Source organism: Psychrobacter sp. CLB018 (assembly GCF_041222815.1).
Taxonomy (GTDB): domain Bacteria; phylum Pseudomonadota; class Gammaproteobacteria; order Pseudomonadales; family Moraxellaceae; genus Psychrobacter; species Psychrobacter faecalis.
In genome coordinates this window covers 1,153,429-1,211,099 of sequence record NZ_CP166085.1, presented here as the reverse complement: position 1 = coordinate 1,211,099, position 57,671 = coordinate 1,153,429, and the positions used below count along the sequence as shown (strand labels likewise).

The following is a 57,671-nucleotide window of genomic DNA, read 5'->3' as shown; positions in this document are numbered from 1 at the left end:
CCATACGGCGTTGGGTATTGCTTTTTACAGTGATCTCTTCAAGAAAAACATCTGTCTTCTCAAGATTATTAAGAAAAACCTGCCTTTCTGAAGTTTCATACATATCCGGCAAACAATGCTCAACAAATAGTCTTAAAAAGGTTTCTTGCTGGGCATGAGTGCCTTTTGGATCAAGCAAAGCCGCTAAGATACTACTAAGTCCTAATTCATCGGTATTGATATAATCAAAAGTATTAAAATCTGGTGAAAGCTGCCGACTGTAGAGTGCTTGCGCAGTCTCTAAAGCATGGATTTTTTGGCTGACTGCATTTATTAAGGTATTGACTTCACTCACAATTATATTTCCTTATAATTTATTAATAGTTGTTGAATACTTGTTATCTTACTAATCCTCATACAGCTCTAACGCACTTTGTAAACGTTCATGAATAACGGCTCTCAATGCTAGCGGTTCTACTACCACGGCCAGCTGCGACATACTTACCAACCAATCTTGCAGACGCTTAGTATTGGCAACAGTAGCGCTGACTCGATTCCAAGTATCATCAATCATAGTAATCTGCTGATCTTGTGATAATGGACGCTCATAAAGATGCTGACAGGCATATTTTTGCACTCTTAAAACTAGTTTTATCTGAACACTATCAGTAGGTTCTAACTTACCTAATTTATTCAAATGCTTTAATGAAAAAGCATTTCTCCCTACCCAGTCAGGTACTTGCTTATCTATGACTACTGCCTCAGTGATACGATTGACTGCAAAGTTGCGATGCGCTTTTAGCAATACGTCATCATCGATATGATCATCAGTAGGATTAAAGCCTGTGAGGTAGATCATATTGTCAATAAAGATAAGTCCTTTGGGATAGATGACTCTCTCAGCGGAACTGCCATGCCATTTATTTTGATAACTTATTTTAAGTTGCAGTCTATTTAGCAGAGCTTGGTGAATACTTTTAATCACATCATCATTAAGTTTCGGTGCTTGAACTATACTCGGTAAGGTAATCAGATAATCTTGCCATTGTCCTAGCTTACTTTGATTGAAACCATCCTTATTGTACCGACCTAATTGGGTGAGCTTATCTGTGATATTTTTCTTAAAAGATACTGGTAAATAGTTTGCAGTATATTTATCAAGCATCTCCCAAAAGAACACTGTTTGCTCATTGATAATATCGATGCTAAAGCTAGGCTCAATATAAAACCGTGCTGTCTGTCCACTAATATTCTGACCCCATGCTGGCACTCGAATTAAAGCGTCACTATAAAAAACATCGTTAAAAATTTGGTTTAAAGCAATCAGATCGTTCTCTAAGTTCTTACGCTCGTTAGCGAGATTATCTGGATTATCACCGTACCCAACCATAAGCTCTGTTAATGACATAGCATTAGCTTCACTCCGAGGCAAACATTGATATAAAGCGAATAGACGTGTCGACTTTGTATAGCTTGCGATTGGGTGCGTGGGCATATAGGTTTCTCAGTTAAATCGTTCAATGTTAAGTTTATAGCTTCATTATTAAAACAATCATTCAATCAAAGCGAAGCAAAATCGCTGTCCCATTATCATAAGCATCGCCCTCTGAATCATAAACTTGGTTTTTAAGAGTGATTAGCCAATGCTGTAAATCTGTCTCCGCACTGACAGTTTGCCACTCATGACTCGGTACTAAGTCATGAATACCATCCGTACAAACCAAGAGACAGTCGCCACTATTAACATCAATCTTTCGAGAGATGCTCTCTGGTGATTCACTGCTTGTATAGCTGTCATCAGTGGTTAAAGCAAAGCATTCAGTAATGCTATATAAACTCCCCGCCATCCCTTCTCGGTTAAAGTCTGCAAAATCTGCTTGGCGACCTTGCTGCTGTGCCTTCTGGTCGATGAGTTCATTTAGCAGATTATGATCTCGAGTCAGGCACTGCCATTGTGCTGCACCTTTAGATAGCCAATAAACACGACTGTCACCCACATGCGTTATCGTTGCCTTTATTATTCCATCACTATTTAACTCTCCCACTACCATAGCAATGGTTGCTGCTGCCCCATGACGTTTGGATGAATGCTTGGTTTGATTAACCAGCTGATGAATAGCATCGGCCGTTGGCTTTGTATCATGACTCCACAACCGGCTAATTGCTTTTACCACCGACTTTGAGCAATGCTGTGAATGATTGGAGCTAGCAACACCGTCAGAGACTGCTAAACAAAAAGGAAGCTCGACTGATGTCACTGCCATAACGCCTAAGTTTTCTTGATACCAATTATCTAAAAAGAAAAAAGCATCTTGTTGCAGGTTATTGCTGGCATTACCTTGGAAGGTGATTGCACAAGCTTGGGCGATAGAGGAAGTATCGTTTAAAGGACAATTATTAAGAGAAGCAGTCATGATGGCAAGTCTATACTTTTATCATAAAAGCTATTATAACGAGCAACCTAGAAGAAAATATTCTAGGTTAGAATATAAAGTCATTTAATTTGAAATGTAAGGTGAGGTAAGAATCAAATAATATTTAAACTTTTTTTAATTAAAAAATGGCTTGATTAAAAGTGACACTCCTATAGAAGAGGTAACTTAATAAATATAGACTAGAGTATGATTAATTTATGAATAATACTTAGTACGAGTAAGTACCAGGAAACCTATAACGGTCTTATAGATATGGAGAAACACCTCTGTTATATTAGATTCATGAGGGTTTTAAATATTCGCTCATCTATACAAGGAAGCATAGAATGACAGGGATTGAGTTTTATACCAATGGTCATATCATCAGTGAAGCTGACAGCATGCGTCAAAAGCTCGGTGCATTAGCTAAGCAGTATCGTGCGACGTCCGCTATTATCGTTACAGATGCTGGAATCACTCAGCTAGGCTATGTCGATATTGCTCAGCAATCATTACAAGAAGCTGGTGTTAATGTTGTTGTATTCGATAGTGTCGTAGCTGATCCACCTGTTGCAATCGTCAATGACGCTATTAAAATTGCCAGAGACAACAGCTGTGACTTGGTCATCGGTTTAGGCGGTGGCAGCTCTATCGATACTGCAAAAATCGTCGCCTTACATCCAAACGAATTTGAATCGGTAAACGATATTTTGGATAAAGATGTTAGTGGCTTTAACAAACTACCTTTGTTTGCGATACCGACCACCGCTGGTACTGGTGCAGAAGCCACCTTTGTCTCAGTCATCACAGCAAAAGATGGTAGCAAAAAAGCCATATACACTCCCAAAATCCTGCCTGATGTCGCCATTCTAGATGCGACACTTACTCTTAAGCTACCTCGACATATCACTGCTGCAACCGCTTTAGATGCCATGGTTCACTGTGTTGAAGCGTACACGAGTCGTACTAAAAAGAATCCTATTTCAGATGCGTTGGCTGTTAAAGGCTTACAGATGCTCTGGAATAACTTTGAGAAAGTATTAAACCAAGGCGACGATATCAACGCTCGCTCTAACATGCTACTAGGCTCAACTTTGGCTGGTATAGCCTTCGTGAATTCTTCGGTAGCTGCAGTACACGGACTTTCCTACCCGCTTAGTATCAACTTTCATATCCCGCATGGACATGCCAATGCGCTTGTTATGTGCGGTGTCTTCACCTTTAACTTATCAGCAGCAGCCCCTCTTTATGCAGAGCTAGCTCATGCTGTTATGCCCTCTCAGACCTTGGGTATGACAGACTTAGAGGCAGCAAGCTTGTTTATCAAACAGTTAAAAATATTTTTAGAGACGAGTGGCCTTAAATATCGCTTAAACGAATTAGATATCACAGACCAAGACATCCCTGCCTTAGCAGACATCGTTATAAATACTTATGCTAGGCTAATCGCGACTAACCCTAAAGATATGACGTTAAATGAGGTAACAGCAATATATGAGGAGATACTCTAAAAAAGAAACTCGCATTATTTAAAACAGTGTTATTTATCAAGGAAGATATCCACTACTGAAGGGAAATAGTTATGTCAGAATACAAATTAGACGTGGTCGTCGATGGCTTTCATTACTTAGAAGGACCTCGCTGGTATAAAGACGCCTTATGGTTTGTCGATTTTTATACCAAAGGCGTTTACCGTGTGAATGATCAAGGCGTCGCAGAAAAAATTGTCCATATTGAACAACAACCCTCTGGTTTGGGCTGGCTACCTGACGGGCGTATGCTAGTGGTTTCAATGAAAGATCGCAAAGTCTTACGCCTAGAAGACGATGGCGAGTTAGTCGTTCATGCTGATATCTGGGAGCACTGTGATGGACATGCTAATGACATGGTCGTTGCACCTAATGGTGATGCTTATGTCGGTAACTTTGGCTTTGATTTGATGGGTGGTGCCGACCATAAACATGCGGCTCTTATATTGGTGAAGCCTGATGGCCACTCACAGATTGTGGCAGAAGGCTTAGCTTTTCCAAACGGTATGGTCGTTTCTGCTGACCAAAAGACGTTAATCGTCAATGAGCTATTTGGTAATAAAATTTCAAAATTCGATATCAAAGAAGATGGGACTTTAGGAGAGAAGCGTGACTTTGCGAACTTCGGAGAACTAGGAGATGAGCCAAATTTAGGGGTGCGCATAGAAAACGCCAGTATCTTACCTGATGGTCTTGCCTTAGATAGCGAGGGCGCTGTTTGGATTGCAGATACTTTGAACCAGCGTGCTGTTCGTATTCAAGAAGGCGGGGAAATTTTAGAAGTCGTTGATACCGCACCTGATGGTATTTTTGCAGTGGCACTTGGCGGACAAGATGGCAAAACCTTGTTCATGTGTGCAGCACCTGATTGGGATGAAGCATCACGTACCGCTGAGACCAGAGGTCGTATGCTATCTACTCAGGTTAAAGTTGGTCATGCTGGTACGCCATAGCTAACTTTTTAGCAGGCAAATAAAGTTAATACGTAAAAGGATTAACCATAGAAAAGTCAGGCATTTAAAATAGCCTGACTTTTCATTAATAGATCATTAGAGTTTGACTGATATAATGTCGCCATTTATAACGAATTCAAAAAAGTAAGGCTAGTTATGACCACATACATACTTGACACTGAAACAACCGGACTCGTTGATCCGCACATGACCGAGGCCGCCTACTCTATTGTTGACATCATTAATGGCAAGGTGACAGTATTACAGGCGCCAAGAGCGAAGCGTTTTAACCCGCTGAAAGAAATTAGCTTAGGCTCTATGGCGATATCACATATCTGTGATGAGGATGTGGCAGATCAGCCACCTCACACGGACTTTAGGCTACCTAGCAGTGTTGAGTACTTGATTGGTCACAATATTGATTTTGATATGGCCGTTCTTAAAAATGCGGGCGTAACTCATACGCCTAAATTAATATGTACCAATGCGATGGCTAACTTCCTGCTTCCTACGCTTGAAAGCCATAAGCTAGTATCCCTCCTCTACCACTTTCACCGTGATATAGCCCGTGCTCAAGCAAGAGATGCTCATGCTGCCATTGCTGATATTTACTTCACTGAGCTGGTGCTTGGTAGTCTGATTGACTTGGCGAATAGCCAAGGCCATGAGATAAGTGATGTGGAGAGCTTATATGAATTTAGCGAAATAGCGCGTGTACCCACGCACTTAAGTTTTGGTAAGCACAAGGGTGAGGCTATTGCAGATTTAGCGACTCACTCGGATGGTGCTGGATATTTGAAGTGGCTATTGAAACAAGATACCGTTGATCCTTATTTGGCCGAGGCTTGTAAGAATGCATTAGAGCAGTCTGCTTAAATACGTGTAGCTTTAAACTAGCGCTTTTATTATTCGCCCATTTCACCAGCTTATAACGTCAGTATAATAAAAGCGCAAACTATAGTATTATTTTACCTGTTTTATCCCTTCGTGCAATTGACGCCGACGCTCTTGTGATGCGTTATAGCGATGAGCTTTCGCCCGCTCAATCTCTTCATGAGTTTGGATTAGTTCAGACGGCATAATAAGTACTTCATCCATATCTATTTTATCGACATGCATAGCATTACCTGTGAGAATTGAACGTAATACTTTATCAGCATCACTCTCCTGAAGACTGTCAATCACAGCAGCGCATCTATCAACGTCTGCTAACTGTAGCTTGATGAACATCTGAGCGTCGTAATAAGACTTAGAATATGCCTTACTGACAGCCAGGCACCATAACGCCACTAATACCTCAGGGCTAGCAACAGGTACATCAACCATACCAAATATCTCTTTAGATATAGGCTGATTCAAGGCGAAACCTTTAGGGGTGCTTTGGAATGAAAGTTCGAGAGGATATTTTTTAGTCTCACCACTATCATCTTTGATAGCAATGATAAATTGTTGGTAGGCATTCCATATAAAATCAATGTTATTTTGTTTTAGTGCGCTTTCAAGTTTACAGTAGTCACTTTCAGAAACCATGAAATTAATATTAGTGGTCGCACGAGAAGGTGCATACTCTGAGTATGCAACCGTGCCTACGATGACATACTCAATGTTTTCTTCTAACAGAACATAGATGAGCTGTTTAAATAAATTTTGGAATTTATTCATTCGGCCATCTGATTCAAACAAACTTAAAAGTTCCATTGACTCACTCATACCTAGCTGCCAAGTTCTATATCAGTTATCGTCAATTTATACTTACCTTTAATCAACCTAGCTTCAAATTTACTTAATCCAACAAGTGGCAACTCAAAATGCTGTAAATTTTCAAGCTATGGCGGGAGCAAAATCTAATTTTGCTAAACACCGATAACTTGCAATAGCTGTTCTCGAATCTCAATCGCAGTCGCTGCTAGATCGACAGTAGCGAACTGAATTTTATGATTTTGTATGACGATATACTCATCAATGTTTTTACCTACGGAAGGATGAAGTAGTAGGCCTGAAGCATTTTCATTGAGTGGGTCCCCACTACCCTCTTGCGATCTTAAGTAGGCGTACATCTGATATAGATAACCACTGCGTAAGGTTTCATCTCTAAACCAACCGTTGATTACGACAGCATTGAACTTAGTATCAATGACTAACCGATGTCCTAATTCCATATCATCTATTAAGATATCTGTTCTCATATTAGGAAGTATGTTATCAATGCCTAAGCTCTTATCCTCTATTTGCCACCTCAGAGTCTTGCCAGCGCTTATTCGATAACTCTGCTTTGGCAAGACCGTGTCATAAAATCCAGCAACCCCTTTTTCAAAAAGCTTACGAAGCCAGGGTAAGTTATCTCTCTCTGGCGAGTTTAATTGCTTTTTACCTTTAAGCTCAGTCGGAAGCGCAAGATTAAAAGCTAGATGAGCTGCTGTAATCATAGGTTTATCTTCAAAGTCATGCCTTCCAAACCGATCTACTGAAACCTCACTCCGACTAGGACGTACCTGACTGACTCCCATGCGCCTTAAGCGCACATCCAATGATCGGCACCTATGAGCTAAATCATTATTTTTTACAATCTTAGAGATACTCTCTAAGGCAGCACGGACATATCTATTACGCGCGGTATCAATAGTTAATTCATCAAAATGACAAGCGACTTTACCACGATCAAGCAATCTATTTCTCTCAGTACTAAGCAGATCTATTCTACCCCGGACACGATTAAGCACAGCATCACGAGACTGATAACTGTAACTTAAGTTTCGCTGAATACGATGCTCAACTCGTCGACACAGTATTTCTGCAATTAAATCTGGAATGTCATCAGGGTTATTTTCAACTGAGATCTTAGCCGCTTCAAACTCTCTATACATATCCGAGGCATAGAGCATAAGCAGCCAAAGATTGCGTACCGGTATTTCACCTACAAACTTGATTTCATCATAAGATTCAGACAGATGATCTACTTCAATAGACATAGACTTACAGACCTTCGATCAGGCGTTTCTGTGCTTTTTGAGATTTCTCAAGATCATCGAACCAGTACTCATCAAGTAAAGGACCGATCTCCGTCTGTACCACCTCACTAAACCATTCTTTAGCATTCGTTATAGTCATCCCAACGGCTGGCGTGACATAGCTATGGCCTACTTGAAACTGAGCACCAAGACTGGTATCTGCAGAAATCTCCTCATTAAGAGCCCTAATACGACTGTCAATTCCAGTTAGAACATTTGAATCGATGCCATTTTTGGATTGAACCCAATCATGCCATGGCTTGCCCAATGTTGGTTCAAGATCAATAAAGGCAAAACGACGACGTAGTGCAAGATCAACCAAGGCCAGCGAGCGGTCAGCAATATTCATTGTACCTATGACATATAAATTACTGGGAATATAAACACGTTCACCATCGAACTTTCTATAAGACAGCTCTAACGCTTCATCTGGCGTTCTTTTATCAGTTTCAAGTAGTGTGAGCATCTCACCGAACACTTGAGCAGGGTTACCTCGGTTAATCTCTTCGATGACAATAACGTACTTTGATTCAGGATCATCAATAGCGGCTTTGATCATTTCCATAAAAGGGCCGTCTACCAATGTCAGCTTGCCCTCACCTGAGGGACGCCAACCTCTAATAAAATCTTCATAAGACAAATTAGGATGAAACTGCACGGCTCGTATTTTACTATCGTCACGCTGACCCATTAAAGCAAAGGCTAATCTTTTGGCCAACCAAGTTTTACCAGTACCGGGAGGCCCTTGTAGTATTAGATTTTTCTTATCCCGAAGACGTTTGAGTATCAACTCAATCTTAGCTTTAGGCAAAAAACACCCATCAGATGTAATATCATCAATAGAATAATTTTTAACCATAGTTTGAGTGTCCGTCTCAAAAGGTAATTGTGTATCAAAATCACTAACTATATCTTCATCTACCCAGCGATAACTACCATTACTTATCAACTCTAACTTTCTATTATTAACCATATTTTTTAATACAGATTTGACACCTCCTACAACATCTTTTCTATCTGGGTATCGTTGTTGAATATCATCAGTAAATCTATCTAGAAACTCTTCTACTGTAAATTCAAAAGAATCTTTCTCAAGACAGAGCTGCTTTACTTGAAATAAAATGATATCTATCCAAGTTCTATTAGACAAATCTTTCAAGTCACTTGGTTTATATTGGTATGCTGCGAGCGAGAGTTCAGGAAAAGAATGTACAGGATAAGTTTCTTCTAAAAATCTGGTTTCAAGACTCTCTAACAACCCTAAATAATCATTAGCATCACAGCGTGCTTTTGGACCGTTTTTATTAATTTCTATATTAAGCTTTTTATTGATGTATTCTTGAGACTGTCCATCAAGGGTCAAGAAGCTCCACGGTCTAATCCAATACAGACCCATAGTCAAATTCCAGCCTATACCGTAACAGTTAGTAGCGCTGTCATAAGAGGAAACGAATTGAGACTTAGCCTCTTCACTCTCACCTTCATCTTCTAAATCGGCAAATGCGATAGCACGGGCAAAGACTTCCCATAAAATATCTATATCATCTGCATGGCGCTTGTAGTGATAACCAAAAAACCAGGTTCTTTGATTGTTAACTATAGGAATGCCATCAAAAGATTCAGGGACAGGCTCTGTTATATCAAGTAGTTCGGCCAATGCTTTAGCGATAATTTTACGATTATCGTCAGTAATTCCACGATTGAAAATAGCCATGACTGTAAATGGACATATATCTTTTAATAATCCTCCTTCGACCCCCTCTTCGTATTGGTCGTTAAGAATAGACATGACATCACTTGTTTCAGATATTTTATGAATACCAGTAACAAGCTCATCTCGACGATATCGAAAAGCAAGAAGCTTAGAGGCCATTTCTTCATAGAAAGTTGTCCACTCAAAAGCGGAATGCTCTGAAGGTGAATCGCCAAATCTTTCAAGCCAATAAGGATTGTTACGGAACATATCTATGTCTTGAGCTTTACCGTCAAATGCAAAATCAATCAAATTAACTCTTAACACAGTTTCAGGAATGACTCTCCAAACTGTATTTCGACTAGTGAAAAAATACCATTCCTTAGGAGTAAAGCTGTTGTCCCAATCTACTTTTAGAGGGTTGCCATCACCTATATTCTCTATAACGGTGCCGATAGCCTTAATTAACATCACAGAAACCGTGTGGCCTCGATTATCAAAGGGTAGTTCGTTTTTTCTAGTGTACGTTGATTTGATAGCAATTCTATCGCCAGCCTTAATAAAATTTACTGAATCAATCTGGTTAGCCTCAGGATTAATCTCCCAAGTACCTGTTTCAACAAATCGAGAGGTTTGGTCTACTCCATCATAGGCAGCACCAACAAACCAATAAGAATTTACATCTATTGCTTCAAAATTTTCAGTCATTGTGAAACCCTGTTAATGTTATATTTTCTGATTATAGTATTTGATAACTACTTAGGCTATAGAGCGTAAAACCTGAATTGATGAGTAATAATTTTTGGCTAATACTTAAAAATAATACTCATCGTTGCTTGATATTTTGAGAACTTAATATGCTAAAAAAAACACTTTATTAGCGAGAAATACTATTTTTTAAAAATCAATGCCATATATAAATGCGCTTAGCAAAATTGAGAACTTCACTAAGCGCACTATAAATATTTCAATCCAACTTCATATTAAAAGATATTACATAGCCTACTATCCAATAACTTCCCAAGAATATTCAGATCCTGAACCAGAAGTACTACTATTGCCGTTTTCAAGCTCAGTATCCTTGTATTCTATTTTCTTGATAATACGTCCGCTTTCATCTTCATGGTAATAAATAGTCAGGTTATTTGGCTCAAAATTCTCAACGTCCTGAAGTTGATTCTCAAAAGTACAACCTTGTTGGAAGATTCTACCAACCATAACAACTGTCTTTAAATCTAAACTATCAAAAATATCTTCTTGACTTGAAACGCAAATCAACTTAATACCTTGCGATTCAAGCGACTCAGTATCACAGTTCGAACTCCAGATTGTATCTTCAGAACCGTTCACCAACTCAATTTGAGTATCTTCTGTTAAATAAGCGCCGTTGACATGCCATAGATTATCGACTTCATATAATCCACCCCCACCAAAGTTATGCTCCTCTGGAACTTGGCAGTTATCATCACCCCACTCAGCATCATTGCTATAGTCTTCAAGATCGATATCATTATCTTCGAAGTATTGATATGTTGCAGCCTCTACAGTACCGGCAAAGGTCTCTACCCCATAGCCATTGACCTGAAGAAATGTTGAAGTATCATTTTCATTAGAGACACTTGAAGTTGAAGAATCGAACTCATCAAGACCATAAACTGGATTATCTAAATTTCGAAGAAAGTCAATGAGAGAGCTAGATATCTCTACTAAAGGATTATCGCTTAAAGAGAAATTTTCTAACATCGTAAGATTACTAATACTTTCAGGTAGATTTTTAATATTGTTTAAACTTAAGTTCAACTCTTTCAAATATTTAAGATCTCCAATACTTTCAGGAATCATATTAATATTATTACATTCAACATTCAAACTTATTAAGTTTGATAATTGACCAATACTATCAGGAAGCTCGCTAAGTTCATTGCTACTAATATGTAAAGTTATCAGATTTGATAGTTTTCCAATACTTTCAGGTAGAATTGATAATTTATTTCCAGATAAATCAAGGTTCTCAATTTTCTTGATTAGTCCAATATTATCAGATATTTCATTTATTTGATTATTAAACATTTTTAGTGATGTTAAGTTCGATAGTTGACTGATACTATCAGGAATACTTACTAGCTTAAAATTACAACAAATATTTAAAGTTATTAAATTTGATAATTGACCTATATCATCAGGAATACATGCCAACTCATCATTACTCCAAATATCTAGTATTGCTAAATTTGATAACTCCCCTAGACCTTTGGGTAGTACCTTAAAACTACAGTCTGTAAAATTAAGACTAATTAAATTCTCAAGCTTTCCTATACCTTCAGGTATATTAACAATATTTTTATTAGATGAGATTTCCAGTGTTTTTAAACTAGATAATCTACTAAAATCTTCAGGTATTTCTTTTAATTTACTGTTACTTATAATGAGAGACTCTAAATTCTTTAGGTCTCCAATACTAGAGGGAAGATCAGTAAGTTTCTTATCATGTGCAATTTCTAAGTTTTTCAATCCATTTAGTTGAGTTATACTTTCAGGTAGTTTATTTAACGCATTGCCTTTTAAGCAAATACTTTGCAACTGCTTAAGATTACCAATACTATCAGGTAATTTACTAAGCTTGCTATTGTGAATAAGATTAAGGCTTTCAAGATTTGATAAATCACCTATTCTATCAGGCATTTTTTTTAGCCCGCTACTACTTAGGTTGAAATTACGTAAACTTTTAAGGCCCCCTATACTTTCATCTAATACTTCAAAACCCGAACCTGTCAAAGTTAAACTTTCAATCTTTGATAGATTTCCTATATTTTTAGGGAGAGAGTATTTTTTTTCTGACTTTATTTCTAAAGTAGTTAAATTTGACAAATTAAAAATAGCATCTAATGACTCACTAGATTGATATAAAGATATATGAAGATTTTTTAATTTAGATAAATTTGTAAAACTACTTGGAATTTCTTTCAGTTCAAAGTTAAGATTAATAACTAGTTCTTCTAAACTCAATAATTCACCAAAATTATCAGGTAGATTAGTTAAATTTTTATTATTATTGATTTGTAAATATTTTAATTTTGAAAGTTGGCAAATGCTATCTGGTAAGTTTTTAACACCAGTAAAACCTAAAATAAAACTCTCTAGATTTTTAAGATTTTTAAGATCTTCAGGAAGGGCTGTTAGTTTATCAGCGCTAAAAATCTTTAGTTTTTTTAAATTTGATATATTAACAATATTATCTAGTAGTTTTTCAAGATTATTACCTCCCATACTTAGATTTTCTAAATTTACAAGATCTCCAATACTTTTAGGATAATCAGTTAATTTAGTATTGCCAGAAATTGTTAAACTTATCAAGTTTGATAACTTACCGATATTATCTGGTATTTTTTTAACCTCACTTCCTTCTAAAACAAAATCCTCTAAGTTTTTAAGATTTATAATACTTTCAGGAAGATCGGTGAGCTTATAATTGTAATCAATGATTAATTTTTTTAGTTTTGATAGCTGACCAATACTTTCTGGTAATTTTATTATATTAGTTCCCTTTAAAGTAAAATCCTCTAAATTCTTAAGGTTTCCAATACTTTCAGGAACCTCCTTCAACTCAGAGTTATCAATAACATGCAAAATTTTCAACTCAATTAATTCTTTTGATTCTCTAGGAATTATACTTTCATCAATCTGGGCTTTATCGGCCCAATCCCAAATTTCTTGCATCCATTCTTTGTTATCGGAGTTAGTTACGTTTTCCATTATAAATCCCTTTATTAAATTAATTTATTTTTAGTTGATCCGGTATGATTGGCTTATAGGAATTTAAGTACTGATTATCCAAAACTTCAAATTTACAAATTCGCTTCTATATTTAATAAACTTATGTTAGTAGTGTAGCCCTACGATTGTATATTTTTAAATCTTGAATGGCTATCTTTATACATCGAACTGGCCGTACATTTTTTCATTGCAGTGATAACATTTAAAAAGTGGTGAATTTAACTAAAAATGCCTATATAAAATACATATAGAACTACAAGTACTACCGTAGCAATCAATAGCCATCTTAAAATTGTGAAAGCAATCTGAACAGCAGAGATGCAAACTGCAAAGGGTAATAATATCAATGTTATTAACTTTCCAAATATACTCTTTTGACTCCATCCCTTCCTGTATACGTAATTCGTTAAACTTTCGATATATCCATCAATAAATCCAAAATCTGATATATTACTATTTCCTCTATTACTATATCTGCTAGATTCCCTATCATTCGTTGCATCAGACTGAATAGTCCCTTGAGAGGCAGTAGAAATTGGAGTGCCTAAGATATTACCCCGATCATCGTAAGTATAAATAAGAGTACCGTTTTGAATGCTTACTGTAGAAGCAGTAAACCCTACTAACCTACCTCCTCTAGTAAAAATTGAGACTGGCAAATCTTGCCCTGTTTCATCATACAGGTAAACACTACTACCTCTTTGAACAGCATTAGCTATCATAAGCATGACTCCTGTATTTTTATCGTAAAATTTAAAATTCAAGTTAATCGTATTTCTTGAATTGCTCGCCATCTTAGCTTATGAATTAGATGATCCTGTCGTTCATGAGGCTCATTGCATTAAATAAACTCACTTTTTTTAACTGCTCAATATTATTGACGGGCATATTACCAAGATTAGAATTTGCCACTACGACAGCCAAGGTTTGTGCTCTAGAGATCGCGACATTAATGCGGTTTTTATCCAGCAAGAAATCAATGCCGCGAGGCGATTCACTAGCATCACTACTGCACATACTTAAAAATATGATAGGCGCTTCTTGACCTTGAAACTTATCCACACTACCAATCTTTGCTTGTTTGCCCAAGGCAATTTTTAGCTTACTAACTTGATGATTATAGGGAGCGACAAACAACATATCGTCCCAAGTTATGATTCGAGTTTCTGGCTCTCCAGTATCTTTAGTCGCACCAGTATGCAATAGACGCCCCAATAGCGATTCAGCTAATTGCTTAATCACTATCACCTCCTCATCAGAAGCCTGAGTATTACCTTCATGCTCTACAGGGATAAAGATGATTCCTGCCTCAGAGTTTAAATGCGCTTCTAGAGTTTGCTGATCAGTATTTTGAGTAGCTGCATCTACTGTTTGAAGAATTCGCTTATCATTGTCAAAGTGTGACTTGAGTTTACCTTCATAAATTAGCTGACTGATAACAGTATTTACTTTGCTATGCATACGATAAGTCGTATCTAAAAACACACCTCTATCTGCAGGTATTGTCGGTGTTTTATGGAGTAGATAATCTAATATAGATAACCCACTTTGAGCAGGATGGGTGCCTTGTGAAGGTTGACCTAACTGCATCTGATCACCCATTAATACTAAATTTTTAGCACTGCGACTCATAGCTACCAAATTTGCCGTTGAAACTTGCCCTGCCTCATCAATGAATAAATAGTCGAGCTGCTCAGTCATATCCTCCCGCGCAAACCCCCACGCAGTCGTCCCAATAACGCAGGATGACTCTATATGACCGATTAACTTACTATTGCTTGAGATAGTCACATCATAATCTGCAAGCTCATCATCAGTATCTTGTGTACAGATAAAAGCTGCTTTTATATTTTGGAGTTTGCAGTATTTAGCGGTACTGAGCAATAGGTTGTTGATCGCTTTATGACTATTACTTGAGATGCCTATTTTTGCGCCTGATTTAAGCAGATGAGCGATGACATGTTTACCAGTGAAAGTTTTGCCAGCGCCTGGAGGCCCTTGTATAGGTAAGTAACTACTATCTAGATCAACAATTGCTGCAATAATTTGCTCTAAGCGTGCATTAGGTTCATCACTACTGACGATATCACCGCCTATATAGTTTGATATTCTCGGCTTTGAACCTGTTAAAAAGTCTATAACGGCAGATTTTTGTTGTTTAAATGACCCTTGCTCATACTCAGTAACCGTTCTAAAAATTGCTTCTGAGATAACATCTGTTCTAATGTAATCGTCTGGAATAAGTGATATTGTGATTGGTGGTTCGTCTTTAGCTTTAACTACGATTATACCCTTATCTAAATCACTCTCTTCAGCAACAAAACTAACCGTAGCATTTTTGCCATCTGATTTTTGAACTCCAAGCAAATAGAAGCTTTTCGCAGCGCCTTTAAATTCTTGCTCGACATCAAACTTATACTCATAACTTAAGTTTCTATCTTTGGGTTGACACTTAAAGGGCGCTCTATCCGTGCGCTCACAAAGAGCAAGACAGTCTAAGTCGCTAAAAAGCTCCATCTCATCTGAACCGAGGCGATCAAAGAGCTTCCAAAACAAGGGTTTAGACTCTCTGCGATGAAATTCTAACATCCAAACTAAATTCTCAGTGAGTTGTGCTTGTTTAGGATTATCTAGTAACTCTGTTTCAGCTTGGTATAATAGACGGTCACGCAATGCGGTAACCATGGTCACTTCCTCGGAGACTGCTGGCTCAATGACTTCAGTTTTACCAAGATACTCAATACGATGTATTGCTTGCTGCTCCCTTAACCATACTGTTAGCTCCTGCGTAGAATCGCAATCATCAATATTATAATCACGAATATCATTTAGAATCTTCGAGGTTTGCCAAGTATCTCCTTCTAGACCTTGCTCAAATAACTGTCGCCAGTGATCATAAACAACGATAGAATCACCGCCATTGCCTACCTCAGTGTTACGCTTGCTTCGATATAGATGCTCTACATTTTTGATAGAATATTTAGGCGCGCCTAATCGTAAACCGCCCTTCACCACTTTATACAAGTCTACAAACACTTCATTTCTTAAAAGTTGATCAACCTCATATTCACAAATGCCATAGCGACCCATAAGCTTTCGGCACGCGGCAATTTCATAATTGGCGTAGTGGTAGATATGCATACTTGGGTCTTGTTGCCATCTATCATATACCCAGTGAATAAACGCCTCAAAACACTGTTTTTCTTGTTCAGGATTGTGAGCCCAGAAATCTTTAAATTGACGATCACCCTGCTCATCAAAATAACTATTACCCCATAAATACTCTAAACCACCCTCATCAAGTGGAAACCCTTCAATATCGAAGAATACATCTAGTGCAGAGTGTGGCGGTAATAGTGCTAGTCCTTTTTTCTCATCCTCTGTGTGAGGTAGTATTTCAAACTCTGGTATAGCGTTACCATTAGGCTCATCTGAATTTTTAGTTTTTAAATGGGTTTTGATTTGTATAGCAGCTTGATCTTTAATTTTAGCGAGAGATGTGGAATGAATACCATGCACTGATAACAAAGGCAGCTCTGCAAGCTGCTGCATAGTGTGAATACCTATTTTATTGAGTTTTTTAATTTGTGCTTTGGTAATGTTCGCCACTTGAAACAGATGATCTTTATCGAGCAAAATTTGTTCGGCATGGTTACTCCAATTACCCCAACTTTTCGAGTCAGCAGGATCTGGTTTTTGATCGGGATGAAAGCGAGAGTGCTCGACCAAAAAAGTATTTTTAAGAGATAGATAATAGTAATAAAAATCATGAGTCTTTAGTATTTGCTTCTCACCATTGCCAAGAGCAACGGTAATATTTTGAGGCAAGCAGCCTTGAATGGCCTCAAGCATTTGAGCGTAGCAACATAATTGGATTATAAATGTTGGCTTGACGTGACTAGCAAGCTTAGTGTCCCACACCTCATAATGCCAATCTCCGAGATTGCTTAAAGGTTGATCTGACTTGTGCTCCACTTTCACCAGAAAATCAGCATAGCCGGCGAACTCACTAAGCTCTAACCTTCCTTGTACAATGACTTCAGCACCTTGCTTCATTGCCGCTAAAGTTTTGGTATATTTATCCTTTTTGGTAATGCCCTCAATTTTGACTAAGCTCTTGCCTTCAGCTATGAACTGCGTCTCTAGCTTATCTTCATGCTCATAACCTTTTTGTTGCAACATCACCATAAGCTCGTCACTAGGATCTGGCTTAGGTGCTAACTCTGGATACTCTTGAGCGAGTCTATCCATCCATGATGCAAAAGGACTTTCCATGTATTTGGTTAGATCTGATGGTGAATAATACATCTGTCCCTTTTTATACATGCAAAATCCTGTTTTTTTGTAGTTTATAGATAACAAGACTTAGTGAATAAAGTCTTTTTGGATGCCTTAAAATCGATACTTATCTAGTTGAAACAATAAGTAGAAGCTACTGTATTTTATTACATCGATTAAATCTACTTATTTTGACTCGTTTACATCTACAGTAGACCTCTTGCAAAAGTCATAAGCCAAGCTCGAAATTAACAATACTGGCGAATAGCTTCATTCTAAGATCGTAGCGCTGACGACGGTTACGATATTTATGAGCCACGATTTTGAACCGTTTGATTAAGCCTATTTTGTGTTCAACCATAATGCGAAACTTAGCGAGATACTGATTGGCTTGTTTGCAGAGCTCTAACAATTGACCCCCACGTGGCTTTTTAAAGGGGGTGAAGCTCTGTTCATGTAACTTTGCAATGCCCTGATAGCCACTATCCCCTAATGGCTTAGTGTCACAAGGAAGCCAGTCGGGACAAGTATCTTTATACAACTTAAAATCGTGAATAGAGCCTTTGGACGTTTGAACATCTAATATTAAGCCTGTTTTCCAGTGGACGATCACTTGCGCTTTTAAGGTGTGTTGTTTCTTATTGCCGCTATAGTAGTCTCTTTGGTTTTTTTGGACGCTCAATAGGGGTTTCGGTTGCATCGACAATGACGATTGACCAATTGATGTCGTCATCGACTCTACTAGGCAGCTTTTTAGGTAATTCAAACTTGCCTGAATTGATAAGAATATATTCTACTTTACGAATAATACGGCTAGCAGCAGACTCATGAATACCAAAGTCCATACTGATATGGTACAGCGTCCGGTATTCACGCCAATAAGTAAGGGCCAGTAATATTTGCGCCTCAAGACTAAGCACGCTTGGTCTACCTGATTTGGTCTTTTGGGTTTCATGCTGCTGCATGGCCTCAAGCATTTCATAAAAGGTCGCTTTATGAATACCTGTATAGCGTTTGAAGCCTGCGTTATTTTGTTCGAGTAGCTTATCTATGTTTGGCATGGTTCTTAGCCAGTTGTGAATGTATTAGTTATTGTAAAATCCTCTGCTACTTTTGCAAGAGGTCTATTTTTTATAACCAAAAAGAAACCACCTTATAGGTGGTTTCTTTTCTACTAAAAACTTTAAAATAAGCTCGGATCTTAAATAACGGTTATTTTAAAGGATTAAATAACAGCAATTTCAGGCTGAATGCCAAGTCTCGAAACAATTAACTTAGCTTGCTCTAATAATAAATGATCATTGTCATTGTAAGAGACTAACTGCACCCCCATCGGTAGGTTCTCCGAGTTATTACCTATTGGAAAGGTAAAGCATGGAGCATTGAGATAGTTAAAAGGTCGTGTATAGTCTCCGACATGAGTAAAACTTGTGTCTTGCGCATCTAATTCAACAGCAAAAATTGGGCTAACTGGAAGCAATAAGAACTGACTGTCAACCAATGAGTTCTTAAATGTCTGTTCGAATAAAGTACGCTGTTCAATTGCGTACTGATAATCTTCTAAGCTAATATTTTTTCCGCGTAAGACTCGTTCTCGTACTACTTTCCACATTTCGTTTTGCATGTTTTCTGCATCTTTGCCGTGATACAAGTAACTTTCATAAGCAATTATTGTGGACGTATAATTAGACAGCGTCTCAAAATTGAATTCGGTAGGCAGATCCCATTTTTTAAGTACAAAGCCATGAGCTGTTAATTCCTTTAACAGCTTATTCCATAACTGTAATATCTCATCATCTAATGGATATGGGAAATCTTCTTCAGATAAATAATACAACTCATTAAGATCATCACGAAGTAGAGGAATCTGCGTATTACTAAGCAATGGATATAGCTCAAAAATATCTTCACTTCTTAAAGAAATCGGTCCTAAAGTATCTAATGTTTTAGATAACGCCACTACACCAGAGGAAACAATCTTATCACTCGATGGTTTAAATCCGAAGATTCCATTTAATGCTGCAGGTGTACGAATGGAACCTCCTGTGTCACCGCCAATGGATAAGGGGCTCAATCCAGCAGCTACAGCAACACAAGAACCAGATGAAGATCCACCAGGCGCTAACTGCTTTTTAGACCAAGGATTGAGTGGTGTACCTTGAATGGGGTTTTGTCCAGAAAGTCCAAAAGCCAATTCCGTCATCTTAACCTTACCTAAGATTACAAAGCCTAAACTTTCAAGCTGTTGAACTAAGGCGCAGCTTTCCTGAGCGATATAGTCTAAATAAACAGTGCCTGCTTGTGTAACATAACCTTTAACATCTAAGTTGTCTTTCAATAGTATCGGCACACCATGAAATTGGCTTAAGCGCTTAGACGTCATATTTAATCTGTCTAACTGCTCAGCCTGTTCTAAGGCATCCGTTTCAAATAACGCTGAAATACAATTTAAATCTTCGTGATTCTTAATACGGTTAATGTAGAATTTAACAACCTCAGTTACAGTCACTTCCTTTCTAGAAATTTTTGCTGCAATCTCAAGTGCAGAAATATTTAATAAATTCATTAGATATCTTCCAGTCTTTTACCAACAGTTTCAGGCATTTTAATAAAGGTTATCAAAGTTAGAATTGCACCAACGATAACCATGAAATAGAAATAATCTTGTTTGCCAATACTTTGCGACCATGTCAAAACATATGGCGTTGTACCGCCTAATATTGCAACCACTAAGTTATAAGGCGCACCAATCCCAACCGCTCTAACTTCTGTTGGAAACTGTTCAGACATAACTGCTGGTCCAATTGATGTGTATAGGGCATAGAGTAATAAACCAAACATTTCAACCAACAGAATTGAACTAAATGAGCTATCCATCCACTTAATCATAGGATAAAAGAATAATAAATACCCTACAGCAAAGAAGATTAATTGTGGCTTACGTCCAATTTTATCGGATAACCAACCGAATAAAGGTTGACTCAACATAAATGCAACTAGTGCAATTGTATTAGCAGCAAAAGCAACTTTCGGTTCCGCGCCTAAAAAATTAATAGCGTAGCTTGGGACATAAATAACAAATATATAAAATGCAAAAGTAGTTAAAATTGAAATTCCAATTATTCTTAAGGTTTCTTTTGGATAGTGTTTAAATAAAACAAGGAGGGGATTTTTAACTTTTTCCTTAGCATGTGTCATTTCGCTGTCAGGCACAGAGCGACGAATCCAAATTCCAACAAGGCCACCCAAAGCACCTATCAGAAAAGGAATGCGCCAGCCATAGGCACCCATTTGCTGATCTGTTAAGATACTGGTTAACAACCAAGCTAAGCTAGATGCTAACAATATGCCAATAGCAGCACTGAAAAACATAAAACTGGAATAGAAACCTCGTTTTTCTTTGGGGGCCATTTCAGATAGATAAGTTGCAGCAGAAGCAAACTCTCCACCCAAAGATAACCCCTGTAACAATCGTGCTAAAACTAGAATGATCGGTGCAAAAACACCAATCGTTGCATAAGTTGGTGACACCGCAATCATTAGGGAGCCACCTGCCATCATTAGAATTGTCGCTGCTAATGCAGCTTTTCTACCGTATCGGTCTGAAAAAATTCCTAATACAACGCCACCAAGAGGTCGCATAAAGAATCCGACAGCGAAAATGGCAAAAGTGGACAATAACGATGCTGTTGGATCATCAGACGGAAAAAACTGCTTGGAAAAGAACACAGCGAAAGTTGCATAAATCGTCCAATCAAACCATTCGACAGCATTTCCTATCGTTCCTGCAAGAATGACTTTCTTTTGTGATACATTCCCGAGTATAGAATTTGAGTTTTTCATATTAGGCTCATCCATAAGTACCTTTATTTAGGTTTTAGACAAAAAATTCCATTTAATATTGTTTTTAGACTTAAAATAAGGTTATATTTAATTTTTAGACAAGTCAACTATTATGAGTGAAATTTTGAGAATAGACGATATAGACAAAGCTTGCATTAATGCTTTATTGGAGAACCCCCGAGGTTCATGGAGAGAATTAAGCTTAGCAAGTGATATTCCTGAGAAAAAGCTATCGAGACGAATTAGTAAGCTTTTTGACGAACAAATTATTCGTACCGTGGTTGAACTCAATCCGTTAGTAGTTAATAAAGGATTTACTGTACATGTATGGCTGAGTATTGAGATAGGTAAAGTAAAAGAAGTTGCACAGTTTTTCTCTGAACGTCCTGAAGTTAGAGTGGTATTCTTAACCACAGGTATGGCAGATATTTTCTTAGAAATTGGTTTGGAGAAGCCTATTGATTTACACCCTTGGATTCATCACTTCGTTACCCAGATAGCAGGTATTAAAACTGTCGAGACACAAGTGGTGTTAAAGCCTTTTTCATGGGCAAGCAAATTGAAAAAGCCTTCTGCCTTTCCCTCTGTAATATCCCAACATTCATTATCTCAAGATGAATTAAGATTCATCCAAGCCTTATCGCAAGATGGACGTATCTCGATAAAAAGCCTTGCCGAAAATATACAGATGAGTGAACACAAAACCCTAAAAATGATGACAGATCTGCTAGAAGAAGAAGTGTTTTCTATACGATTGGACTTTGAGCCCAATCTTATTGGTTATGATACAGAAGCTATTGTGCTCATAAAAGCTAGGCCTGAATCTGTAAGTGAGATTGTGAAAGTGCTTTCTAAAATTGACAATACTAGGTGTTTGTTTGGCATCAGTGGCGAATCACAGTTTTTTTGGCATATATTGTGTAACGATTTATCCGATCTATGGTATTTGACGACTGAGAAGTTGAGCCAACTAGAGGGTATTCAGTCTTGTAATACTAATATGATTACTAACGCTTATAAACGTGCTGGTTATATGCGTAAGGCTGAAACCTTCACTAATTCGTAAGTTAAAAACGGTACAAACTGCGTGCCAGAAAACTCTTCAATTTTTATAAAATCTAAACCAAAAAAGCCTTCTATCACTGATAAATGGCTTTTTTTTGAGCTAAATTTATATTGTTTCCACAAGTTTTCGGCTTATGAGGTGTTATTGAAAATGAGCTGATAATTAAATCGACTCATAAAATCGAGCAAGTTTAAGTAAGCTATATAGATGCACCCGGTTTGATCTAGTGACTCAAACCTTATACTATGAGGAGACCATCCCAGATTCTGTGTAACTGCCCTTTAGATTAAATGCCTGCTGATACGATCATCAAACATAATCATAAAGCGATTAAGAGCAGCCGTCCAGTTACGAATCGGCATCGACCACTTTTTGGATGCCTGCTGGGTTGCCAAGTACACCACTTTAAACGCCGCCTGGTCAGACGGGAACACCTTACGCTTATTCACCGCTGTCCGAATCACGCTGTTTAGCGACTCAATCGCATTAGTGGTATAAATCGCTTTCCTGATGTCTTTAGGATACTCAAAGAACACCGTTAAGCCCTCCCAATTGCTGCGCCAAGACTTGACCACGTGCGGGTATTTATCACCCCACACCTCATCAAAGTGCTCAAGATTGGCCTCTGCTATCTCAAGCGTATCAGCGCCGTAGATGGCCTTTAAGTCAGCCGCTACTGCCTTCTTATCTGTCCATGGCACAAACTTCATGGAATAACGCACCATGTGTACGATACACGGCTGAACCTGAGCGTTGGGGTAGACGGTGTTAATGGCATCAGGGAAGCCCTTTAGATCATCGACACAGGCGATTAAGATGTCTTGTACTCCACGGTTTTGTAGTTCAGTGAGAACCCCTAGCCAGAACTTAGCGCCCTCGTTCTCTGATAACCACATGCCAAGCAGCTCTTTCTTGCCATTAAGACCGACGCCTAGCGCCAGATAGATAGCCTTGTTGATGATCTGCTTATCTTGACGTACTTTGACGACAATGCAGTCCAAATAGATAATAGGATAAACACTGCTCAGCGGCCGGTTCTGCCAAGCGGTGATGTCCTCTAATATGTTATCGGTGACTCTTGAGACAAGAGAGCTTGAGATGTCGACATCGTAGAGCTCTTTAATGCTCTCTACGATCTCAGTGGTGGTTTGACCCTTGGCGTAAAGGAATATGATTTTATCATCGAGACCTGAGATACGGGTTTGATGCTTACTAACGAGTACAGGCTCAAAGCTGCCACCGCGGTCTCTTGGGGTGGAGATCTCAAGATCGCCTGTGTCACTTCGGACGGTCTTTTTAGTGTGCCCGTTACGCTTATTAGGTTTATCCGCCTTTGCAGAGTGGTCATACTCTTCAACATCTATAGTGCTATTTTTATTTGTATTAACTGATATTCCTTGACCTGTTAAAAACTCATCATCAATAGTTATGTTATTACTTAACTGAGTGGCAACCTTTAAAATTAGATGATGAATATTAACATTACTTTTCCAGTAATAATTTCGCACCAACTTGCCTCCATCAGTGTATAGCTTACCGTTATCATCAACATTGTTATCACGTACAGAATCATAAAGCTTAAAATCAACTCCTGATCTACCTATTAGAAAATATACTGTTTGTATAGTATTGCTTTTTGCTAAAGCAAACTTCCATGAAACAGTTCTAGGCACAAAATATTTAAAACCTAATAGTTCTAAATTTTCTACCAAACTTTCCAGTGTTATAGATCCAGTATTCTCTACTTGGTACTGCATATACTCTTCATCTTTAACTACATCACATGAATGCAATTTCTTATCTTGTAAATCATAAGGCCTCCATATGTCTGGAGCTATTTGCTTCCATTGCATGCCATCTTTATCACAATGTTTACATTTAAAAACTGACGCACCCCAACTAGGTTCAAAGCCTGCTTCTGCATTAGACATGTTATTCCTCAAATTTAAAGAAACAATATAAGATAACTATTACCAGGTTATGCAAACGCTCATAACTATAGCGCTCTTTAGTTTCACTATAAGCGGCTCTGACAAGTAGCTCGCACTGGTTACGGTGTATTTGTTGCTCACTGATATCGCGACTCAGCCAGTCGTAGTAGCTTGAATGCTTAATCTTTAGAACACGGCACATAGTAGTAATGCTGGAGAGACTGGTTATCTTTAATAAAGGCGTACTTCACTGACTGTGCTTTGCGAAGTACGCGGTGGCCTTTTTTAATATTTCCTTTCCTTTTCGGCCACTTTAACCTGTCGTTTGAGGCGCTTAATTTCTTCAAGTGAGCTTATAAATTCAAGATCGTATTACTCTGTTCCCTCAAGTTTGCCTTGGTTGGCTTTGTTGTGCCAGCTAGATAAGGTCTGCATAGCGATGCCAAGCTGCTTTGCGGTAGTGGAGATATCACAATTATTGTCCGCTATCTTATTGACGGCTTCTGCTTTAAATTCGTCACTATAGTTTCTTATTTTCTTGGTCATGATAAGCTCCGATTAATACGCTTAGTTTACCAAGTTTACTTATACGTTTTCTTCAGCATGGCTTACATTCGCCTTAGAGCCCCTAAACTCAGATACTCCCTTTTTGAGCCATTACCCCACCAAATAGCTGATGCAAGTCGTTCAAACTTTTTGAGATTTATTTCCAGAATTTTAAAACTCACCGTCAAAGTGAGGAGCGAAAGGAATATCGTCATCTACTGGCCCAGGTGGAAGCCCCTGATTAACATTGTTGTGATTTATTTTATTGTTGGTTGATTGATGGTCGTTCTGAGGCTTTTGACGTTCCGGATGACTGATTTGTTTTGTGTTATCGTCATTGCTATCTAGCATCTGCATCTGGTCAGCGCGAATTTCAGTCGCATAACGATCGCTACCGTCAGGGGCTTGGTACTTACGAGTGCGTAAGCTACCCTCAATATAGACTTTGCTGCCTTTACGCAAATACTGAGCGGCGATTTCACCCAAACGATTGAATAGTGAAACACGATGCCATTCGGTCGCTTCTCTTTTTTCGCCACTTTTTTTATCAGTCCATTGCTCAGAGGTCGCTACTGATATATTGGTAACACTACCACCGTTATTAAATTGACGTGCATCAGGATCTGCACCGAGGTTTCCGATGATGATGACTTTATTAACTCCACGCATAATCTTTCTCTCTTAGTTTGGTAATTATTTGAATAATACATTGTAGTAGCTGCGCGACATTTCGACACGCTTCTTTGCCTACTCTATCAAGGACTCATCAGATTAAATCTTTACTAATGTGTTTGTGTTTATGAAACCTGGCATTGTCCACTACAATCACACAGAGTGTGTTTAAGTTTGGAATAAGTGTGTCTTAGGTTTGGGAGGGGTTACCTTGTCATCAAGTCTACTAATGCAGGTTTAATGCCTACTGACGAGTACAGGCTCAAAGCTGCTGTCACGTTCTCTTGGGGTGGACAACTCAAGCGCATCGCTATCACTGCGAACTGTCTTTTTAATGTACCTATTATGCTTGTTTGGCTTATCAGCTTTCTCATGCTTGAGATAGCCTAAATATGCTTTCATCTCAGCTTCAAGGGCAGTGTCAATAAAGGATTACATGAGTCGCTTTTCAATGTGCTTTGATGTCATCAAAACTATTGATGCTAACAGCTATTTGCTCGGCTAGTTTTTTAATGTCAGTTTAAGTAGTAATTGCTTATTTTCCGGTTAATGAATTATAAGAAGTTACACACTTTTTAGAAAATTCTCGATATATATCGATTAACAGATCTGTACAGACTTCTAAGTTAAGTCGGAATTAGCCCAAAAACAATATAACTTTGCTTTTGCTCTACTCATACCAACATAATGAAGTGAGTTTTTATCATTTGTTGTTAAACACAGTGGATCCTTTAAGTCTAATAAAATGATCACATCGTTCTCAAGGCCTTTAAAGTTAGCTATTTCTGCAAAGGTTATATCTGTAAACGGATATGTTTTGACTTTATAGTCATCAAGTTCAATGATATCCTTCACTTCATGCGCCTCTAAAAGCGATAACAATGACTTCCTCTTTCTAAAAGCAGATAATATGGTAATTGAACCTTTATCTAACTCTGATTGTTTTAACTCTTCTAACAATCTTGATAGCTCTTGACTGAGTGTATCTCGATCTCCAAAAAACTCAGTGACTTCAGGACCTTCTATTAAAGCAGGCTTACCTAAATCACATGCAAGCGATGATTGGATTTTTAATAATATATTACTAGTATTTCTGCAATTAATATTAAGCTTGAAGATTGCCGGATTATTTTGGTCTTTTAGCCAAGCCATGGCATTACTGTCAAATTCAGTGAGAATATTGGACTGATTATTAATATCGTGAAAAAAATACCATTGCCCATTATTAAAGCCGTCTTTTAGCACACTATTAATACGTTCTAAATCCTTAATATTTAAAACATCTTGACCTTCATCCACAACTAAAACATCAAAACAATCAATATCCTCCCTTCTCATCGTGACAGACAACCCTGATATAGTTGTTATTATGAGTTTTTCTGATGGTATAAGAGTTGTTAAGTAATGACGTAACCATGAAGAATGACAAGCTAATAGCACGGTTTTTCCTTGAGCAATGAATCGGCGGCAAAGCTCGGCTGCTAGAAATGTCTTACCTGTACCCGCACCACCGGAGCAAATAATACGCTTGTTCTCCATTGCCATATCAACATAATGATACTGCTCTTCCGTTAACTTTACTGATAAATGATTTACGTTTTCAATATGTGCAAATAAGGGTTGTATAAAATCAAAATCAGGTCGTAAATAATCCATAATATTTCTTACGTCATTATCAGACAGAAACTTAGAATTAGCGGGTCTTTTGTGCCAATAGTCAAAAAAAGAGGTTAGCCAATGTTCAAATTGATGCATATCTCTAGAGTCACAAACTATTTCAGACTCCCACTCTGCGCCATCACGATCCCATATAACATCAGGAAAAATGACGCCATAGCCTAACGGCAAGCGCTCTTGTTCTAACTCAACATAGGCTGTTATTTTTTCATTCAAACCATGTAAAGCACTGTTGGCTTGTTTAAATGGATCTGAGATTTCAAAAATACCATTTCTAGTTTTAGTGACCCACTTGCCACCTTTTTGAGAAACCGTACCACCTTTAACTTCTAGGACAAAAACTCCATAACGACTCACAATAACAAAATCAGCTTCACCAGTTCGTTTATATGCATGGTTTGGTAGCATAATAGAATGAAAAGCTATACACGGATATTCTGTATTGATTGATTTTAATGCTTCAAATACTTGTTGCTCAGCATAGCTATCATTACCATAAGGAATATTGGGTATTAGTTTCATTTTTTATAAGCATCTATTATTTCTTTGAAATCAAACAAGTTATCTTCTTTTACTTTCTCTTGAATAAGATTTTCTAGAATATCTATTTTTATAATTAACCTTAGGTCTAGCAAACCATCTACATTCATACTTCCTTCTTCTATACTTGCTTTTTTTGGAAATGGGAATCTAGATTCAATAAGAGATGAAACCGGTGCTTTCTTGAAATTCCTATCAATCCATAAATATATATCATGTACCAGACAAACTTTTGTAGGATTGGTTTTAATAATATCACCATATAATAATAACGGTCTCGATGGTTCTTTATATTCCACTGTATTATCTTCGTCTATATTGTGTGCATAATCTGCCATTTTGTAAGACAGCCAAGTTGACAAATCATCAATTCTCCTGACTTTATTTGGAATATTTACAATACCGTAACTCATACCAAAAAATATGGCGAGCAGTGAATAGTGAGTCTCTGTGAAATCTGGATGATAATACTTCAGCATAGTTTCTACATGGTCACGCAGAAAAAACATAGTTAATAAAAATGCAAGATTTTTGAAATCAACATCTTCTTTGTATAAATCATTAATAATTAGACGTAAAATAGCTTCTGGATCTTTTTCATTAGTTCGCTCAACTATTTTTTCCAAAGCTTTTGATAGGCCGTGGCATTTACTATTATAGTTTTCGGCCATGTCTAAATTTTTTAAAATATTTAATATAGACTGACAGTTTTCACCATAACTATTAGTTATCGCTACTTTTTTTATAAGTAGCTTATAAATTGTACTAACATCATTTTCTGTACTCAGATCATTAAACAAATAACTGGAATATGGTTCAATTATTTTTAGAATATTTTTATTTTCAATATTACTGCTAATATCATTCCTATAGCTTGGTAAAAACTCTGAAAATAGCTTAAATATATCCGTACTTTCTATACCATTTTTTGTTTGGTAATATAATAATCCTAAGGCCCCACCGTAGGAAAAAATTTTAGAGTAATTTATATTTACATCACTCGGTTGATGCTCTATCTTTTGTTGATTGTCAAATAGCTCTGCACCTCTGTTTTCTTGCTTTAATAATTCATTAAAATGTTTTGAATTTCCTGAAAAAAAGCCATCACTACTACTGAACTTTTCTTCATAAATACTTTGTACAATTTTCTTAGATTTACCGTTTTCTAATAAAATGCGTTTTATCATACTAAAAGGTATTGGTGCAGGGAGCAATATACAATTGATACCTTCCTTATTAATCAAGTTCTTTATGTCATCATGCATCTGGTAGGCTATAGAGCCATTCTTTTCTGATTTGTCGCCCCAAGTGGTCAAATTAGCTATTTGAGCAAAGTCTAGTTGCAAAAAACAACAACTTAAGTTTGAATCTACTTGTTTTGCTTTTTGCACCGCATCAAAAAGATTACCTTCAGAAAAGCAAGAGATATACCCCTTTGGTATATCTTTCGTCATATTTACAACAGGGCCACTTCCCGTAAAGCCTTGTTCATCAAAGATTAAACCATAATTAATAAAGTCTGTAAGATCTTCAGTGTTAGTAACGATATACCAATTTTTACTCATAGCTTACGCCTCTTTAGTATTTCTATCTCTATTTCGTTGCTTTCGCCTTCTGGTATAAACTTGATGACCTCACCTTCTGGCGGTAAGATGGCTTCAAGAACACTATTCTGAACCTGACTCTTAAATAAATATAACTTCTCTCTTGCACGAGAAGACATCACATATAAGCGTTTTTTTAGGCTCTCTTCATTACCAGATATATTTTTAAATCCATCAGTTTGAATAAATACTGTATCAAACTCTATGCCTTTTACAGATTTGTCATTTAGCACAACGATACCACCTTGTCCAAAATTAATACTTACAGCTCCTTTTTGATTAGCCGAATAAGTACTGATAACTGGCGGTGGGTTATTACGCTGTTTATCATCATTACCTAGTCTTCGCATCCAATCTACACGCTTGGTCTCATTAGCGACAAATATACCTATAAGTTTACTAGGATCAAAATCGTATTCCTTGAGAATTTGCTCTTTTACTTTATCTAATACATCATATTCATAAAGTATCGGGATATTGACAGAAGCCCTATTAGGTATGGCTGGTTTTGGACTGGCTTTATCAGTATAAAAATAGCTGCAAAAGGTTGCTATAGGCATAGTATTACGCCAATTTTCTTTTAATTCTATGACATCATCAGAATTTAAAACAAGGCAAGTTTCAAGCTCTGTTCTTGATGAGTGATGTTCTGTAATTTGTTGATTTTGATCAGCCACCACAAAAAAATTTTCTATGCTTAGACTCTCTATAGCCTCATACCATTCAGGTGGTAGATCTTGCCCTTCATCAATTATTAAACTGTGACCACTTAAATTCGCATTATGTAAAGAAAAACGGTCAATTAATACCTCATAATTTGGTTGGTGTGGAGCGACTTCAGGCATCTTTGATATGTTAAATGTATCTGCCGTTCCTTTAACTATTTTCCATTGTAAGTCATACAACCAAGACATTGCAGTATGCATTTTAGTTTCAAAACTGTCATCAACAAGATATTTATTGGCATGGTTCAGCACGTGATTAAAGGTTAGAAAATGTACATCTTCTGTATTTGCTAATGCCTGCAAGCGTAGTAATGCAACGACGGACTTTCCAGTACCTGGTGCCCCTACGATTAAGTACTGACCTTCAGCAGGTAAACGTAAAACCTTGCGTTGATCTTTTGTGAGCTGATCCTGTCTAGGTAATTCAAATATACGTTTAGCCATTTTTATCCCTTATAAAGTCAGCCAAGGCAGGTATTTTAACCTCTGCATTTCCCTTAATAAATACTCTATCCAAGAATACATTGTTATAGCTACAACAAGTATCTGGAACTAATGCACATGCATGACAAGCAGCACGGTTTAACCATGACGGTCCTTGTTTTTCCATTTCGCCACACACAGGATCCAATGAGCACCATTCTGCTTGACGTAGAGCATTATCCAATAAGCGCAAGAACTTACTAGGCTCTACTAAGTTTACTATGCCACCTAATGTGCCTGCTATATCAGGTACAGCTGTGTATATCATAATACCAGCCATACTATCATCTGCAGTAGAGCAATAAATACGCTCTTGCAATGAAGCTGCTGGATAACCAGCTGATGATTCTAGCTCACGCATTAATAAATGTGCAAGCGTGTGCATCATTATGAACCGTGGTGTAGGTACGACTTCATCTGGTAGTATTAAGTCTGATGCTTGATACCTCTGATTTATTTCATTTGCTCGTAACCTAATGTGTTGGTTAGACTCCCACTCTATTAAAAGCTCACTATTTAATGTAAAAAATATACCTTCACCAAACAGTTCTATAGCAGGTAGCCAATCTGCACTTCCGTCTATATCGGGTGGTATGATAATTTGCTCTTCACTTTCATCAGATTCAGTAAGTAAATTGGCTGATTCTATGTCCTCTTTATCAACGTTAATATCTCTAGAGAAACCTTGAAACACCTCTATTACTCTTAGCCTATCGACTGCCACTAGGCTATCAATCATCTTTGATGATAAGTATACACTGTCAGTTTTTGATATATTTTCATCAATAAACTCTAACCAATCATTGGTTAAATGCCGTGTCACGAAATCTGCCCCACTTGGAAAATCAGCTGGCGTTGTAAGTGCAGTATACTCATCATTTATCATATTGGTTACAGTAAAGCTCTCTGTTTCTTGACCCTCCAAACTTGCTATTGCATCCATAAGTACTTTTTCTGAACATTTTAATTTCGTAGTAGCAGCTTTTATTTCTCGCTTTTTTTGTAATGGGCGGGTCGCATTCTGGATAGCACTTAATAATTGAGAGTTTGATTGCAATTGATAAGCAATAGAGTTTCTATCTATATTAGATTCAGGTGGTATAACCAAAGCTCGCTCTGTATGGGGAGTATAAATCCTTGCATCATTAACTTCAGTAATAAGATAGCTATCACCAGACTTACTTTTAAACACAGACTTTTCAAAAGAATTCTTAGCATTACATTTTGTACAGTAAATCTGTTTTTTCCCCGCTCTTACATTCTTTATCTTAAGGTACGCTGTGTGAGTTTCTTGCACGCATTTATTCTGTTGGTTTCTGTGACATATATAATGCCAAGGTACATCTCTTAATTCACCATTTTTACTAGCCGCACACCATATCACTTGCTTTAATAACTTTTTAGAATTCTTACATGTATCAGTTGTACAAAATATTTGAGCATCTATTGATTTACTTTTATTTTCATGCGAGTCCCATGGCCTAAAATGGATAAGATCACAATTAGTACAACGCATCCATAAGGGAAAACGTTGAATAGGTAACGTTTCTCCTTTTACTTCTATATTTTGGCTAGATTTTATTTGAGCTTCAGGTGGTAATAATAGTTTTTTAGTAGTTTGAAAGTATGTTTTTACACGTTCTACTGCATGCAACTCGACCAACTTACTCTCACTTGGCCATTGTCTAGTATCGCTGACCTTGACGAGCCACTCTATTCCATCATAAACTATGGAACCAACTCCAGAATGACCAGTTATATGAGAGAAACGTACTGGTGCAAACCATTTATTACTATAAACAAATTTATTTTTATCTAAATCTATTTCAAACAATGCTGTTTTTTCTACATTACGCATGGAGTTTAATGTTTGCCACACTCCAGAGTATCTATCATTATCAAAAGAAGTTAGCAAGCTTCTCCCAGATTTATCAAATGATTGATACCTTAAATTCATCGCTGAAGAAGCTTCAACTCGCCATTCATTAATTAGTAAATCCAAACTATCATAAACTTCTTGAGTATGATCAGTAGCGGCATTTTTTATACGCTGCTTTAACTTTTTTATAATCTTTGCAGTTGCAGCGGTACTCTCAACTTCACTTAGAAAGTTTTCGGCTTCTGTATTTTTTAACAAACCATTTTCACCATGCCTTAATGCTATTACCAATGCTGCATGCAGAGCTTTATTTCTCACTTGCTCGGTAAATGGCGTTAAGCTAGAAGGTTCAACGAAGCGATAAAAAGAACTATGAAAAGCTCGGAAGTTTTCATAGTGAGATAAACTACGGGCTTGAGTTTTATAATAATTGATGAATACAATGCCAGGAATACTACTACGACCAACACGACTACTAGCTTGTATATACTCTGCTGTGGTTAAAGGTTGTCCATTCATGACCATCAGAGCAAGCCTTGGCTCATCTAAGCCCACAGAAACCATATTAGTTGCTAAAACTGCATCTATAGCATCACTTTGTTTAAAGTTCGAACTTAAAGAATCAAATACTTGTGTATTGGTCTCAGCAGTGTTGCTTCCTGTCAGTAACTTCGTATTAATAGAACGTGTAGGGAAACATTGATAATATAGTTCTGAGATATTATTGCTTTCCAAAGGCTCGCTTCCTGCCGCCCATTTACCACTAACAAACCTATCATATGATGCCTGCGATTTCAGAGCTTCCTCAATTCTTTCAGAATAGTTAGACTCATATTTTTCTGCTTCACCAATAAAGTGGCTCATTAGTAATCGTTGTTGAACTTTAGGGACGTTATTTTGAAAATTCGTTTGACTATTACTTACACCTTTTAGGCTGCCGTGATAAACCATCTGAGTCCACCATGCATCTTTCAGTTCATCTTGTTGATGAAAAAGAATTTGTGGGGTGGCCAATAACGTACCTGCTAAATCTTCAAGACAGTTTTTTCTCTGTCTATTAAAAGCTAGATAGCCCACATAAAGTCTTCCTGGCTTTTCATCTAAGGAAACCTCCTTAGCGAAATAAGAATCTTTTTGACGCAATCCGACTGGTGGAAAAACGGCCATGTCGCGACCAAACAATGCTTTAATCTGTTCTGATGCTTGACGAATTGTAGCCGTAGATGCAATAAACTTTGGAAACACACCTCTTGAAGTTATAGCTGCCTCAAACCCTGTTTCATATATTCCTACAATAGAACCCAGAGCTCCAGAAATAAGATGCAGTTCATCTTGAATAATGAGTTCAGGAGGTCTATTTTTTTTACCACCAAGAAAAACGTTAGCTTTTTCGTCCCATGCAAATCTTGCAAATTTATCAACCGTTGCTATCAGTAAGCTAGGTGGACTATTGTAGAGCGCCTCATCAACCACATTAAATGGTAAGACATTATCTTTTTCTTGACCAAAATCGCAATTGTGGTTATTACAGGTAAAGTGGAAATTGTTTTCATCTACTAAATAATTCTCACTTGAAAACTTATCAGCACACCAAGGACATTCATTTAAGACAAACTTACTAAAATTTTGTTTTTCTTTAAACTCTATGGCTTTTGAAAACAAATTTGGTGATGAATCTCCACCTAACCAAAGACCAACGCTAAAAGGCTCTTCACCTAGCATCGGCTCTTTCCTACGTATAAGCTCGAGTGCGCCTATAACCTTACAAGCACGAACAAACTGCTGAGAGGTTAATAAACGCAAGGTATAACGCATAATAGCAACAGTACCATTACCACTACTCGTATAACTTAATCTTCTATATACAAATAGAAATGCCATTACCCCTAGGTAGGCTTCCGTTTTACCACCACCCGTAGGAAACCAAATCAAGTCAACTAGGTCTCGATAATCATCTTCTTCGTTAATAGTTGACTCTAGAACCATCAAGAAAAAAGCCAATTGGAATGGTCGCCAGATATATTCACGGCTGTTTGGACGGCTTTGTTGCATTTGCGCTAGCATAGCCTGATTGGCTAGTGCGAAAGATTTCTGCACTTTAACATCTGACTCTAGAACAGATATGCCTCTTCTCATCCGCTTAGCAGCTGTATGCATACGTTCGATGATATTACTCGCTGTTATTTGTTCGTCATCATCCTCTGTTTTCTTTAGTTTCTCTTGCGTATTGATCCAATCTAAATAGTTTTCCACAAAATGGTTAAGCTGCTCAAAAACAGCTTCATTAGTTTCTATAGTTTGTAGAAATTCAAAGTCTAATACACGGCTAAATGAATCACTTGTTTCTGCGGTTACTTGAGGCACTTCAAATGAAGGCATAAAATCACTATAAAGCATGATTTCACTATTATTAGCCTCCTGCCAATCTACTGCGACACCATGACCAATAGCATAAACATGTTGATCTTTATAACGTAACTCTAGCTCTTTTTCTTCTTCAGTTAATAACTCTTTACTAACACGAGGGTAATTACGTAAGCATGACTGATCAAAGTGGCAGGTTAACTCCACCTCAAATAAAGAGCCCTCTACCCGCTCTTTCAATTCTTCAAAATAATCATCCCCAATGTTTTGAGGCTGACTATTGTCTTTCGGTGTATTTGATAAGGTAACTGTTACTATCTTTCCATCACCATAAGCACGAACAACAATATCTATTCTGGCCTTTTCTGCATAAATATAATGCGTTGATGATTTATTTATTGATATACCATTTCCATTCCCATCATCGATACCTAACTCATCTAAATATATTTTTTTCCATTGACGTTTACGGCTCTCACTAAGACCACTATCTTTAGAATCTATATGTTCAAACCTTACAGCCTTATAAGATATTTTTATATTAGGTAGACTTGAATCAACATAAAATGAAAAGCCCATAGACGAAGGCGGTTGGTAGCTTTGAGTTGTTTTTGAAGATATTTCTCTATCTTCATCTTTAGCATCATCTTCAACTTCGTCTGATACACCTGCAGGGTATAAAATACCAGTGGTATATCTATTAAATGGATTAGGCTCTACAAGAATTTCTGATTGTATTTTCTCATCAAACTTCAACTTCTCACCAGACAACCTCTCTTTTACCCACTGAACAAAATTTTTACGCTCTTTATTATAATCAACCATTTATAGTACTCAACGAACTGTGAAATATATTAAAAAAACTAGAAGACGAAGCAAATTATGCTCGAGTTTACCACAAGCAGTATGCGCTATGCGTTCAATCCCGTAGAGATAAACGCTGGTTAAGTTAGTTCGGTATAATTACTGCGCATCAAACTGCCCCAAATATATCGGATATTAAAGGCTGCTTTATGGATTTTTAATATTTATACTTAAGACATGCATATATGTATAAATTATTATTTTCTCCAAATTGGTTGACTAAAACCCTGATATTGGCGAGGATAAGATATAGAAATAGCCATGCATCGCTTGATGACAGCTAAATTGAATTAGGCAGGTGAGGTTATGAGCAGTAAAGAACTAAAAGGCTTTGTTTTCCGCGAACAACGTTTTGCCTATCCATCTTCTCATGCTGCCAAACGTATCGCTCAGCGTACATCTATGGATAGTACGGAATTAATGAGCTTGCTTGATAATGGAGCATGTGTGAACATTGGGCAGCATGCAGGTTCATACCGTCGTCATCTACTATTCTTTAGTCCTAAGGACAGTTTCTACTATGTGGCTATCCAAGATGAACGTAATGGAGAAATCATCACCGTTTTACCTCCAGCCTATCATAGGAACTTAGCTTGGAAGATTAGTACTGAGCAATGCCAGATGGCAAGAAAATATTACGAGTCATACAATGAAGCTATTGCAGCATCACAATCTAAAAAGAATGTAGCAGAGCGGCATTACACATTACGGAAGAAAGATTTTCAATCAGTTAAGCATGTCACACTAACTACAAACTCTCACACATATAGAGTATCGGTTCAAGCCCTGTATATTGGTGAATATCTTGCACCTAAACGCAAAACACTATTTAAAATATCTATAAATTACTATATAGATGATTTTGAGGAAAGTGTAAAAGAATTGCTCAAAGATCCAATACTACACACACAAATTGACGATGAAATTCAAAACAAACTTCTGTTTCAAGATAGTATTTATGCATTATGTTTCCGCCAATACAAAGATACCTCAGTTTTTTATAATGTAACATTGCGCAGTCAGTATGAAGCTGAAATTCATGCCGAGCAGCATTATAAATCTCAACTTAAACATATGAGAAATGTATTATCTACTTATTCTAGTTCTTATTTAGCTTTACCCACTCCAACCTGTATGAAGTTACCACGCTTATGCTGGGAGCCTTTTTTAGATTAGATACATTGACCGTTAAATCCTTGATAGCTTCTAATATAAAACCTTACTTCGACTGTACCCCTCCCCTAATTACTGAGCATGCATCCTGCAACATTATCAGATAATGGATTATAAAGTGAAACTAAAACAATACTCACTCAATTATATCTCAGAGCAGTTTATTACTTACCATGACGAGTTTAAGCAACTTTACATTCTAACTTATGAGATCTTATCAAAATTAGAAGATGATTCTCTTGAGATAGAGATTGAAAGAGCACTAGCAGCTACTACATTTGTTACAATAAAAAACAAAAACTTCATCTTCTTAAATAATTATATTTTAGCAATCTTTTGTAAGAGACACATACAGCAAGCTACAGATAAGCAAGTACATTGTATCTGCGTTAACAACAACGAATGCCCTGAATTTCATAGGTTGGAAACTATTTTTTATGAACTTATTAACTTTATAAATAGAGCCATTCGTAGCCAAAAAAACTTAAATTACTATGATGTACATAAAGATTTGATCAAGATTTTGACCACAGAACAATGTCAGTATTTGTTTAATCTCAATAGCTACTCTATCTTGCTATTTTGCAGACACATGAATATCCATGAAAGGACATATGATAACGCACGAAATGAGTCAAAAAATAGCGAGAAATATAATGCCTGATGATGGTAATCAAATTGTTCTGTTGACGGATAACGAGCTTATTAAACAAGTTGATTTTTTGAGTGTTGAAGATGGATATAACTACAGTGAGAACTGGATAGACTCACTGAAGGAAATTGCCACTTTAATTAACTTAAGCATTCAACAACGATCGCCACCTTTAATAGAGCAGTTGATAGCTATAAAAAACGATTTGCTTTTTCAAGAAGAAGTCAGTAAAAAGACACTTAATGCATTACCTCCGATTCTACAACCACTTTTCTTGTTAGCTCACTTAACCCGTGATGAGCACAAAGAAATAATATGGTTATGTATATCCATTCATACGTACTTGTTATTATCACATCACCAAAAAGCAAAGACGCATTTAAAGAATATAATTAACCGATTCAAATTACCCGTATTTTCTAAAGCTAAGAATAACCGATGGATTTGGAGCATATTACCAAAACTTGACGAGTTAGAAGAGCTATCAGATACAGTAGACTTCATCTATGTATTCTTTGTAGAACAATTGAGAATAGTAGCGTATGAACAAGAAGTACGAAAAGAGCTACTAACAGACACTGAGGAAAGTAACGCAACCATCAAATTCCGCAGTAAAAAATTTAAGCAGCTTGACGCGATTGTTAAATGCTTTGAGCAAGCCTACTATCCTAATAAAAAAATCACTCGCCAGCGCAAAAAGAAAAATAGATATGTGGATCCTTTTAAAGGAGAGATTACCGAACAGTTAGCTAGTTTTGTAGACGGTTCAACCTGGGTAGAGAATAGTTACTGGAATCTGAGTAGATACGATATTGAAAACGAAGCTCCACATTTATACTATCAATATCCTTCAATACCAAATTTTGATGATGAAGTGTATTCACCAAACTCAACAAAACCTAGAAATATTGAAGAATATATCGATACTTTAGAACGTCCACTAATTGTCAGTTTAGATTTGCCTGATAAGAAAATTCGTTACATGCAACCGTTACATAGGATAGAAAAAAACGTTCATCATAGCTATATTAGTCAGAGAGAATTAGAGCTTAACTCTAATGTCCGAACGCTTTCTGTGGCAGGCTTAAAGCAAGTTTTTGGCAGATTAGCGATAGATTCACATCGATATGACTATAAACACAATAAAGCCTCTTTAATCTTACTCCTATCAATGATGACAGCCGTTCCTGTAGAGTTTTTAATGACAACTGGTTTCATTGCAGATTCTGGGTTATTCACCGTTTTAGAAAATGCTGCATATTTGCAGTATCAGCTGCAAATCACTGATCGTAAGCAGGAGTATGATGCAAGTATCCACGAAAACCAAGAAAGTATCATCCGTCTACCTATGCCAACGGGATTAATAAAACTCCTTTCTCATGAAAGAAACTTACCAAGTAAAGATGATATTTTAGACTATATTCGAACTATAAAAGAAGAGGTAGATCTGCCCTATCTATCAGTAGTACGTATTGAAACAGCTTTGCATATTATTTTACATAGATACATTCAGGGTAGTAATCAACATATTGCTGATCTGATTTGTCGAATACCAGCATCTCTTGCACCCTCTACCTACTACAGCAGCCATAGTAACGATTTTCTTGTTAATTGTTATCGTCAAGCGATAGAGCTACTTAATTATGATAATCAATTAGACGATAGTTTTATTAGCCAGCCGAGCACCAGAACAGATTTTACTACAGGCTCTGGGTTTGCTTTGACATTAGAATACGTGAATATTTTTTTACAGAACCTATCGGTATGGGTTGATGATAGCGTTAATAAAGAAGAGCACTTTAATAGGTATAGCGCTCTTGTTTGGATCCAGTTTTGTTTGTTTACCGGTACTCGTCCAAATAATGGGCTGACTAATGTTAAAGACATTGACTTAGAGGTAGGCTGGTATGAAGTTGCAGATAAACCTAATAAGGCTGTCAAAAACCATCGACTAATCCCATTGTGCCCTACTCTTTTAAAAATTTTAAAGCAGTACCAGTTCTTTCTTATCGATTATCAGCCCTATGCGACTGCCAAGGTCGATAAAATGATTCATCAGATTAAGCAGGAGCAAGATGAGTTAACTCTGCTAAATATACTATCAGATAATTACGATAAACTTATTCAAATCAAGCGAAGCCATATCTCAAAATTATTAGCAGACTACATGCCCTTTGAGGATTCTTATTGGACGCGACACTTCTTACGTACCCAACTTGAAAAGCTTGGCGTCTCAATGATCTTGATCAACACAGTCATTGGTCATGAAAAAAACCGACAAGAAGCATTGGGACAGCTTTCATCAATAAATAAGCAACAAATTTGGCAAGTGCGTGATACCTTTGAGGAAATCGCACAACAGATGAACTTAAGAATGTGATAGCAAATGAAACCATTAAAAAATAAATCAAATGACGATAGCAACAAGTCGCTTAGAGAACTAGCAAAGCCGCATCAAACTCAGAAATCTAAACACAAGAAAAAAAGTAAAGCTCGTGAGGTAACAAAACAGCCTATTAACCCTTCAATCATAAATAAAAATGTTTTTCCACCTAAAATTATTTCTGGGTTTACCAAACGAAAAGGCGATAAAAACATATTGAGCGTAAACCAAGATGACGTATCAAAACGTACCTATCAAAAGTATGAATTGCTAAGTATATTTCAAACTCTATGGGACGATATCCAAAAACAAGCGTTCCAAGACTTTCAAAACCTAGTCAATCAAACGAATGTAGATAAAAGTTTTTACGACTACAAGATACTTTCAACAGAGAGATACAAAAAAATCTACCTAGAAAAGCATCCCAAGCCAACTGACGATATTAAACTAAAGCAATGGGAAGTAACTTATGCTGATTATTTAGTTCAGTTAGCATTAATGACACATCCACTTGATGAACAGCATTTCGAAGTTTTCTTAAAACAAGCAAAAAAACTGATACATCAAGTCTGTTCTAAAATTTATACTTCAATGGCTCAATTTCGCTATGCTTGGGAGATTTTGACTAAATTTGTCAGCTACTACAACACGTTTTATATGCAGTCAGAGTATGCCTATCCCTTACCCAGTGAGCCTGTTTTAGTAAAGGAAAACCCACTATCAATTGATGAAAACTGGGTAAAAAATGGCAAGCTTTTTAATAAAATAACTAAAGCGATGATGGCAGATTGGGTGGCGGCAAGTAAAGATCAAAATCAGTCCTTAGCGTCGCTTGTATTCTCACTAATAGCTTTTGGCGGGATTAATGATAAAGAATTACTGGCTGCTTTAGTCAATACTCTGTTAGATCAACCAGTCTTAACTGCTTTCAATGATCATCATGTCGTTGTTTCTGTACGTTACCCTACAAAAAATTATGGTAATGAAAGGGTGGAGTCTCCTAATGTAAGAAAGAGCCCTTTATACATTACTCAGCAAGTCTCTCTAGACGTCATCAGCCAATGCTGGTTGTACCGATGTAGAAAGTTTAATGATCCTTATCAGTTTAGGACGAACACAGATGTTGAAAAACTGCTTAGAAACCACCTCAGTATTGTCTTACAAGTACCTAAAAATAAGGTCCCTTCTCTACCATGGTTGCTAAGTTATGCGAGTTATCACTGGGAAATGATGCCTAATGTCTTTGTTGATCAAGCTCTAATCGGAGTTGCACAAGGCAAGCGTAAAACCACAGGTCTACTCACAGATGATTTTTCCAACTTACTAAATAAAGAGTATAAAACTAACAAACCCTCTTTATCAATCGAGGTACCTTTATCTAAAGTCAGCAAAAATACCGTTAGGTATTCTGAGTTGGCGGAAGTACGTAAGATAGATATCGTGAAACGTATTTATAAACAGTTAGACAGTCACTACAATACTCGTCAACAAAAAGAAAAACTCAAAAATAATGAATATGATATTAACTATCATTTAACAAAGATGTTAAATGAAGAGCGTGACATTGCTGAAAATATTTTAATTCAGTTTGTGCTGTCTAGATGTAACACAAAGCCACGCCCTAAAAAAGAGACCATTCAGGGCTATTTAAGTTCGGTAGCTTATGAGTGGCTTTATTTCTTATCAGGACAGCATCTAAACACTTACAGTAGTGAGGATTTTGAAGAATGCTACGAAGAGATTTTAGAGCACAAAGCTGTCTATCGTGATAATAAAGACATCCAATATTCAGCAAAGCTACTGCAGCGGTTACATGATATAGGGGTTGAACACTATCACTTCCCTAAAGTAAGTATTAAAGAGGCCCAGACACAAAGAGTGGTACGTAGCGAATGGATTTCACCACTAGAGTATCAAGCAATTCTATTGAACATGCCAAAAGTTGTTGATCCTCTCGAAGTGGATATGTACAAACTGTTGTTTGTTTTAGCATACCGTACAGGCATGCGGAAGAAAGAGTTGCTTGGATTGAGGTATGAAGATATTGAAGGATTTACCCTTGGTGAACCCTCTTTAGTTATTCGTCCAAATATCTACCGCAGCACAAAAACTCAAGGTAGTATCCGCCGAGTAGCTGTTTTTTCATTACTATCTGATGAGGAATTGAAGTTTTTTAATCAATATATACAACTGAATGAGCTTAATAAAACAGATTATATATTTAGTCCTTCATACGATAAATACCCAATTGATGATGCAGAACCTCTTGTAGTACTGAGAAGAATATTGAGCTTATTCGAAGAAGCTAAAGATCATACATTTCATGCTTTTAGGCATACAGCAATTACCAATTTTTCTCTTATTTTGAATGCTAACAATCAGATTGTGAAAACGTTAACTGGTTACGATAATCAATATATTGCCAAGGTGAAGACCGGGCTATTAGGAGTTAATCATGATGCTCAAGATAAATGGTATGCAATTTCAGGATTAGTCGGACATGTATCTCCCAATCGTAGCTTTGAGTATTACATTCATTCGGCAATGCTCATGACTACATACGCTATCGCCAATACAGAAATGCAATTAGATTACGCTATCTTTAAAAATATTACTGGTATTAGTAAAGATAGACTCAAGTCGAATAGTGTCTCAATTATCGATGATAAGATATCCATCTCCGATACTCGCAAATTGGCAAAGAAACTGACCTTAAATCAAAGTCGAGATATTCCAGTAAACCTTACTATTGATACTGCTAATCGTTTCAAGGAAAGTGATGTATTCACTACTAATATGGCAGACGATAGGGTTCAACGCTATGGCATTAATCAACTCATCAAATTCTTACAGCTGCTAGAGCAAAGCGGCGATATCAGACTATCGGCAAACCATTCATTTATAAAGTTCGAGGATGGGCGAGTATTCGCTAAACGCGCTGATCAAATAACCCAGATTACTACTAGCCAGGGAAAATGTCGCTTCATTGAAACAACGGATCAACGACAACCAAAAAATATGAAAAGTAGAGAAAACTATGAGCTTCTACCCGTCATACTAAAATCAGTCTGGATCTTACGTGATCAACAACATGCGGACTACCTATGGTTTCTACAGATAGTTAGACAAAAAATCACTATTGATAATGCCTATCTTTCATTTCCAGTAAAAGACATAGAGGAGTTTCTAAGGTTTGTACAGATTAGCGTGAGACTTTTACCTGCACAGTCGTGGATGATTTCAGGTAATGAAGGTATAAAAGCTACTGTCCATGATATCTATAGAACTATTGATAAAAAATCAGAGACCTCAAAAATCATATTCAAACCTTCCAACTCTCGCACTATCAGATTTGGCATTTGTATTACTGACGAACAGACATCAAATGGTAAAGCATTTTCTGGCTTGCTGAGGTTTTTAGTACACCTTTTTATGATAGTGGATGATGAAGTCTGATAAATATTCCATGAGAAAATACGATAGGTATACAACCATATGATACTAAGTTAGAAAGGAATATATTTGCATAACTGTTATATATTAAAAATAGTTCGATGCACTCAATATCAGAAACGGCAGGTAAAAAACGAAAGACTCACTGCTTTTTAGGGAAAATACTAAACAGGTTATAAGATATAACTAATATTGCAGTGGATTTCGCTTATCCCTCGAGTAGGGGGTAAGTGGTCAAAAGACCCTAATATTAGGGTGACTATATTCAGACTAAAAAATACGTTTACTTAATCCACTCTTAAAGCTATAATTCATTAACCATCTCGAAGCCCTTATATATCAATATATACAGGTTAATGTAGAATTACACACTCCAATGAAAATCGATCAGTTAACATTGCCAAGGTTGGGGTCGAGAGTTCGAATCTCTTTTCCCGCTCCAAATACTTAAAAAGCCTCACTTAACAGTGAGGCTTTTTTTTGTCCGTTTTTCAAGGTCTGTAGCGTTTTTCAGCATGAGCTATTCAGTCTAATTGCTAAGTTTAGCTAATATATTAAAAGCTCAAAAATCAGCACCGTGACCAAAACGTGACCATTTCGTGCCCATGCTATAAATACTGATTCTATAATTGACCCCAACTTATTATTCTTATCTTTATAAAAAACCATGCTAAGAAAATATTTCTTAGCATGGTTTTACTTTTTCACTGCTTTTGCAAATTAAGCTCATAGCGTGACCAAAACGTGACCAAATCATGAAAAAGTAAATATAAAAAATAACCCCAACCTTAACTTTATGCTTTAAAGAGCCTTGTATATATGGCTCTGCCACTTATTTCTCTGCACATATATTTTCAGTTTTATAGATTTTTAAGACTCTTCATCATCATCTTTAATATTTGGCTTGTAAATAAATAAGTCACCTACCTGCACGTCTAAAAACTCACATAACTGGTCGATAGTATTGAAATCAATTCTTGAGGACTCTTCATTATATAGTTTATGAAGCGTTGATTTACTCATGCCTGTTGCTCTTACAACATCTGCTACACGCAGTTTTTTCTCTGCCAGAATAACAGGGAGTTTAGACACAATCATAATTAATACCTCTTTTCGGGTAAAAATGCTTTACATTGAGGTAAAAAGATAATATAGTACACAAATCGGTTATTAATTACCTTTAAGCGGGTAAATAATTACTGATTACTTCAAGGTGCATTCTTACATGTTGATAAAATAATTTTTATTCTATCACTTAATGCAATTACTTAATAACTGAAAAGAGGTAAATATCATGAGCAATACTTATTTAACAACTGATGAGTTAGCCGAACGTATCAAATACGACGCACGTACTATCCGCAATCAAATGAAAGACACCGTTTTGATTGAAAACATTCACTACATACGCCCTTTTGGTGGCCGTAAAATTCTGTATGTATGGGAGCGTATCGAAGAGGATATGTGCAAGCCGGTTATGAGCGCTATCAACGGTATGGCACTTCAATAATAGCAGGAGATTTATCATGGCTACTATACAAGGACGGTTTGGCAAACTAATCGCTGATTTCTACTACCTAGGTATACGTTGTCGAGAAAAGACTAGCTTGGAAGATAACCCAGCTAACAGAAAAAAATTAGCGACTGTTTTGAAAAAGATAGATGCAGAAATAACCCTAGGCATCTTTGACTATGGCGCCTACTTTCCGAAGAGTACGCGTTTAAAAGAGATGACGGCACTGGCTGATAGAGCGGAAGCTTGTATCAGTCGTAATCCAACCTTTAGGCAGTTTTCAGAGATTTGGTATGAGGAGAAGAAAATTGAATGGCGGCCGAGCTATCGGCAAAAAATAAAGATTATTCTTGATAAGTACTTGTTGCCTGAGTTTGGTGGTAAAGCAGTGCATGCCATAAAAAAACCAGACTTGCTGACCTTCCGTAGCTCTCTCGCCAAAGTTCGTTACGGTAAAGATGGTCAGTCAAGTCTGTCAGTAGCACGGATCAACCAGATCATGATACTTCTTCGTATGATACTAGAAGAAGCGTCAGATCGCCATGAGTTTGAGATGCCTTATAAAAATATTAAGAACCTCAAGCAAGCTCGTCCGGATGTAAACCCGTTTACATTGAGTGAGGTATGGCTGATTTTAAAGCATGTCCGTGCGGATTATAAGCCCTACTACACCATTCGCTTCTTTACCGGGATGCGTACCAGTGAGATTGATGGGCTGAAATGGGACTGCATTAACTTTGATCGGCGTGAGATCAGTATCCGTGGTGCATTAGTAAATGGTGAGATGGGTCCAACGAAGACGTTAGGCTCGCAACGTGATATTGCGATGTCACAGTTAGTGTATGACGCCCTACTAGAGCAGAAGGCACGCACCTTTGGTAAGTCAGAGTTTGTGTTTTGCAATTCACAAGGCAATCCGATGGAGTACCGCAATGTGAACCGGCGGGTATGGAAACCCACGCTTGCCCTACTCGGTCTTAAACATCGGCGGGCTTATCAGACTCGGCATACCGCAGCGACACTTTGGCTCGCTGCTGGTGAGAATCCTGAGTGGATAGCCCGGCAGATGGGTCACAGCAGTACTGAGATGCTGTTTCGGGTGTATAGCCGCTATGTGCCTGATATCACCCGTCAGGATGGCTCAGCGATGGATAACTTGCTACTGGCGAGTAAGGAAAAGCTAACCAGCGCAGCAAATACAAATAGCTCTAATGCACAAACAGACAAGGAGACGTCACTATGACAATTATCAATTATGAAGAGCTGTTTAGCGAGTTTAAACGGGACGGTGCAATCAGTGATGAGGCAAATCTTATCGCCAATGCATTGATGCGTGAGTTTTACGTTCCATCAGGTTATAACCTAGCACGCTTCTTGGGAGTGAAGCACTGCTTTAATAACGATATGGCGGTGCGGGTATGGGTGCAGAAGCGCTTAGATGCCAGTCTTGACTATGTGATTGAGGATATGTGTTGTCAGCTTCAGAGCGAGCTTTACGAGCTATTACCGCAGTCTGGCTATGGCGGCTACTAAGGAGAATGTGATGAGTGTAAAGCTTCAGCCGAATATGACGCAGAACGCACGAGATCTAAGAATCTGTGAGGATTACTGGTCATATGATAACGAAAGTGATTATATCGCTCATATCGAAACCGTCTGTGAGGAGTATAAGATTAGCCCACAAGTGCTGTTCGAGATAATCGGTGAGTGTTTTGCTTATTTAGATGATGTGCTTTGTGAGTACTGCGGCTATGTTTGCCCTTTACAGATACCAGCAGACATCCCTTATATGCGAGCAAAAGAGAGTTGGTGCTGTGAGGTATGTGAACATGCTGTATGGCGGGAACATAATCATAGATAAGTCGTTCAAATTTTAGAGCCAGACAGCTTAGGTTGTCTGGCTTTTTTGTGTGTAGTATATCTCCTCCTAAATACAGTCCAAATTTAGTGTGCCACTACAACGTTGAGGTGGTTGATTTCTTTCGTCAAGATAGTCCAAGTAAGGCATCTAAAAAAAGCAGGGGGTGGTATGAGCCAAGTTTAGGCTAAAAACTTGGCTTTAAAAGGTAGGTACAGGAAAAATTTAGTTTAAAATGGATTGTAGTCCACTTTAACGAGTTTAGATTGCTGAACCTTTTTTAGTTTGAATGTCTTGGTCTTTTCATCCCAAATGTTGACATAATAGGTGATCAGTTGTCTGCCGGTGGTTTCGTTGACTTTCTCGCCTTCACAATTGCGGCTGATAAATAAGCGGCTATTTGGATAGAAAGCCAAACGCTCGTTGTCATCGAGTTCCGCGCCGTCTGCGAAGCATTCTGCGCCACTTTCATAAGGGGTGACACTATCCTCAGTTTCACCCAGTGGGATATCGTATACTTTGCCAGTACGTTTATCAATCATAGCCCCTGACACACAGCTTGTACCACAGCCCCAGGTTGTTACGATATAGTTACCCGCGAAGTTAATTTCACCATCTTTATGAGCTGCTTTCAGACGAGTACGAAAAGAGCTCCAGTCACCTAATTTTAAGGGTGCTGGTTTACCGTTATAAATTTTAGCAGGGTATTTTTCAAAGCTGTAACCAGCGATGGTTTCAGCATGAGAAATAGAGATACAAGCAATGGCAAAACAAAGACAAGCCGCAAGCTTTTTCATAAGAATTCCTTTTTTAATAGGGGTCAGTACAGAAAACGGAAATTATAGTATGGTAAGCACATTTGTTTAATTATACATAAACTCAATTAAATAAGTTTTTCTGAAATTACTTATTAAAATAACCCCACTCTCAACTTAAACAAGACCTTGGTTTTATTAGCTTCAAATTAGCGTAACAGAAATATCTAATTTGCAATGCCATTAAAAATCAGCTACTTAGGGAAATAAGTTGAGAGTGGCGTTAAAATAATAATCTGATAAGGTTTAGTAAAGTCTTACAAGCTGTATGTTGAGCTTGAATACAATTAAACTGGAATTCAAAAGGGTTTGAACTATAGATTGCCAAGACAGGTGTGGTTTGATTATTATCGTCGAGCTGCGTAATTAAAATCTCCCAAGTTTAACTGGGCGGATTTGACGGCAGCGGTCATAGTTTCGTAGAGTATACCGTTAAATAGATATTGATGATAAATTCTTCTAAGGTCAGCTCATAACTTTGTTGATTTCTTAGTCGAAGACACTAGATTAGTGAGGTGCTCTTCTTTTTTCAATGCTATCCCATATTGATAGTGAATTAAAGCTTATAACTCACTTCTATAAAATAACTTCTACAGTTTAAAGATGAGACGACACTTTAGGATGAAAAGCGTTAAAATGTCTCTGTATATATAAGCAATGTTTAAATCAACTGTAATAGACAGATAATGCTTTATATTCCAAATCACACCTATAAATAATAAAAGATTGAGACCTTCTATGAGCTTAAATACGATTCCTGAGATTATCGAAGACATTCGTGCGGGCAAAATGGTCATCTTGATGGACGATGAAGACCGCGAAAACGAAGGTGATATTATCATGGCAGCGACTCATGTGCGCCCTGAAGACATTAACTTTATGATTACCCATGCGCGTGGCTTGGTTTGTTTGACAATTTCAAAAGCGCGTGCCCATCAACTGGCATTGCCGTTAATGTCAGATCGCAATGAAGCGAAGTTTAATACTAATTTTACTGTGTCAATTGAAGCGGCTGAAGGTGTTACTACGGGTATTTCTGCCGGTGATCGCGCGCGTACTATTCAAGCAGCGGTAGCCTCTTCAGCCAAAGCTGAAGATATTGTACAGCCTGGCCATATCTTTCCTATTATCGCGCAAGATGGCGGCGTATTACACCGCGCGGGTCACACCGAAGCGGGCTGCGATTTGGCGCGCTTAGCAGGACTTGAGCCAGCATCTGTTCTTGTCGAAATCCTCAATGCTGATGGAACGATGGCACGCCGCGATGATCTTGAGATATTTGCTAAAGAGCATAATATCAAGATAGGTACCATTGCCGACCTCATTAACTATCGTATTGCCAATGAGCAAACAGTGGAAGAAATTGACTCACATCCTTTTGAGACTGAGTATGGTACATTCACCTTGCATCGTTTCCGTGAGTTTGGCGCTGACGAAACTCACTTAGCTTTAGTAAAAGGTGATGTGAGTCAAGGCGTCAGTACCGTTCGAGTACATGGATTTCAACCGTTACGTGACTTATTTGCTGCTAAAAATGATTCAACTGGACGTAGCGGCTGGAGTGTGCGTTCGGCGTTAGAAGAAATAAATAATTCAGAGCGCGGCGTGTTAGTTTGGATTGGCAATCATCAACCGATTGATTTAGGTGACGCGCTTGATAAAACTTCTGTCAACCAAACTATGTCTACTAGTGCTCAGCAGCCTTACCGTAGCATTGGGGTTGGTGCGCAGATTCTACGCCATTTAGGTGTTCGTGATATGCGCTTATTGTCCTCACCGATGAAGTTTTACGCTTTGTCAGGTTTTGATTTGAACGTGGTCGATTTAGTACATGCTCCTGAGAAAAAATAAAGATACTCTAGTAAAACCAATGAAACAGACTGGATGACCGATGCTCTAGCTGTTTAATACGGTAATAGGTGAATGAGGCAATCCGTGGGATATCACAGATTGGCTCAATCCTGTAAGTATCTTTATAATAATCGATGAACTTAACCATCACTTGGGCGGCCGGCCGAGCTCCGTCTGGACGAAAATAGCCGCCGCCTTACGTATAATATCATTGGCTTGCTTTAGCTCTCTACTCTCTCGTTCAAGCTCTTTGATTCGTTGTTCTTGGCGTTGTGCTTGAACTGAGGCGAGTACGGTTTGATCTATGATCGAGGAGGAGTCGTTTGCTCCTTTAATTAGAATACGAACAGCGCGCTCTTTAATTTCAGGAGTGTATGCTTGTCATTGTCTTATTCTCTCAGAATATTAAGTCGCCGACAATTCCGAGGTAGTTCACTTGCTAGATGAGAAGGTTAAACTTGAGGTTTGAGGATTAAAGTCTCAAATTCAAAGTAACATAGTTCTTGAAAAAACAATGTTTGGGAAGTTACCTTCAAAGTGATTACTTATATCAAAAAACGGCCTAGAAAATCTAAGCCATCTTAATTTGATGAATATCTTAAAAATATCTACTAATTTGATTTTTTTAATGTCTCAGAAAAAAGCTCTCCAGAGATAGCCCAGTTTTCCGTTTTTACATCATTAAAAATTACATAAACATATTGAGGGTCTACCCCTGTATGTTTAGCGATAGACTCAGTCACATCTTTGGCGATTGAGGCTTTAGCTTCATCCCGACCTTCAAACATCTGAATATTTACTACAGGCATAATCACTAATCCTTATTGATACTTGTGGATGACTCAATGTCAAAGCTATCTTATAAGAATTGGTAGGTATAAATAAACAGTCCAAAAGCGTTTCTATTGTTGAATGATATTCCACAATATCGCATAAAGTTTCCTTATATGACTGTCTTTAATTTTTAGCTAATTGAAGTGGCCTTTAGAAGACAACCGTACGAATTCATCAATGATAAAACGGACACTGGGCATTAAATAACGATTGGCAGGCCATATTACGTGTAAACCGACAGGTTCAGGAGTTATCTGAGACAGTAGAGGCACAAGGTTGCCTCTACTAATCGCATCTCGCAGTAATGATTCTGGGAATTGACCCCTGCCGTCAAATCCGTACAGTTAAACTTGGGAGATTTTAGTTACGCAGCTTGACGATAATAGTCAAACCACACCTGTCTTGGCAATTTATAGCCTAAACCCTTTTGAATTCTCGTTTGGTTGTAGTACAACTCGATATATCTAATGATATCGGTAATAGCAGCAAATCTGGTCTTATAGCCCTGATGATATACAAGCTCATTCTTTAATACACCCCAGAAGCTCTCTATGGGTGCGTTGTCATAACAATTACCTTTGCCACTCATTGAGCCTATAAACTGATGCTGTTTAATAATCTTATGATACGCATGGCTACAGTACTGACTACCTCTGTCAGAGTGAACAATTAGTCCCTTGCTTGGGCTCTTATTCTTAATTGCCATGTTCAATGCTTTGCAAACTAAGTCAGCGGTCATACGTTTGTTGATGGCATAGCCAACCAGCTCTTTGGTATACAAGTCTTTAACGCCTGCTAAGTACAGCCAGCCCTCGGTTGTCCAGATATAGGTGATATCACTGACCCATGCTTCGTTAGGACAGTTGACGTCAAACTGCTGATCGAGCACGTTGTCATAGATGAGCTTATTATGATTAACCCCAGTTCGGGATAAGCCACATTGTAACTCATTGATACTATTTACAATGTGGCTACCTGTCCCTGCTGAGGCATGTTTTTGATGGTGGGTTTATAGGGAAACCAGCAATAAGCAATCAAACCTGACAGCAAGTTTGTGATAAACCTCGTGACACTACGATGGCGTGAGTGTTCGATTTGGCACAAGTTTTTAAGCTCTCCAAACACCGTTTCAATCAAAGAGCGATGATTGAGTAGTGCCTCATCTATAGGCTCAAGCAATTGGAGTTTCATATTACGCCGAAGTTTGGTGATCAACATGGTATCACTGTGTTTTGTGAGCCACTCGTTTAGTGCTTTACTGATATAGCCTCTATCCCCAAACACCTTGCCAAACACAGACGTTGCCATATCCTTAACAGGCACTCTGTCATCGATATTACCCGCAGTGACTTTAACAGATAAAAGCTCGCCCTTATGATTGATAATGGCGTGCAGCTTAAAGCCATAGAACCAGCCCATGCTGCTTTTGCCTCGGGTTGCCATTCTTTCAAAGACTTTATGACGGTAGATACGCTTGTTATGACAAACTGCTATCTTGGTTGAATCAATATAGCTGATACCTGTACAGTCGCCCATCATGCTTTGCAAGTAGGCACATAATGGCATGATACTGCGTGGTATCAGCTCTATAAACCGTGAATAACTGGGCAAGTTTGGAAACTCCCGCTTCATCATGCCAAGCATGTGATGGTAGTAAAAAGACTTAAACTGTCGATACCGCAGTTGATGAAACAGTACCAAGATGGTCATCATCTCTGATACACTTATCTTGCATGCTCTTAGCCGTTGACGGCCCGTTGCGATTAAGTGAGCCTCAAACTCAGGTTTGAATTGCTGATAAAAGTCGTCAATATGGCAGTATAGTTCGGTTAGGTTGTCCATGTAAGAAGTCCTTTTTGCTTAAGTGGTCTTGGTAAACTTACTTTAGCAACTTTGGACTTCTTTTTTTATCTTTTTTTGAGCCCTTATCCCGAACTGGGGTTATCTAAGAATTAGAAATCAATACTCACATCAAACACATAAGCCCGACCTGGCTCATTAAAAGTTCGAGCACCCGCATTGGTACCCGTGCCTTCGCGTTTAATTTGCTTATCAAATAAGTTTTTGATTCCGGCACCAACGGTGACACTATCCGTCAAGTTATAGCGAGTGCTGATATTGGCAAGTGCATAAGGCTTACGATCAAGCTTTAGCGTTTCTAACGCATCGCCAGTAGTAACTGAAACTTCAGGCGCTTCAATAGTTCCGTAATAACTAACACCAAAGTCGGTATTCCAACGTGGGGTAATGTCCCAGTTAACGTTAGAATTAACAGTAAACTTAGGGATTAATGATAACGCTTCGCCAGTATCTTTACGTTCTGAGCGAATATTTCCAGTGACATTAGTAGACCAAGAAACCGTGTCAGTCACTGGCACTTTTACAAAGCCTTCAAGACCTTCAATGATGGCTTCGCCTTGGTTCTCCCATTGAAAAACAGAGCGGTTTATATCTGCACTATCAACCACCACACCAACTACACCCACACGATCTACACCCGCACCAATACGGTTGTCATAGGCATTATGATAATACGTCAGACCAGCATTGAGTCCTGTACCATCGTCATAGGTAAAAGTCAGCTCTTTGTTCCAAGAAGTCTCGTGCTCGAGATCAGTGTTACCCAAAACATAGCAGCCTCGTTGATCAGTCGGAATCCAAGAAGGACAGCCATTGCCTTTAGTGTAGTAGATATAGTTGGGATCAAGTTGATAAAGTGATGGTGCTTTAAAGGCGCGACTGACCCCTGCTTTCACCGACCAGTTAGGGCTAAAGTCCCAAGTAGTATTGATACTCGGTGACCAATTGCTACCGGCTTCGCTGTGATAATCAAAACGGAGCCCTGGGGTTACATACCAATCTTGAGTGATTTGGTAGTTGTCTTCTAAATAAGCACCTATCAGGTAAGCATCTGATTTTGGATCGCGCTTAGCAGGGTCAGTTTCCACATCCCCAAAGTCAAAGCCTTCATCAAAAGTTAAATCTGAAACCACAGGATTATTGAGTTTTTCACCACGGAACTCAGCGCCTGCAGTCAAGGTGTGGCGGTCAAAAAAGATATCCCACTCTGACTTGGCGTTAAGTGTGTCATAAGTCGCTTTGTTCCATAGGTAATCTTCGCCTTCTACTGGAGGCTTAATTTGACCTTCAATACTACCACCAGTACCTTCAGCCAAGCGCTCATTATTGGTACGGTTAAACTCTAAATAGCTGTTACTACGGGAGTTTTCATAGTCACCTCGATGGGTTAAAGCAGCACCATAGCGGCGCATCTTATTGGTGGTGTCACCCCCTAGGGTTTCGACCATGTCATCATTGACTGTTTGGAATTGCGAGTCGCCCGCCCAGCGGTTATCTTGCGTGCTGTAGTTGACCTCAAAACCCACAGTATTCATCGCATCCATAGCGTATTCAAAAAGCTGGCGGACGTCTACATTTTCCACCCCTTCAACACCTGCCGCGACCGAAGCAGCTGGTCCGTTGCTCCCATCAACAATTTGGGCGTCTTCGGCATTGATATAAGGGTCATCACCTTCACTGTCGTGGTAACCCAGCGTGGTACGGAAGGACAGCTTGTCGTTTAAAGAGCCAGCCATATTGATATTGGTGCGCCAGTCTTTGCCTTCTAAGTCACTCTCTGGGGATTCGTAGTGACCGGTGACCGAAAATTCTTTTTTAGTAGGCGCTTTGGTGATGATATTAACTACCCCGCCCATACTACCAGAACCATAGCGAGCCGCGGCTGGACCACGCAATACTTCGATTCGTTCAATAGCGCTCGGCGGCACCCATTGCGAGTCTCCACGGGTATCTTGCTCGCTAGCACGACCAGGGCGAACTGCATTGCGAGAAGTAACAGGACGGCCGTCGATTAGAATCAGCGTGTTATTCGGTCCCATACCACGTAGGTCAATCTGGCGCTGGTTACCGCGCTGACCAGAAGTTGAGGAGCCAGATAGGTTAACCCCAGGCATTTTGCGCACGATCTCTGCAATGTCATTGGAAACAGAGGCTTTTTTGATGGCCTCTTCACTAATCACTGACAGACCCGCTGCTTGTTCTAGCTCCTCTCGCGCCGCTTTAACGACAATGGTATCTAGCTCAACAGAGGGCATAGCTTGCTGTTCTGCCGCTTCTTGCGCTTCTATTTGTTGTACAGTAAGGCCACCGCTCTCAGCTGCGAATGCGGTAGTAGTAAGAATAGAGGCGATAGCGATGCTCAGAAAAGCTTTACCAGTCGTTAAACATAGTGGTTTTTGTAAGGAAGAGTTTTTTATAGCAAAAGAGGTTGGTAATATTGGCATAGATGACAATCCTGGAAGTATTTAGTGTTTACTAATATTTTTCAGCTTTTCTGATAGAAGAGATTCGATATAACATCATGAATACCTGCTAGAAAAACACGGTAAAGTTATGCTTTTTAATTGCTATAAAAGTAAGATAAGTAATTGAAGTATTAATATAGATAACATCTTAAAACTAGAAGATGCAAAGAGCTACCCACTACTCAGCAATAAAGAATGCACACTTTAGCAACATTATAAAAATAACGCAAACAATAATGATAATAGTTATCATTATTCTTCAATACAATATCGAATACCTTCAATTAGCTGATCATTAGCCTTATCGTTAAGCTACATAACTAAAACCTCTCAAGTTAATATCTACAGATTTAACATCATTGAGCTGCATCGTTTGCAAAGTGTTTGGCGTAGTAAAGACTAGGACACGACTAAATATCGTAACGATCAGCGGCTAGATTTATACCACTTTTATCATTGATATGTTTGCCCGTAGTAACGTTGGCTGGAAAGTTTCGAATCGTATGAACACTGATATGGCGATGGCAGTTTTAGAGGAAGATAAGCAGATAGGAATAAACCTAAGAGTAAGAGATGATTCACCATAGCGATAGAAGGGCTTAGTACTTACCCATTCGCTATACCGATAAAATGACTGAATCTGGTGTTATTGCCTCATAATAGATCGATATAAAAAAGTATATTTCCATCGTCACATAACAGACTTCATCATCAGCAACGCTCCAGTTATTACTAATAAGCCATAAATTAATCGGCGGAAACGTTGCTCATCCAGACGATGATGCAAGTATTCACCTAATAGGACACCTATAACCAACAGTGGTAGATAAACAACAAGGCATGGCAAACTAGGAAACAGTGTCCCATCTAACAAGAATAGTACTGATAAACAGCCATTTAGTATGAGCCATACGACCAAGAGAGTGGCGCGCATGCGGCTTTTGTCTAAGTTAATGCCTGCTATTGAATAAACCAGAAGTGGGCCGCCTGACGCGAACAAGCCATGCGTAATGCCTGCACCAAAAGTCAATGCTCGGCTCAGCATAAGCGTATGGGGAACAGCCTTTATACCGCGATGTATACGCCAGAGCTCGCGACTAGCAAACCAAAATACTAATGCGCCAAATAGCAGTTGAAGCAAAGAATCCCCAACCCACGGTCGCAGCCCATAACCCACCAGTGTGCCTAATAACATTAATGGTAAAATCAGTTTAAATAGTATGGGCCAGTATATATATTGACGATTATGCCAGACCAAATAACCGGTCATCAAAACGTTGAGTGGTACTACTACTGGCAGCATTTGGTTGATTGGTAACATTAGTGCGCCAAGGGAAAGCGCTATTACTAAGCTACCGAAGCCCGTTATCGCCTCTACAGTATAAGACAGCAGAATAAAGAAACCTAACCAAACCCAAGGATCTAGAGACAATTGAAACTCTTCCTTATGAATCGCTTGTAAAGCAGTTACATATTTTAGCAGAAATTTATTATGCCACTACAGCCAGTATTAACTGATAAGATTGATGAAGCACAACAGATATCTTAAGTACTAATGAGGGGTAAGATGCTAAGCTAAAACAGTAGAGAATGCTTGTGTTTATCTATGAGTGAATTATGAGCGTCTCTCATGTGTTAAACCGCTCAGCAATGAACAGAAAAATAAAATATTTTTACATTGCCTCAATCTCATACATGGAACAAGCCACATTTAAGAATATTTTATTGAAGGAATTCATATTAGAGCTGATACTGCTGCCATGCTAAAACTAAAATGGCAGCTGCTACCAACCAACCCATTACTCCCAATATCAAGGCCTTATATAAACCAATATGACTAAAGGTAAAAAACACTAAAACTGTATAAATTAAATGCGGTATAACGCCCAACATGCTGAACACCAGTGCTACTTTAAAATCTGCAACACTACGCTGAGTTCCCACTAAAAAGTGGCTAATTAAAGTAAAGGTTGGGAAAAGTGGAGCAAGTGCAGCTAAATAAAAAAAGCGAGTTTGAGTAAATAGCTGAATGGCTAATACCATTAGTGCCCCAATAAGCATTTTTAGCCAAATCACGATGGGTTATGCTCCTGTTATCGCACTATTATAAACAGTAGTAATATAATAGATAAAAAAGAAAGAGGGACGCTAGCATCAAAGTCTTTATTCAGCACGTAAAGTGGGATGGCAACCACATACTATAAAATCCATAACGTGAGCCTGAGCAAAGTACCTTTAATAATATGAGTATCATAGAATGAAAAGTAATGAAGATAGAATTCAGTAATACTATAACCGATGTTCGTATTAATCTCTTCATAATTTAAAAAAATTAGGAGTCTAAAAAGCTCTCAACTCATGCTATACCGTTGCTAGTTAAGACCACTCTTTTAAAGCAGTCTCAACGAAACTTAAGCGATCTTGACCAAAAAACATCTCACCGTTCACGAAGAAACTAGGCGCACCAAAAACACCTCGCGCCACAGCTTCCTCAGTGCTATCTTTCAAACGCTCCTTGACCTCAGTCTCACTAATACGAGCCATAAAATCAGTCACGTCAATGCCTGCCTTGGTCAAAACCTCAGCCACTACTTCTGGTGATTCCATGTTTAGCTGTTCAGACCATAAAGCGTTAAAAATGGCGGCTAAATAAGTCTGGAACTCAGGTTCTTCCAAGTAAGCGGTCGCACCTCTCATTAAATGCATCGTATTCAACGGGAAAAATGGATTGAAGTTAAACGGCACCCCATAAATATTTGAAAAACGCTTAAGGTCTTTGAGCATATAAGCACCTTTAGCAGGAACTGCAGCTGGTGACGCATTACCAGTGGCTTGAAAGACAGCACCAAGCAGCATAGGCCGCCAAATGATTTTAGCGTTGGTGCGCTGTGCAATACTCTCTAATTGTGTCCATGCCAAATAACTGGCTGGGCTGCCTACATCAAAGAAAAACTCTACCTTTTTACTCATCTCAAAGCACTCCTGACAAAAT

At 38.0% G+C, this 57,671-nt stretch carries 40 protein-coding genes, 2 pseudogenes and 1 other annotated feature (1 of these 43 running past the window's edge); of the genes and pseudogenes, 12 read left to right on the top strand and 30 right to left on the bottom strand.

Features of this window, described 5'->3' with window-relative positions; genetic code table 11:
- The 3 genes from AB8P72_RS05230 to AB8P72_RS05220 form a co-directional block, all read right to left on the bottom strand.
- Positions 1-334 carry the 5' portion of a PD-(D/E)XK nuclease family protein gene (locus tag AB8P72_RS05230; protein ID WP_238049396.1) on the bottom strand. The gene continues 932 nt to the left of window position 1, outside the view, so only the first 334 of its 1,266 coding nucleotides appear in the window; it begins with the start codon at positions 332-334; the stop codon falls past the left edge of the window.
- Between the two features lie 51 nt (positions 335-385).
- A complete protein-coding gene (locus tag AB8P72_RS05225) occupies positions 386-1,387 on the bottom strand; it encodes a helix-turn-helix transcriptional regulator (RefSeq protein WP_369958154.1) in 1,002 nt (333 codons plus the stop codon).
- Positions 1,388-1,535: 148 nt separating this feature from the next.
- Complete coding sequence (locus AB8P72_RS05220; RefSeq protein WP_369958153.1) at positions 1,536-2,393, bottom strand: PP2C family serine/threonine-protein phosphatase; 858 nt, start codon at positions 2,391-2,393, stop codon at positions 1,536-1,538.
- A 347-nt stretch (positions 2,394-2,740) separates the two neighbouring features.
- Between AB8P72_RS05220 and AB8P72_RS05215 the strand changes: the two genes are divergently transcribed.
- The 3 genes from AB8P72_RS05215 to AB8P72_RS05205 all read left to right on the top strand — a co-directional run bounded on the left by AB8P72_RS05215 (position 2,741) and on the right by AB8P72_RS05205 (position 5,751).
- The gene (locus AB8P72_RS05215; protein WP_238049399.1) at positions 2,741-3,904 is read left to right on the top strand and encodes an iron-containing alcohol dehydrogenase; all 1,164 of its coding nucleotides are present in this window, start codon (positions 2,741-2,743) and stop codon (positions 3,902-3,904) included.
- A gap of 71 nt (positions 3,905-3,975) precedes the next feature.
- Positions 3,976-4,875: an SMP-30/gluconolactonase/LRE family protein gene (locus AB8P72_RS05210; protein ID WP_306495670.1), complete on the top strand. Its 900-nt coding sequence runs from the start codon at positions 3,976-3,978 to the stop codon at positions 4,873-4,875.
- A gap of 156 nt (positions 4,876-5,031) precedes the next feature.
- The gene (locus tag AB8P72_RS05205) at positions 5,032-5,751 is read left to right on the top strand and encodes a 3'-5' exonuclease (protein WP_369958152.1); all 720 of its coding nucleotides are present in this window, start codon (positions 5,032-5,034) and stop codon (positions 5,749-5,751) included.
- Positions 5,752-5,838: 87 nt separating this feature from the next.
- On the opposite strand, the gene AB8P72_RS05200 is transcribed toward AB8P72_RS05205, so the two are convergent.
- The 10 genes from AB8P72_RS05200 to AB8P72_RS05155 form a co-directional block, all read right to left on the bottom strand.
- Positions 5,839-6,585: a hypothetical protein gene (locus AB8P72_RS05200; RefSeq protein ID WP_369958151.1), complete on the bottom strand. Its 747-nt coding sequence runs from the start codon at positions 6,583-6,585 to the stop codon at positions 5,839-5,841.
- Positions 6,586-6,728: 143 nt separating this feature from the next.
- Positions 6,729-7,844: a 5-methylcytosine-specific restriction endonuclease system specificity protein McrC gene (mcrC, locus tag AB8P72_RS05195; RefSeq protein ID WP_369958150.1), complete on the bottom strand. Its 1,116-nt coding sequence runs from the start codon at positions 7,842-7,844 to the stop codon at positions 6,729-6,731.
- A gap of 4 nt (positions 7,845-7,848) precedes the next feature.
- Entirely contained in the window at positions 7,849-10,284 is a 2,436-nt protein-coding gene (locus tag AB8P72_RS05190; protein WP_369958149.1) for an AAA family ATPase, read from the bottom strand.
- A 297-nt stretch (positions 10,285-10,581) separates the two neighbouring features.
- Entirely contained in the window at positions 10,582-13,329 is a 2,748-nt protein-coding gene (locus AB8P72_RS05185) for a hypothetical protein (RefSeq protein ID WP_369958148.1), read from the bottom strand.
- Between the two features lie 239 nt (positions 13,330-13,568).
- On the bottom strand, positions 13,569-14,072 hold the full coding sequence (locus AB8P72_RS05180) for a hypothetical protein (protein WP_369958147.1): 504 nt from the start codon (positions 14,070-14,072) through the stop codon (positions 13,569-13,571).
- A gap of 85 nt (positions 14,073-14,157) precedes the next feature.
- Positions 14,158-17,676, bottom strand: coding sequence for a TM0106 family RecB-like putative nuclease (locus AB8P72_RS05175; RefSeq protein ID WP_369958146.1), 3,519 nt, complete (start codon positions 17,674-17,676; stop codon positions 14,158-14,160).
- A gap of 181 nt (positions 17,677-17,857) precedes the next feature.
- On the bottom strand, positions 17,858-18,361 hold the full coding sequence (locus tag AB8P72_RS05170; protein ID WP_369958145.1) for a transposase family protein: 504 nt from the start codon (positions 18,359-18,361) through the stop codon (positions 17,858-17,860).
- A complete protein-coding gene (locus AB8P72_RS05165) occupies positions 18,276-18,689 on the bottom strand; it encodes a transposase family protein (protein ID WP_369958144.1) in 414 nt (137 codons plus the stop codon). Before AB8P72_RS05165 ends, AB8P72_RS05170 begins: the two co-directional genes overlap by 86 nt.
- Before the next feature lie 164 nt (positions 18,690-18,853).
- Positions 18,854-20,194: an amidase gene (locus AB8P72_RS05160; RefSeq protein WP_369958143.1), complete on the bottom strand. Its 1,341-nt coding sequence runs from the start codon at positions 20,192-20,194 to the stop codon at positions 18,854-18,856.
- Complete coding sequence (locus tag AB8P72_RS05155) at positions 20,194-21,471, bottom strand: MFS transporter (RefSeq protein WP_369958142.1); 1,278 nt, start codon at positions 21,469-21,471, stop codon at positions 20,194-20,196. The genes AB8P72_RS05160 and AB8P72_RS05155 overlap by 1 nt, the downstream gene beginning before the upstream one ends.
- 112 nt (positions 21,472-21,583) lie before the next feature.
- Between AB8P72_RS05155 and AB8P72_RS05150 the strand changes: the two genes are divergently transcribed.
- A complete protein-coding gene (locus tag AB8P72_RS05150) occupies positions 21,584-22,537 on the top strand; it encodes an Lrp/AsnC family transcriptional regulator (RefSeq protein WP_369958141.1) in 954 nt (317 codons plus the stop codon).
- Positions 22,538-22,818: 281 nt separating this feature from the next.
- On the opposite strand, the gene AB8P72_RS05145 is transcribed toward AB8P72_RS05150, so the two are convergent.
- From AB8P72_RS05145 to drmB, 8 genes and pseudogenes are all read right to left on the bottom strand, one after another.
- Positions 22,819-23,967: an IS256 family transposase gene (locus AB8P72_RS05145; RefSeq protein ID WP_369958271.1), complete on the bottom strand. Its 1,149-nt coding sequence runs from the start codon at positions 23,965-23,967 to the stop codon at positions 22,819-22,821.
- A gap of 550 nt (positions 23,968-24,517) precedes the next feature.
- Positions 24,518-25,014, bottom strand: a pseudogene (locus AB8P72_RS05140) (transposase); the annotation flags it as partial.
- A 171-nt stretch (positions 25,015-25,185) separates the two neighbouring features.
- Entirely contained in the window at positions 25,186-25,683 is a 498-nt protein-coding gene (ssb, locus tag AB8P72_RS05135; protein ID WP_369958140.1) for a single-stranded DNA-binding protein, read from the bottom strand.
- Positions 25,684-25,923: 240 nt separating this feature from the next.
- Positions 25,924-26,088: a transposase gene (locus AB8P72_RS05130; RefSeq protein ID WP_369958139.1), complete on the bottom strand. Its 165-nt coding sequence runs from the start codon at positions 26,086-26,088 to the stop codon at positions 25,924-25,926.
- A gap of 219 nt (positions 26,089-26,307) precedes the next feature.
- Positions 26,308-27,885, bottom strand: a complete 1,578-nt coding sequence (locus AB8P72_RS05125) for an NERD domain-containing protein (RefSeq protein WP_369958138.1) — start codon at positions 27,883-27,885, stop codon at positions 26,308-26,310.
- Entirely contained in the window at positions 27,882-29,468 is a 1,587-nt protein-coding gene (locus AB8P72_RS05120; protein WP_369958137.1) for a hypothetical protein, read from the bottom strand. The genes AB8P72_RS05125 and AB8P72_RS05120 overlap by 4 nt, the downstream gene beginning before the upstream one ends.
- Positions 29,465-30,676, bottom strand: a complete 1,212-nt coding sequence (locus tag AB8P72_RS05115) for a hypothetical protein (protein ID WP_369958136.1) — start codon at positions 30,674-30,676, stop codon at positions 29,465-29,467. The genes AB8P72_RS05120 and AB8P72_RS05115 overlap by 4 nt, the downstream gene beginning before the upstream one ends.
- The gene (gene drmB / locus AB8P72_RS05110) at positions 30,669-35,783 is read right to left on the bottom strand and encodes a DrmB family protein (RefSeq protein ID WP_369958135.1); all 5,115 of its coding nucleotides are present in this window, start codon (positions 35,781-35,783) and stop codon (positions 30,669-30,671) included. The genes AB8P72_RS05115 and drmB overlap by 8 nt, the downstream gene beginning before the upstream one ends.
- 345 nt (positions 35,784-36,128) lie before the next feature.
- Between drmB and AB8P72_RS05105 the strand changes: the two genes are divergently transcribed.
- The 3 genes from AB8P72_RS05105 to AB8P72_RS05095 all read left to right on the top strand — a co-directional run bounded on the left by AB8P72_RS05105 (position 36,129) and on the right by AB8P72_RS05095 (position 43,486).
- On the top strand, positions 36,129-36,998 hold the full coding sequence (locus AB8P72_RS05105; protein ID WP_369958134.1) for a hypothetical protein: 870 nt from the start codon (positions 36,129-36,131) through the stop codon (positions 36,996-36,998).
- Between the two features lie 599 nt (positions 36,999-37,597).
- Positions 37,598-40,027 (top strand): hypothetical protein, encoded by a 2,430-nt coding sequence (locus AB8P72_RS05100; protein WP_369958133.1) that lies wholly within the window; start codon positions 37,598-37,600, stop codon positions 40,025-40,027.
- 6 nt (positions 40,028-40,033) lie between these two features.
- The gene (locus AB8P72_RS05095) at positions 40,034-43,486 is read left to right on the top strand and encodes a tyrosine-type recombinase/integrase (protein ID WP_369958132.1); all 3,453 of its coding nucleotides are present in this window, start codon (positions 40,034-40,036) and stop codon (positions 43,484-43,486) included.
- 867 nt (positions 43,487-44,353) lie between these two features.
- On the opposite strand, the gene AB8P72_RS05090 is transcribed toward AB8P72_RS05095, so the two are convergent.
- The gene (locus tag AB8P72_RS05090) at positions 44,354-44,581 is read right to left on the bottom strand and encodes a helix-turn-helix transcriptional regulator (protein WP_062536160.1); all 228 of its coding nucleotides are present in this window, start codon (positions 44,579-44,581) and stop codon (positions 44,354-44,356) included.
- 196 nt (positions 44,582-44,777) lie between these two features.
- Here AB8P72_RS05090 and AB8P72_RS05085 point away from each other — a divergent pair, with 196 nt between their 5' ends.
- From AB8P72_RS05085 to AB8P72_RS05070, 4 genes are read left to right on the top strand one after another with little or no spacing between them, the layout of a single operon-like run.
- Complete coding sequence (locus AB8P72_RS05085; RefSeq protein ID WP_011513303.1) at positions 44,778-44,993, top strand: hypothetical protein; 216 nt, start codon at positions 44,778-44,780, stop codon at positions 44,991-44,993.
- Between the two features lie 16 nt (positions 44,994-45,009).
- The gene (locus tag AB8P72_RS05080) at positions 45,010-46,239 is read left to right on the top strand and encodes a tyrosine-type recombinase/integrase (RefSeq protein WP_369958131.1); all 1,230 of its coding nucleotides are present in this window, start codon (positions 45,010-45,012) and stop codon (positions 46,237-46,239) included.
- Positions 46,236-46,529, top strand: a complete 294-nt coding sequence (locus tag AB8P72_RS05075; protein WP_369958130.1) for a hypothetical protein — start codon at positions 46,236-46,238, stop codon at positions 46,527-46,529. Before AB8P72_RS05080 ends, AB8P72_RS05075 begins: the two co-directional genes overlap by 4 nt.
- Before the next feature lie 34 nt (positions 46,530-46,563).
- Positions 46,564-46,857 (top strand): hypothetical protein, encoded by a 294-nt coding sequence (locus tag AB8P72_RS05070; RefSeq protein ID WP_226928863.1) that lies wholly within the window; start codon positions 46,564-46,566, stop codon positions 46,855-46,857.
- 227 nt (positions 46,858-47,084) lie between these two features.
- Here AB8P72_RS05070 and AB8P72_RS05065 read toward each other — a convergent pair whose 3' ends face one another.
- A complete protein-coding gene (locus tag AB8P72_RS05065) occupies positions 47,085-47,651 on the bottom strand; it encodes a hypothetical protein (RefSeq protein WP_305935377.1) in 567 nt (188 codons plus the stop codon).
- A gap of 756 nt (positions 47,652-48,407) precedes the next feature.
- On the opposite strand from AB8P72_RS05065, the gene AB8P72_RS05060 reads away from it, so the two are divergent.
- A complete protein-coding gene (locus AB8P72_RS05060) occupies positions 48,408-49,520 on the top strand; it encodes a bifunctional 3,4-dihydroxy-2-butanone-4-phosphate synthase/GTP cyclohydrolase II (protein ID WP_068404798.1) in 1,113 nt (370 codons plus the stop codon).
- 74 nt (positions 49,521-49,594) lie between these two features.
- Positions 49,595-49,710: a sequence feature (AL1L pseudoknot), on the bottom strand.
- 421 nt (positions 49,711-50,131) lie between these two features.
- On the opposite strand, the gene AB8P72_RS05055 is transcribed toward AB8P72_RS05060, so the two are convergent.
- The 7 genes and pseudogenes from AB8P72_RS05055 to AB8P72_RS05025 form a co-directional block, all read right to left on the bottom strand.
- Entirely contained in the window at positions 50,132-50,329 is a 198-nt protein-coding gene (locus AB8P72_RS05055; RefSeq protein WP_068404796.1) for a 4-oxalocrotonate tautomerase family protein, read from the bottom strand.
- A gap of 389 nt (positions 50,330-50,718) precedes the next feature.
- Positions 50,719-51,279 (bottom strand): annotated as a pseudogene (locus tag AB8P72_RS05050) (IS3 family transposase); the annotation flags it as partial.
- A gap of 35 nt (positions 51,280-51,314) precedes the next feature.
- The gene (locus tag AB8P72_RS05045; protein WP_369958129.1) at positions 51,315-52,196 is read right to left on the bottom strand and encodes an IS982 family transposase; all 882 of its coding nucleotides are present in this window, start codon (positions 52,194-52,196) and stop codon (positions 51,315-51,317) included.
- Between the two features lie 110 nt (positions 52,197-52,306).
- Positions 52,307-54,658: a FepA family TonB-dependent siderophore receptor gene (locus AB8P72_RS05040; protein WP_369958128.1), complete on the bottom strand. Its 2,352-nt coding sequence runs from the start codon at positions 54,656-54,658 to the stop codon at positions 52,307-52,309.
- Positions 54,659-55,370: 712 nt separating this feature from the next.
- Complete coding sequence (locus tag AB8P72_RS05035; protein ID WP_369958127.1) at positions 55,371-56,111, bottom strand: sulfite exporter TauE/SafE family protein; 741 nt, start codon at positions 56,109-56,111, stop codon at positions 55,371-55,373.
- A 308-nt stretch (positions 56,112-56,419) separates the two neighbouring features.
- Positions 56,420-56,755, bottom strand: coding sequence for a GlpM family protein (locus AB8P72_RS05030; protein WP_227678247.1), 336 nt, complete (start codon positions 56,753-56,755; stop codon positions 56,420-56,422).
- Positions 56,756-57,055: 300 nt separating this feature from the next.
- Entirely contained in the window at positions 57,056-57,649 is a 594-nt protein-coding gene (locus AB8P72_RS05025) for a 2-hydroxychromene-2-carboxylate isomerase (RefSeq protein WP_369958125.1), read from the bottom strand.
- Positions 57,650-57,671 lie beyond the last annotated feature (22 nt).

Excerpts from the sequence above, each read along its gene's own strand:
- AB8P72_RS05170 (WP_369958145.1), bottom strand. The coding sequence starts at position 18,361 with ATGACGACATCAATTGGTCAATCGTCATTGTCGATGCAACCGAAACCC.
- AB8P72_RS05045 (WP_369958129.1), bottom strand. The coding sequence starts at position 52,196 with ATGGACAACCTAACCGAACTATACTGCCATATTGACGACTTTTATCAG.
- AB8P72_RS05210 (WP_306495670.1), top strand. The coding sequence starts at position 3,976 with ATGTCAGAATACAAATTAGACGTGGTCGTCGATGGCTTTCATTACTTA.
- AB8P72_RS05090 (WP_062536160.1), bottom strand. The coding sequence starts at position 44,581 with ATGATTGTGTCTAAACTCCCTGTTATTCTGGCAGAGAAAAAACTGCGT.
- drmB (WP_369958135.1), bottom strand. The coding sequence starts at position 35,783 with ATGGTTGATTATAATAAAGAGCGTAAAAATTTTGTTCAGTGGGTAAAA.
- AB8P72_RS05225 (WP_369958154.1), bottom strand. The coding sequence starts at position 1,387 with ATGTCATTAACAGAGCTTATGGTTGGGTACGGTGATAATCCAGATAAT.
- AB8P72_RS05075 (WP_369958130.1), top strand. The coding sequence starts at position 46,236 with ATGACAATTATCAATTATGAAGAGCTGTTTAGCGAGTTTAAACGGGAC.
- AB8P72_RS05070 (WP_226928863.1), top strand. The coding sequence starts at position 46,564 with ATGACGCAGAACGCACGAGATCTAAGAATCTGTGAGGATTACTGGTCA.
- AB8P72_RS05060 (WP_068404798.1), top strand. The coding sequence starts at position 48,408 with ATGAGCTTAAATACGATTCCTGAGATTATCGAAGACATTCGTGCGGGC.
- AB8P72_RS05095 (WP_369958132.1), top strand. The coding sequence starts at position 40,034 with ATGAAACCATTAAAAAATAAATCAAATGACGATAGCAACAAGTCGCTT.
- AB8P72_RS05165 (WP_369958144.1), bottom strand. The coding sequence starts at position 18,689 with ATGCCAAACATAGATAAGCTACTCGAACAAAATAACGCAGGCTTCAAA.
- AB8P72_RS05080 (WP_369958131.1), top strand. The coding sequence starts at position 45,010 with ATGGCTACTATACAAGGACGGTTTGGCAAACTAATCGCTGATTTCTAC.
- AB8P72_RS05025 (WP_369958125.1), bottom strand. The coding sequence starts at position 57,649 with ATGAGTAAAAAGGTAGAGTTTTTCTTTGATGTAGGCAGCCCAGCCAGT.
- AB8P72_RS05040 (WP_369958128.1), bottom strand. The coding sequence starts at position 54,658 with ATGCCAATATTACCAACCTCTTTTGCTATAAAAAACTCTTCCTTACAA.
- AB8P72_RS05205 (WP_369958152.1), top strand. The coding sequence starts at position 5,032 with ATGACCACATACATACTTGACACTGAAACAACCGGACTCGTTGATCCG.
- AB8P72_RS05120 (WP_369958137.1), bottom strand. The coding sequence starts at position 29,468 with ATGAGTAAAAATTGGTATATCGTTACTAACACTGAAGATCTTACAGAC.
- AB8P72_RS05150 (WP_369958141.1), top strand. The coding sequence starts at position 21,584 with ATGAGTGAAATTTTGAGAATAGACGATATAGACAAAGCTTGCATTAAT.
- AB8P72_RS05155 (WP_369958142.1), bottom strand. The coding sequence starts at position 21,471 with ATGAAAAACTCAAATTCTATACTCGGGAATGTATCACAAAAGAAAGTC.
- AB8P72_RS05185 (WP_369958148.1), bottom strand. The coding sequence starts at position 13,329 with ATGGAAAACGTAACTAACTCCGATAACAAAGAATGGATGCAAGAAATT.
- AB8P72_RS05200 (WP_369958151.1), bottom strand. The coding sequence starts at position 6,585 with ATGAGTGAGTCAATGGAACTTTTAAGTTTGTTTGAATCAGATGGCCGA.
- AB8P72_RS05105 (WP_369958134.1), top strand. The coding sequence starts at position 36,129 with ATGAGCAGTAAAGAACTAAAAGGCTTTGTTTTCCGCGAACAACGTTTT.
- AB8P72_RS05065 (WP_305935377.1), bottom strand. The coding sequence starts at position 47,651 with ATGAAAAAGCTTGCGGCTTGTCTTTGTTTTGCCATTGCTTGTATCTCT.
- AB8P72_RS05160 (WP_369958143.1), bottom strand. The coding sequence starts at position 20,194 with ATGAATTTATTAAATATTTCTGCACTTGAGATTGCAGCAAAAATTTCT.
- AB8P72_RS05215 (WP_238049399.1), top strand. The coding sequence starts at position 2,741 with ATGACAGGGATTGAGTTTTATACCAATGGTCATATCATCAGTGAAGCT.
- mcrC (WP_369958150.1), bottom strand. The coding sequence starts at position 7,844 with ATGTCTATTGAAGTAGATCATCTGTCTGAATCTTATGATGAAATCAAG.
- AB8P72_RS05125 (WP_369958138.1), bottom strand. The coding sequence starts at position 27,885 with ATGAAACTAATACCCAATATTCCTTATGGTAATGATAGCTATGCTGAG.
- AB8P72_RS05115 (WP_369958136.1), bottom strand. The coding sequence starts at position 30,676 with ATGGCTAAACGTATATTTGAATTACCTAGACAGGATCAGCTCACAAAA.
- AB8P72_RS05055 (WP_068404796.1), bottom strand. The coding sequence starts at position 50,329 with ATGCCTGTAGTAAATATTCAGATGTTTGAAGGTCGGGATGAAGCTAAA.
- AB8P72_RS05180 (WP_369958147.1), bottom strand. The coding sequence starts at position 14,072 with ATGATAGCTAATGCTGTTCAAAGAGGTAGTAGTGTTTACCTGTATGAT.
- AB8P72_RS05100 (WP_369958133.1), top strand. The coding sequence starts at position 37,598 with ATGAAAGGACATATGATAACGCACGAAATGAGTCAAAAAATAGCGAGA.
- ssb (WP_369958140.1), bottom strand. The coding sequence starts at position 25,683 with ATGCGTGGAGTTAATAAAGTCATCATCATCGGAAACCTCGGTGCAGAT.
- AB8P72_RS05175 (WP_369958146.1), bottom strand. The coding sequence starts at position 17,676 with ATGTATAAAAAGGGACAGATGTATTATTCACCATCAGATCTAACCAAA.
- AB8P72_RS05190 (WP_369958149.1), bottom strand. The coding sequence starts at position 10,284 with ATGACTGAAAATTTTGAAGCAATAGATGTAAATTCTTATTGGTTTGTT.
- AB8P72_RS05085 (WP_011513303.1), top strand. The coding sequence starts at position 44,778 with ATGAGCAATACTTATTTAACAACTGATGAGTTAGCCGAACGTATCAAA.
- AB8P72_RS05220 (WP_369958153.1), bottom strand. The coding sequence starts at position 2,393 with ATGACTGCTTCTCTTAATAATTGTCCTTTAAACGATACTTCCTCTATC.
- AB8P72_RS05130 (WP_369958139.1), bottom strand. The coding sequence starts at position 26,088 with ATGAAAGCATATTTAGGCTATCTCAAGCATGAGAAAGCTGATAAGCCA.